The sequence below is a fragment of the Actinoplanes sp. NPDC049668 genome (assembly GCF_044465445.1).
Taxonomy (GTDB): Bacteria; Actinomycetota; Actinomycetes; order Mycobacteriales; family Micromonosporaceae; genus Actinoplanes.
On record NZ_JBITLR010000003.1, the window covers coordinates 536,135 to 593,653 of the forward strand.

Below are 57,519 nucleotides of genomic sequence, written 5' to 3' on the forward strand. Positions count from 1 at the left end.
ACGGTCGCCGAGGCGCTCGAGGCGCTGGCGAAGGCATGAGCGAGCCGGCCAAAGCGCTGGCGGAGGCGATGGCGTGAGCCCGATCTCGCGCTACTCCTCCGGCGGTCCCTGGGAGGAGCGGTACGGCTACTCCCGGGTGGTCCGGGCCGGGGATCTGGTGATCACTGCCGGCTGCACGGCGACCGTGGACGGTGAGGTCACCGGGATCGGTGATCCGCGGGCGCAGACGCTGACGGCGATCGGGATCGCGCTCGACGCCCTCGCCCGGGCGGGCGCGGGCCTCGACGACGTGATCCGGACCCGGATGTACATCGTGGACGCGGCGCACGCGGACGCGGTGGCGGGGGCGCACGGCTCGGTCTTCGGCGCGGTGCGGCCGGTGGCGACGCTGGTGGTGGTGGCCGGGCTGCTGGATCCCGCGCACCTGGTGGAGATCGAGGTCGAGGCGTACATCGGCGGGCGCCCCGCAACGGTCCCGGCCTGACCGGTCGGCCTCAGTCGATGCGGAAGACCGCGACGCGGTCCGCCGCCGCCGCGAACTCGTCGGGGTCGGCCCTGGTCACCAGGCCCAGCGTGACGAAGAACGGCACGCCGTTGGGCACCTCGCGCGGAAACGCCCGCAGGACCGCCTCGCGCCGCGCCGGATCCGTCACCTCGGTGAGGACGACCGGGGTCCGGCGCCGGCCGCGGGCGAGCTCGCCCCGTCCCGCCGCCCGGACGTTGCGCGCCCAGTCGCCGTGCGGGAGCCCCGCGACCAGGTAGCGGTGACCGTCGACGGTCAGCGGGGAGACCGGGGTCGAGCGGGGTTCGCCGCTGCGGCGCCCGGCCACGGTGAGGATCCGCATCGTGCCGAGCGGCAGGCCCAGCCGGGACAGCCCTCGGACGACGCGGTTCGCGAACGGCAGCCAGGCGGGCAGCACGCCGGTCGGCTCGGCCATCAGAAATCCCTTCGATCGTCGAAGTATCGGCCCACAGGGTAAACTCCTTCGAGTGTCGAAGCAATTGACCGAGGCCGCCCAGGCCGCCCAGGCCGCCGCGGACTTCGGTGCCGCCGCGGATCTGGTCGACGACGCGGCCGCCGCAGTCTTCGGGGTAAACCGCACCGACCTGCGGATTCTCGGGCTGGTAAGCGAGGCCGGCACCCTGACGGCGGCGGCGCTCGCCGGCGCCGCCAAGCTCAGCCCGGCCGCGGCCACGACCGCCGTCCAGCGCCTCGTGGCGGCGGGACACCTCACCCGTACCGTGGATGCCGCCGACCGCCGGCGAGCGGTTATCGCGCTGACGCCGACCGCGGTCGACTTGATCGAAGGCGTCTACGGCCCGATCGCCAAGGCCGGGCGCCGCGAACTGGCCCGTTACTCGGCGGCCGAGCTGGAGCTGATAACCGGCTTCCTCCGTCGCGGCATAGCGCTGCAACTCGCACAGGCCGAACGCGTCCGGACGCTGGTGCAGCCCCTGGGACGACGCCACCCAGGAGATTGACCGGCAGGAGATCGCCGGCAGGTTCTGCCAAGCGCTTGACCTTGACCCTTGGGGAAGCCCCACCGTGGTTCGTGCCGGCCGCTGGGCCGGCACGAGGAGGATGACACCGTGGAGCTGCTGACGATCGGCGCGTTCGCCCGAGCGGCGCGGCTGACGCCCAAGGCGTTGCGCCTGTACGACGAGGTCGGCCTGCTGCCGCCCGCGGCGGTCGATTCGGAGTCCGGCTACCGGTTCTACGATCCGGAACAGTTGGCTCACGCCCGGCTGATCGCCCAGTTGCGCCGCATCGGCATGCCGCTGGCCGACATCCGCACCGTGTGCGATCTCGAGCCCGACGCGGCGGCCAAAGCGGTCACCGCCTACTGGCACCAGGTCACCGCCGACACCGCGACCCGCGCGCACCACGTCGCCCGCCTCGTCGAGCATCTGTCCCAGGAGGGCGTCACCATGTCCGGTACCAACCCCACCCTGACCATCAGCTACGCCGTGCGCTGCGACCTCGGCCGCGGACGCGACAGCAACGAGGACGTCGCCTACGCCGGCGACCGGCTGCTGGCCGTCGCCGACGGCACCCGGGGAGCCGGCGCCGCCGCCAGCGCGGCGGCCGTCAACGCGCTCAAGGCGCTCGAACTGGCTGACAAGCCCGCCGCCGACCTGCTCGCCATGCTGGCCGCAACCGTCAGCGACGTTGATCGCGCGGTGCACGCCACCGGCACGGACGACAACCAACCCGCGACCACCTTGACCGCGCTGCTGCGGCGCGGCTCGCAACTGGCCCTGGTGCACATCGGCGACACCCGCGTCTACCTGCTGCGCGGTGGTGAACTCTCGCAGCTCACCCAGGACCACACGTGGGTGCAGAGCCAGGTCGAGTACGGCAGGCTGAGCCCCGAACAGGCCGCCGCCCACCCGCAGCGCGCGCTGCTCACCCGCGCGCTCGGTGGTAGCCGGCCGGTCGAAGCCGACCTGGCGTTGCGCACCGCGCTGGCCGGCGACCGTTACCTGCTGTGCTCCGACGGCCTGTCCGCCGTTGTCGGCCGCGGCGACCTGCACACCGCGCTGGCGGAGACCGGCGAGCCCGAACCGACAGCGCAACGGCTGATCGACCTCGCCTACGCCGCCGGCGCCCCGGACAACATCTCCTGCATCGTCGCCGACATCGTCGCCGCGTAGCGGCATCGCCGTCAGTTGGTCGGGGCCCTGAGCGAGGGCCCCGACCTTCACGAAAGGCCGCGCCGGGTTCCGGCCTGTGGATATCCGCGCGCTCGCCCAGGCGCGGCTCGATAGGGTTGGGCCATGACGGTGGCGGTGCGTGTGATTCCCTGTCTCGACGTCGACGCGGGGCGGGTGGTCAAGGGCGTCAACTTCGTCGACCTGCGGGACGCGGGGGACCCGGTCGAGCTGGCCGCCGCCTACGACGCCGCGGGCGCCGACGAGCTGACCTTCCTCGACGTGACCGCCTCCTCCGACGACCGCGGGACCATGCTCGACGTGGTCCGGCGCACCGCCGAGTCGGTGTTCATCCCGCTGACCGTCGGCGGCGGGGTGCGCTCGGTGGACAACGTCGACACGTTGCTGCGCGCCGGCGCCGACAAGGTCGGGGTCAACACCGCGGCCATTCACCGGCCCGAGCTGATCGCGGAGATCGCCGACCGCTTCGGCAATCAGGTGCTGGTGCTCTCGCTGGACGTCCGGCGGGTCGCGTCCGGGCCGTCGCCGGAGCACCCGAGCGGCTGGGAGGTCACCACCCACGGCGGCCGCCGCAGCGCCGGCCTGGACGCCGTCGAGTGGGCGCGCCGGGTCGCCGCGCTCGGCGCCGGCGAGATCCTGCTCAACTCGATGGACGCCGACGGCACCAAGGCCGGCTTCGACCTGGACCTGATCGCCGCGGTGCGCGCGGTGGTCGACATCCCGGTGATCGCGAGCGGCGGCGCCGGCGCGGTGGAGCACTTCCCACCGGCGGTCGCCGCCGGCGCCGACGCGGTGCTGGCCGCGAGCGTCTTCCACTTCGGAGACCTGACCATCGGCGAGGTCAAGGACAGCCTGCGCGAGGCGGGCAACCCGGTCCGCTGACGGGCCCCACCCGGCGCACCCGGGCAGGCCGCACCGCCGGGGTCGGGCCGATCCACCCGGGGTGGGAGACGGTCGCTGGGCCAGGGCCGACCTGCCTGGGGTGGGAGACGGTCGCTGAAGCGGGGTCGATCTGCTAGCGGTGGGGGCCGATCTGCGCGGAGGGGAACCGACCTGCTAGCGGTGGGGGTCGATCTGCGCGGAGGGGAACCGACCTGCTAGCGGTGGGGGTCGATCTGCGCGGAGGGGAACCGACCTGCCAGCGGTGGGGGTCGATCCGCGCGGAGGGGAACCGACCTGCCAGCGGTGGGGGTCGATCCGTCCGCGGTCGGTGACGTCTTGCCTAGGTGGAGCTGATCCGTTCGGGTCAGCGGCCGTCGGCGAGGCGGAGTGAATACTCGCGGACCGCTGCGTTGTAGGTCCGCTCGTCGAGTCTCCAGTCGGAGTCGCCCGGGGTTGCGGCCCGGTTGAGCTGGGCCTGCAGGGTAACCACGGCCGAGGACAGGCCGCTGAACGGCCTGGTGCGCCAGAGTTGCTCGCCGGCGGCCGCCACCTCGACGAGGTCGTCGTCGACGGTGAGCAGGCCCGCGCCGGACAGGCGGCGCAGGGAGTCCTCCAGCTCGGTGCGGCTGGGCACGCTGTGGTGCAGGAAGTCGGCGGCCGCGAGCACGTCCGCCAGGCTCGCGCCGGTGACCGGCAGCGCCGCGTGGAGCGCCCGGTCGCGCTCCAGGCGCTCGGCGATGACTGTCGACACGAAGATCCACGCGTCGTTCCAGTGCCAGTCGCCAGCCCCCATGCCGCCATGATGCCGTGCGGTCGGCGTACCGGAAAGTAGATGTGCCTGGATGATCACCAAGCTGTGTCCTCGTGCCGGACAATTCGCCCGCACCGACCCGCCGCGGCGGGACTCCCCTCTGGATGGATGCGCGGGCGGATCAGGTGGACGGGACCGGAACCAGCCGCGCGGCGTTCGGGGCGGCCGGGTCCGCCGCCGGGATCGCGAAGACCGGCATGAACAGCTGCGCCAGCGGGCCGATCGCGAGCGCGTACGCGATGGTGCCGAGGCCGACCGTGCCGCCCAGCAGGAAGCCGACCGCCAGGACCAGGAGCTCGATGCTGGTGCGGACCAGGCGGATGGACAGGCGCGGGAAGCGGTTCACGATTCCGGTCATCAGGCCGTCGCGCGGGCCGGGGCCGAAGCGGGCCCCGATGTACATCCCGGTCGCCACGCCGTTCAGGGCGATGCCCACCACCAGGTACGTGACGCGCATCGCCATCGACTCGCCCGGTGCCAGCAGGGCCAGTGCGGCGTCCACCACGAGCCCGATCACCACCAGGTTCGCGATGGTGCCGACGCCGGGCTTCTGCCGCAGCGGGATCCAGAGCATCAGGATCGGGATGCCCGCCAGGATGACCACCCAGCCGAAGCTCAGCCCGGTGGCCTTCGACACACCCTGGTGGAACACGTCCCAGGAGGTCAGGCCCAGGCTGCTCTCCACCATGAAAGCCATGCTTATCCCGTACAGGACCAGGCCCGCGAGGAGTTGGCTCACGCGGCGGGGTAGGCGGGCGCCGGTCGGGACGAGGTTGCTGATGCGGCTCATAGATGCCACTCTGAAGGCCAATTGGTCGGCACCAAAGTGCCAATTCTAGGGAGGTGGCCATGACAACGTCCGTTCGTGGGGGCCAATTGGCCCGCCTCCTGGGTCAGTGGCACTCGCTTCCGGGGCGGCATCGCAGCCCGGACTACGCCGCCCTCGCCGGCGCGATCCGGGGGCTGCTCTCCGACGGCCGGCTGCCGCTCGGCGTGCGCCTTCCCGCCGAACGCGAGCTCGCCGAGGCGCTCGGCGTCAGCCGGACGACGGTCACCGCGGCGTACCGGTCGCTGCGGGAGACCGGCCATCTCACCAGCCGGCGCGGGGCCGGCAGCTGGACCACCCTGCCGAACGGGCACCGGGTCGCCACCTCGGGCCTGTGGACCCCGGACGACGACCTGGACATGATCGACATGGGGGTCGCGGCCTCGGCCGCGCCGGTCGAGCTCGTGCCCGCGGCCCGGGCCGCCGCCGAGGATCTGCCGCGCTTCCTCGGCAGCGCGGGTTACCACCCGACCGGGCTCATGGAGCTGCGCGAGGCGGTCGCGGCCGGCTACTCCGGCCGCGGCGTGCCGACCAGCGCGGAGCAGATCCTCATCACCAGCGGTACGCAGCAGGCCCTCGACCTGGTGCTGCGCCTGTCCGTCCCGGCCGGCGCCGCGGTGCTGGTCGAGTCGCCGACCTATCCCAACGCCCTCGCCGCGCTGGCCGCGCGCCGGGCCCGGATCAGCACGCACGGCCTCGACGCCGCCGACGGCTGGGACGGCGAGATGCTGCTGGGGGCCCTGCGCCAGACCCGGCCGCGCCTCGCCTACGTGATCCCCGAGTTTCAGAACCCGACCGGTCACCTGATGCCCGCCGAGCTGCGCGAGCGGCTGGCCGCCACGGCGCACGCGGCCGGCACCGAGCTGATCGTCGACGAGTCCTTCGTGGATCTGCCGCTGGACGGCACCGCGATGCCGCCGCCGGTCGCCCTCTTCGACCGGCATTCGCGGGTCGTGTCCATCGGAGGCATGAGCAAGGCGTACTGGGGCGGCCTGCGGATCGGCTGGGTCCGCGCCTCGGCGCCGCTGGTGCAGCGCCTGGCCGCGCTGCGGGTCGGCGTCGACATGGCCAGCCCGGTGCTCGAACAGCTCGTCGCCGTGCACCTGCTCCGGGATGCGGACACGATCGTCGCGGCCCGGCGCGCGCAGCTGTCGTTCCGGCGGGACGCGCTCGTCGCCGCGCTCGGCGAGCACCTGCCCGAGTGGCGGTTCACGGTGCCGGCCGGCGGGGTGACGCTCTGGGCGGAGCTCGACGGCCCGATCTCCAGCGCCCTGGCCCGCGCGGCCGAGGACGTCGGGGTGCGGCTCGCTCCCGGGCCGCGCTTCGGCCTCGACGGCACCCTGGAGCGCTTCATGCGCCTGCCGTTCACCCTCGCCGCCGACGACCTCACCGAGGCGATCCGCCGGATCGCGTCCGTGCGTCACGACCTGGACCGTGCGACCCGTCCGGCCTGGCGCACCCCCGCCGTCATCGCCTGACGGTACGGAGTTCCTGAGCTGGGTCGCGCCGGTGTGTCGCGGCCTGAGCCGAGCCAACGCGTGGGCGCGACCGCGGTAACAGGCCGGAATGAGCGACGAGCGCCGCGATCGGAGATCGCGACGCTCGTCGCATAGGCCGTACCAGCGCTTACAGCTGCGCGAGGCTGCCCGCGTACATCTGCTCGATCTGGGCCGAGAAGTTGGACTCCACGCTGCGGCGCTTGATCTTCATCGACGGCGTGATCTCGCCGTCCTCGATGGTCAGGTCGCGCGGCAGGATGGCGAACTTCTTGACCGTCTCCCACCGGTTGAGCTTGCCGTTCAGCTCCTCGATGTAGCCCGCGACCAGCGCCTGCGTCTCCTTCGCCGCCACGATCTCCGCGTAGCTGTGTCCGGCCAGCCCAACGCCTGCGGCCCAGCCCTTGATCGCGTCCTCGTCGAGCGAGATCAGCATGGTCACGAAGTTGCGGGCCTGGCCGACGACGACCGCCTGCGAGGTGTACGGACAGATCGCCTTGAACTGGCCCTCGATCGCCGACGGCGCGATGTACTTGCCGCCGGACGTCTTGACCAGGTCCTTCTTGCGGTCCGTGATCTTGAGGAAGCCGTCGGCGTCGAGCTCGCCGATGTCGCCGGTGCGGAAGAAGCCCTCCTCGGTGAACGCCTCCGCGGTCTCCTTGGGCAGGTTGTGGTAGCCGCGCATGACCGGGGCGCCGCGCAGCAGGATCTCGCCGTCGCTGTCGATGCGGCACTCGAGGTCGGCGAGGGCCCGGCCGACCGTGCCGAGCTTGAGCTTGCCCATCGGGTTGACGAAGTTGGCCGCGCACGACTCGGTGAGGCCGTAGCCCTCCCGGATCGGCAGGTTGGCCGCGGCGAAGAACTCCGCGATGTCGGGGCTCAGCGGCGCGGAGCCGGAGACCAGCACGCGCAGCCGGCCGCCGAGGCGCTCCTGCAGCTTGCTGAAGACGAGCTTCTCGGCGACCGCGTACTTGGCCTTGAGCGCGGCGCCGACCGGCTTGCCGGCCTGCTCGAGCGCGACCTTCTCCTTGCCGACCCCGACGGCCCAGGCGAAGATCTTGGCCTTGGCGCCGCCCGCGGCGAGCGCGGTGGTGACCGTCTTGTTGTAGACCTTCTCGAAGATGCGGGGCGCCGCGCACATCAGCGTCGGCTTGACCACCGCCAGCATCTCGACGAGCTTGTCGACCCGGCCGTCGATGTAGGTCGGCACGCCCACGTGGATTATTCCGCAGACCAGCGTCTTGCCGAACGAGTGCGACAGCGGCAGCCAGAGGTACTGCATGTCGGTCGACGCGAACAGGCCGGTGCCCTCCTGCGCGACGCCCTCCCAGGTCCAGCCGCGGTGCAGCAGCTGAACGCCCTTGGGCCGGCCGGTCGTGCCGGAGGTGTAGATCAGCGTCGCCAGGTGGTCGGGTCCGACGCCCTCGACGATGCGGTCGATCAGGTCGGGCTGCTCGGCGAGCGCGGCCCGGCCCCGCTCCTCGAGCTCGGCGAGGGTGAGCTGCGGCGGCGTGGCGCCGGCGTCGGCCGGGCCGTCGATCAGGATGGTGTGTGTGACCGCGGTCTCTGCGCCGGCGAGCTTCATCGCCTGCGCGGGGTTCTCCGCCACCAGGATCTTCGACCCGGAGTCGGCGACGATGTATGCCGCGTCCTCGGGCTCGGTGGTCGGGTAGACCGTCGTGGTCGCGGCGCCGGCGCAGTTGATGCCGAGGTCCGCCAGGACCCACTCGAGCCGGGTGCTGCTGATGATGGCGACCCGGTCCTCGAGGCCGATGCCGAGGCCCGCGAGGCCCGCGGCGATGACGCAGGCGCGCTCGCCGACCTCGGACCAGGTGAGCCAGGTGATCGCACTGTCGTCGGCGGTCGGTACTGCGAATGCCTGGTTGTTCGGGGTCGCCCGCACACGTTGCAGGAACATGTCCGGAATCGACCGGTAGGGAACCTCGAGAGCCATCGGGCGCCGCCTCTTTGCGTATATGGGGGTGAGTTCATGTGACAGCTGAGTTACCGAAGAGTATTGCCAGTGAGCCGCGAGGGCCAGAGCACCCGCCGGTCAATCTCCGTTCGCCTCCGGAGTGACGTGCGCAACAATCCTACCCGTGTCGATTCGGCCGTTTGTGCACTGCATGACCGAGCGGTCCGGTTGTCCGGCGCGCAGGGCGGTTACGACTCCGAGTCGGCGTGAAGTCCACCTGGCCCGGGATTGTTAACAAATTTTGATATGGCCCATTCGATATAGAGGTTCGTCAACGTCTTGGCCTTAATCTCTGTAGTCAAACGGACCGATGGCACCCCGGGGTCCGGCAGGCGTGCGAGAGAGGAAGAGCATGGCGATTCGATCCCCCCGAAGCGGCCGGTTCCTGGCCGTCACCCTGCTTGTCGCGGCGACGACGACCGCCGCGATGGCGGCACCGGCGGCGGCGGCTCCGGCCGCCGGGCAGATCCGGCTCGCCGGCACCGCCGACGCGGTCGCCGGAAGCTACATCGTGGTGCTCAAGGACAGCGCCGTGAGCACCAAGAACCGCGTCGCCGCCGTCGGCGACAAGTCCGCCGACCTGGCCCGCGGCTACGGCGCGCAGGTGCGGCGGACGTACGGCGCCGCGCTCAATGGCTTCGAGGCGAGCATGAGCGAGGCCGCCGCCAAGCGGCTCGCCGCCGACCCGAGCGTCGCCTACGTCGAGCAGAACCAGCGGGTCTCGCTGCTCACCACCCAGACCGGCGCGACCTGGGGCATCGACCGCATCGACCAGAAGGCCCGCCCGCTGAGCACCACGTACACCTACACCGTGACGGCGAGCAATGTGACGGCGTACATCATCGACACGGGCATCAAGTACACGCACAACGACTTCGGCGGCCGGGCGCGCTTCGGCTACGACGCGGTCGGCTCGGGCGGCGTGGACTGCAACGGCCACGGCACCCACGTCGCCGGCACGGTCGGCGGCACCGTCTACGGCGTCGCGAAGCAGGTCAAGCTCGTCGGCGTCCGGGTGCTCAACTGCTCCGGCAGCGGCACCACCGCGGGCGTCATCGCCGGCGTCAACTGGGTCACCCAGAACGCGGTCAAGCCCGCGGTGGCGAACATGAGCCTCGGCGGCGGCGCCAGCACCACCCTCGACAACGCGGTCGCGAGCTCGATCAGCTCGGGCGTCACGTACGCCCTCGCGGCGGGCAACTCGACCGCGAACGCCTGCAACTCCTCGCCGGCGCGGGTCGCCTCCGCCATCACGGTCGGCGCCACCACCAGCACCGACGCCAAGGCGTCGTACTCGAACTACGGCACCTGCCTGGACATCTTCGCGCCGGGCTCGTCCATCACCTCGGCCTGGTACTCGTCGAACACGGCGACCAACACCATCAGCGGTACCTCGATGGCGTCACCGCACGTCGCGGGCGCGGCGGCGCTGGTGCTCTCGGCCAGCCCGTCCCTGACCCCGGCGCAGGTGCGCGACAACCTGGTGAACCGGGCCACGACCGGCGTGGTCACCAGCCCCGGCACCGGTTCGCCGAACCGGCTGCTCTACGTCGGAGCCTGATCCCTCGCACGACGGGGGTGTGGGTGGCTCCGGGCCGCGAGGTCCGGAGCTACCCCTTTTCGGCCAGCCGGTACACCGAGATGTGGTCGGTGCTGGTGGCGCCGAAGGCCGCGCCGTGCCAGTCCGCGTACCGGGCCTCGAGCCGCAGGCCGGCCTGCTCCGCGAGCCGGTCGATCTGCTCCGGCCAGAGGTAGTGCATGCCGAACGGCTGCAGCTGCACGCCGGCCGCCGAGAACGTCACGGTCTGCCGTACGAAGGTCTGCGCGGCCCGGTCGTAGCGGTGCAGCCGCAGCGCCGCGGAGTCCTCGGTGACCGAGACCACCTGGGCCTGGCGCTCCTCGCGCTCGAACTCGGCGAGGTTCGGCACGAACGCCTCGATGACGAACGCGCCGCCGGGCGCGAGCACCCGCGCGACGTTGCGCAGGCAGTCCGCCTGCCGCTCGGCGTCGACCAGGTTGAACAGCGTGTTGAAGACCAGGTAGGCCAGCTTGAACGGGCCGCGCACGGCGACGTCGGCCATGTCGCCGATGATCACCGGAATCTCCGCGCCGCCCGGCTTGGCGCGGAGCTTCTCGACCATCTCGGGTGAGCCCTCGACGCCCTCGACGACCAGGCCACGCGCGGCCAGCGGCAGCGCCACCCGCCCGGTGCCGATCGCCAGCTCGAGCACCGGGCCGCCGTCGGCCAGCCCGGCCAGGAAGTCCACGGCGGGTGCCGGGTCGGGGTTCGTGCCCGCGTCGTACTTCTCCGCCCACTGCCGGCCGAAGAGCCCGGGATCGTTGAATATCGACATGCCTCACAGGACAGCAGAGCTGTCCGGGTGCGGCAAGCGTTTTCCCCGGCCGCCGGCACCCGAGAATGGGTAGGTGGACCTGGTCATCAGCCTCGACGGCACCGGCGAGAAGACGGTACGGGTGTATCGCGCCCTGCGGGCGGCCATCGTGGACGGGCGGCTGCCCGCGGGACACCGGCTGCCCGCGACCCGCGCGCTCGCCGCCGACCTGGGGTTGGGGCGCAACAGCGTCGCGACCGCGTACGAGCGGCTGGTCGCCGAGGGCTACCTGGTGGCGCGGGTCGGCGCGGGCACGTACGTCGCGCCCGTACGGGATGAGCCGGCGCCGAGGCACGCGCCGGCCGATCCGCTGCGCCCGAGAGCCGGCTGGACCTTCACCCCGTTGCCGACCAGCGCCGACCTGCCGCGACCGCGCTACGACTTCCGGACCGGCATCCCGGACGCGCGGCTGTTCCCGTTCGACACGTGGCGGCGGCTGGTCGCGGCCGAGCTGCGGCTGCGGGCCCACGACCCGAGCGGGTACGCCGAGCCGTCCGGCCACCCGGCGCTGCGCGCGGCGATCGCCCGCTACGTCGGGTACTCCCGATCGGTGCGGGCCACCGCGTCCGACGTCCTGGTCACCAACGGCACCCAGCACGCGCTCGACCTGATCGGCCGGGTGCTGCTGCGCCCCGGCGACGTCGTCGCGGTCGAGGAGCCGGGCTACCCGCCGGCCCGGCGGCTGTTCGAGTCGTTGGGCGCGCGCGTGGTGGGCGTGCCCGTCGACGCCGACGGGCTGGTGGTCGACGCGCTGCCCGCGGCCGCCCGGGTGGTCTACGCGACGCCGTCGCACCAGTTCCCGCTCGGCGCCGCGATGAGCCTGGCCCGCCGGCACGCGCTGCTGGACTGGGCGCGGCGGCGGCAGGCGGCGATCGTCGAGGACGACTACGACAGCGAGTTCCGCTTCTCGGCGCGTCCGCTCGAGCCGCTGTACAGCCTGGACACCGTCGGCCGGGTGCTCTACGTCGGCACCTTCTCCAAGACCATGCTGCCGAGCGTGCGTACCGGCTTCGTGCTGGCGCCGGCGGCGCTGCGGGAGGCGCTGGTCGCGGCCCGGCAGCTCTGCGACGGGTACGGCCAGATCGCCGTGCAGGCGGCGCTGGCGCGCTTCATCGACGAAGGGCAGCTGGCGCGGCACCTGCGCCGGGCCGGCAAGGCGTACGCGCAGCGCCACGCCCGCATCGTGGCCGCGCTCTCCGCGCACGACCGGCTCGAGGTGGTCCCGTCCTCGGCCGGCCTGCACGTGACGGCGCTGGGTGCCCGGTCCGCCGAGGTGGTGGCCGCCGCGGCCGCCCGGGGCGTCGCGATCGAGGATCTCGGCGCCTACGGCAGTGACTCGACCGGGTTCGTGTTCGGGTTCGGCGCGGTCGACCCGGCGCTGCTCGACGAGGGGCTGGCGATCTTCGACGCCGTCCTGCGCGACACGTAGAGCACCGCGCCGGCCGCCACCGCGAGGCTGAGCAGCGCGGGCGGCCCGTTGAGCACCATCAGGGCGAGCACCGCGGCGAGCGCGACGCCGGCACCGCGCCGTGACCAACCGGGCGGCAGCAGCCGCAGCGCGGCGGCGGTCCCGAGCACGTACACCAGGGTGAAGCAGCCGGTGACCAGCAGCATCGAGGTGCGCAGGCCCAGCGGCAGCAGCACCGAGCCGCACCCGGCGAGGGTGACGAAGGCCAGCGACTTGCGCGGGGTGTCGACCATCCGGGGCGGCAGCGCGCCGTCGCGGGTCAGGGCGACGCCGAGCCGCGACGCGCCGGCCAGATAGGCGTTCACGGCGCCGATGGTGAGCAGCACGGCGACGACCGCGGTGAGCGGGCGGACCGGGCCGCCGACGCCGACCGCCAGCAGGTCGGCCAGGGGCGCCGGGCTGGTGCCGGCGGCCGGGCCGAGCACCAGCACGCTGGCCGCGGCGACGGCGAGGTAGAGCACGCCGACGACCAGCACGGCCGCCGCGGTGGCCCGGGGCACGTCGCGGCGCGGGTCGCGGTACTCGCCGGACAGCGACGACACCGCCTCCCAGCCGGCGAAGCCCCAGACCAGGATCGCGGCCGCGGCGCCGATCCCGGCCCAGCCGTGCGGCGCGAACGGGGTCAGGTTGGCCACCTCGGCGTGCGGCAGCGCCGCCACCACCGTGATCACCAGCAGGCCGGCCAGCGCCGCGGTGAGGTAGAGCTGCACCCGGCCGGAGACCCGCAGGCCGAACCAGTTCATGGTGAAGACGACGGCCATGACCAGGGCGAACGTGCCGAGAACGGTGGACCGGCCGCCGCCGAGGACGTCGGCGACGTAGCCGCCCGCGAACGCGGCCGCGGCCGGCGCGCCCAGCGGCACGGCGAAGTAGAAGCACCAGCCGACGGCCGCGGCGGCGCGCGCCCCGAAGGCCAGCCGGACGTACGTGGACACGCCGCCGCCGTCCGGGTACCGGCCGCCGAGCGCGGCGAAGGTCCAGGCCAGCGGCGCCGAGAGCAGGATGAGGGCGAGCCACGCCAGCAGGGAGGCGGGCCCGGCGACGGCCGCGGCGAGGGCGGGCATCGAGATGACGCCGGTGCCCAGGACCGCGCCGACGCAGAGGGCGGTGCCTTGTGCGCGGGACAGCCCGCCGGTTGGTGTCATGCGCCCAACCTAGGGGGCGATTGGCCCCATGTCCGGGCCAATTCAGCCCTGCTTGGAGGAGCCAATCGAATCCGTCAAGATGCGGGGCTGCGCGCCGATGTAATTGTGGACACAATGTAAACCTGTGGCGTTTACGGTTCGGTTCGGCAGGATGGACTGGTAAGGCCGAGACCCTCGGCGAGGACTTACGTCAAGGGCGGGGATTTGACCACGAGGGCCAGCCGGGACGTGCTGGGCCGGGGCCTGCGTGTGCTCGGCCGCGCGATCCGCACCGAACCCCGGCTCTTCATCGTCGGCACGGTCGGCAGCAGCCTCTTCGGCCTCCTGGTCATCGCGAACGCCTACCTGGTCGGCGCGGTCACCGGCCGCGTCGTGGTGCCGGCCTTCGCCGAGCACCGGGTCGGCGCCGCCGAGCTGTGCCTGGTCGCCGCCACCTTCATCGGGCTCGCGCTGCTGCGGGTGGCGAGCATCTTCGCCCGCCGCGTCGGCGCGGGCTACATGCAGTTCCGGCTGCAGGCCCGCTACCGCAGCGCCGTCACCCGCCGCTACCTGGCCCTGCCGCCCGCCTGGCACCAGCGGCACGCCACCGGCACGCTGCTGTCGAACGCCAACTCCGACGTCGAGGCCGCGTTCGTGCCCATCGCGCCGCTGCCGTTCGCGGTCGGCACGCTGGTGATGATCGCCGCCGCGGTCGTCTCGCTCTTCTTCACCGACTGGGTGCTGGCGCTGGTCGGCGTCTGCCTCTTCCCGGCGCTGTTCGGCCTCAACCTGGTCTACTCGCGGCGCATGTCGCCGCGGCAGATCCGCGCACAGCAGCTGCGGGCCCGGGTCAGCGCGGTCGCGCACGAGAGCTTCGACGGCGCGCTGGTGGTCAAGACCATGGGCCGCGAGGCCGACGAGTCGCGGCGCTTCTGGGTGTACGTCGCCGAGCTGCGCGACGCCCTGATCTCCGTCGGCCGGCTGCGCGGGCTCTTCGATCCGCTGATGGACAGCCTGCCCAGCGTCGGCACCCTCGCCGTGCTCCTGCTCGGCGCGTGGCGGCTGCAGTCCGGCGCGATCACCGTCGCCGAACTGGTCAGCGTCGCCTTCCTCTTCACCGTGCTGGCCTTCCCGATCCGCGCGATCGGCTGGGTGGTCGCCGAGCTGCCGCGCAGCGTCGCGGGCTGGGAGCGGGTACAGGCGGTGCTCGGCGCCGAGGGCGACCTCGCCTACGGCTCGTCCGCACCCGCGCGCACCGGCCCGGCGACGCTCACCTTCGACCGGGTCTCCTTCTCGTACGGCGTGAGCGCCGAGGTCCTGCACGACGTCTCGTTCACCGTCCCGGCCGGCCGGACCGTGGCGCTGGTCGGCGCGACCGGCGCCGGCAAGTCGACGATCGCCTCGCTCGCTGTCCGGCTGGTCGATCCGGACTCCGGAACCGTCTGTGCCGACGGCACCCCGCTGCCGGAGCTCAGCGTCGCGGCGCTCGCGGCGACGGCCGCGCTGGTGCCCCAGGTGCCGTTCGTCTTCGACGACACCGTGCGCGGCAACGTGACCCTGGACCGCGACGGGCTCGGCGACGACGAGGTCTGGTCGGCGCTGCGCACGGCGCACGCCGAGGGCTTCGTGGAGAAGCTGCCGGACGCGCTGGACACCGCCGTCGGCGAGCGCGGCACCTCGCTCTCCGGCGGCCAGCGGCAGCGCCTCACCCTGGCCCGCGCGCTCGCGGGACGGCCGCGGCTGCTGGTGCTCGACGACGCGACCAGCGCGGTCGACCCGCGCGTCGAGGCGGGCATCCTCGCCTCGCTGCGCGACCGCGACGCCGGCGCGTCCATCCTGGTCGTCGCCTACCGGCGCGCCACCATCGCGCTCGCCGACGAGGTGGTCTACCTGGAGAACGGCCGGGTCGTCGCCACCGGGACCCACCACGACCTGCTGGCCACCGAGCCGGGCTACCTCAACCTGGTGACCGCGTACGAGCAGGCCGACGCCGCCCGCGAGGACGAGAGCGTGACCGCGTGAGCGACTGCACCGAGCGCAGCGAGGGCCAGGAGCGCACGCGAAAGGTAGGCCCAGCGTGAGCGACGTGGTGCTGGACAAGCCTGAGCCGGGTACGTTCGCGACGGTGCGGCGCGGGATCGCGCTCTCGCCCGAGCTGCGCCCCGGCCTGATCGGCACGCTGGCGCTCGCGGTGCTCTCGATGTCCGGCCGGGTCGCCGTGCCGATCGCCGTCCAGCAGGCCATCGACCGGGGCATCCGCGCGCCGGGCGGCCCGGACATCGGCGTGGTCGCCGTGATCGTCGGCCTCACCCTCGCGATCCTCGTCGTCTCCACCGCCTGCGGGTACGCGATGACGCGCCGGCTCTTCACCGTCAGCGAGACCGCCCTGGCCGCGCTGCGCGCTCGCACGTTCCGCCACATCCACGACCTGTCGATGCTGCACCAGCAGTCCGAGCGGCGCGGATCGCTGGTCTCCCGGGTCACCGGCGACGTCGACCAGATCACCCAGTTCCTGCAGACCGGCGGCGTGATGCTGCTGCTCAGCTCGGGCCAGCTGGTGGTGACGACGGTCGTCATGCTGGTCTACTCGTGGCAGCTCGCGCTGGTGGTGTTCGCCGCGTTCCTGCCGGCCGTGATCGTCATCCGGCTGTTCCAGCGGCGGCTCGCGGTCGTGTACCGGACGGTGCGCGAGCGCACCGGCACGATGCTCGGGGCGGTCGCCGAGAGCGTCGTCGGCGCGACCGTCATCCGCGCGTACGGCGTGGCCGGGCGCACCGAGCGGCGCCTGGACACCTCGATCGCCAGCCTGCGGGTGGCGCAGCAGAAGGCCCTGCGTACCAGTGTGATCAGCTTCTCGACCGGCGAGATCGCCGCCGGGGTGGCGCTGGCCGCGGTGGTGGTCGTCGGCGTGCTGTTCGGCGTCGACGGCGGCCTGACCGTCGGCGAGCTGACCGCGTTCCTGTTCCTGGTGACGCTCTTCATCCAGCCGGTGCAGATCGCCACCGAGGTGCTCAACGAGGCGCAGAACGCGGTGGCGGGCTGGCGCCGGGTGCTCGACGTGCTCGACATCGACCCGGACGTGTCCGACCCCGACGCGCTGGGCGTGCCGCTGCCGCCGGGCCCGCTGTCGGTGCGCTTCGACGACGTCTCCTACCGCTACCCCGGCGGCCCGGTCGTGCTCGCCGACGTCGACCTGGAGATCGCGGCGCGGACCAAGGTCGCCGTGGTCGGCGAGACCGGCAGCGGCAAGACCACGTTCGCCAAGCTGCTCACCCGGCTGATGGACCCGGCGGCCGGCGAGGTGCTGCTCTCGGGCACGCCGCTGACGTCGGTGCGGTTCACGTCGCTGCGCTCGCGCGTGGTGATGGTCCCGCAGGACGGCTTCCTCTTCGACGCGACCGTCGCGGAGAACATCCGCTTCGCGGAGCCGGCGCTGACCGACGACGATCTCGAGCTGGCCTTCGCCGGGCTCGGCCTCGCCGACTGGCTGGCCGGCCTGCCGCAGGGCCTGCAGACGCCGGTCGGCGAGCGCGGCGAGGCGCTCAGCGTGGGCGAGCGGCAGCTCGTCGCGCTGGTCCGGGCGTACGTCGCGGATCCGGATCTGCTGGTGCTGGACGAGGCGACCAGCGCGGTCGACCCGGCCACCGAGGTGCGCCTGCAGCGGGCCCTGGAGACCGTGACCCGGGGCCGGACCACGGTGGCCATCGCGCACCGGCTCTCGACCGCGCAGTCCGCCGACGAGGTGATCGTGGTGGACGCGGGCCGCGTGGTGCAACGCGGCCCGCACTCCACGCTCCTGCTCGACGAGGACTCGATCTATGCCAAGCTCTACGCCTCGTGGCTGGAGCAGACCCGCTGACTAGCGGGCGTAGAACTCGACTACCAGCTGCTCGTCGCAGATCACCGGGACCTCGGAGCGCAGCGGCTTGCGGATCACCGTGGTGCGCAGCTCCTCGACGACGGTGGACAGGTAGGGCGCCGTCGGGCCGTCCAGGTGCGCGCCGGTGGCCGCGACCTGGAACGGTGGCTTCTGCCGGCTGCTCTCCCGGACCTCCACGACCTGGCCGGGCTTGAGCCGGTACGACGGGCGGTCGACCTTGCGGCCGTCGACGGTGAAGTGGCCGTGCGCGACGAGCTGACGGGCCTGGTAGATCGTGCGGGCCAGGCCGGCGCGCTGCACGGTGGCGTCGAGGCGGCTCTCCAGCAGCTGGACCATGTTCTCGCCGGTCTTGCCCTCCTTGCGGTGCGCGTCGTCGTACGCCTTCCGCATCTGGGCCTCGCTGATGTTGTACTGGTGGCGCAGGCGCTGCTTCTCCAGCAACCGGACCTGGTAGTCCGAGGCCTTGCGGCGCCCCCGGCCGTGCACGCCGGGCGGGAACGGCCGCCGCTCGAAGTACTTGACGCACTTGCGCGTGAGTGGAATTCCGAGAGCCCTCGACAGCCGGGCCTTGGGTCGGGAGTTGTTCACGGGCGATCTCACTTCGTTTTCGGGGTGCTGTACGGTTAGCCTCACCTTACTAAGGCAAGCCTAACTGGTGCCCGGAGGTACCCGACATGCAGCCCACCCACGCCGAGGTCGCCCGCACCCTCGCCGCAGGCCACCTGCCCGCCACCGCGCACATCGCGTGCCGGCCGGGCCCGTACCCGGTGCGGCACGTGACCGACGGCCAGGGGCGGGTGCTGCTCCTCTCGCCCCGAAACGGCGCGCTGACCACGGCGCTGCGGCCGCTGGCCGGGACCGACGACACCGCGCTGGTGCTCGACATCAGCGACTTGCCGCCGGTCGCCGGCGCGCCGTCGCTGGGCCGGGTCTGGGTCTCCGGCTGGGCCGTCGCGCTCACCGGCGACGAGGCCCGCGCGGCCGCGCTCGACTACGCCGACACCGACGCGGCCGCCGACCTGCTCGACGTCGGGGACACCCAGGTCCTGCACCGGATGGACGTGGCCGAGGTCCGCTACGAGCGCAACGGCGTGCTGGTCGACGTCGACCCCGACGACTACGCGCTGGCCGCGCCGGACCCGCTGCGGACGATCGAGTTCGACCTGATCGCCGACCTCGCCGACCACCACGTCAACGAGATGGCCGACTACGTGCGCCGCCAGCTCGGCCCGGCCGCCCGCGCCGGCGACGAGCCCCGGGTGGTGCGCCTGGACCGGTACGGCTTCGTGGTCCGCCTCGGCGCCCGGCTCGCCCGGCTCTCGTTCCCGCGCCCGGTGGCCGACCGCCACGACCTGGCACACCTGCTGCACCCGGTGCTCTGCCACCGCTGCACCGCCGACCAGGAAGCGGCCTAGTCTCTCGGGCCGTCCGCGGGTTCGAACAGGCCCGGCAGGTCGCCGGTCAGGTAGCGCTGCACGTTGGGGCCGATCGCCGCGACCAGCTGCTCGGTCGGCGCGGACGCGACCGGCTCGACCCTGAGCACGTAGCGGACCACCGCGAGCCCGGCGATCTGGGTCGCGACCAGGGCCGCCCGGGTGGGCGCCTGCTTCTCGTCGATGCCCAGCTCGGCGACGGCCCGGCGGAGAACCTGGGTGACCACGAACTCGCGCATCAGCCGCGCGGTCCACTCGTTGCTCAGCGCCGAGCGGAACAGGGCGACCGCGGCGGCGCCGGCGGGCGAGTCCCAGACGCCGAGGACCAGCCGCACCAGCCGCTCGCCGGCCTCCTCGGGCGGGCCGGCCATCGCCTTCGGGATGACCTCGGCCGGGTCGATCGGCGAGTTCATGCTCGCCAGGAAGAGCTTCTCCTTGGTGCCGAAGTAGTGATGCACCAGGGCGGGGTCGACCTGCGCCTCGCCGGCGATGGCCCGGATCGAGGCCTTGTCGAAGCCCCGCTCCGCGAAGACCTTGCGGGCGGACTCCAGGATGGACTGCTTGGTGTCCTGGTTTCCCGGACGCCGCCCGCTGCGCCGTACCAAAAACGCTCCTCGATCAGGGTGTGCGACGCCGCAGCGTCGCCGCGGCCAGGACCAGCGCGATGATCGCCGCGCCGGCCACGACCGTCAGGCCGCGCCACATCGTCGTGGTGGGGTCGGGGTGCGCGCCGACCTCGGCCAGCGCCTCGACGGCGTACGACAGCGGAAGCACGTCCGCGACCGCCTGCAGCCAGCCCGCCATCTGCTCCCGCGGCACGAACAGCCCGCAGAGCAGCAGCTGGGGAATGACCACCACCGGTAGGAACTGTACGGCCTGGAACTCGGTGCGCGCGAAGGCACTGCAGAACAGCCCGAGCGCCACCCCGAGCACGGCGTTGACCACCGCGATCAGCACGACCAGCCCGACGTTGCCGGCCGTGTCGAGCCCGAGCAGCAGGAACGCCGCCGCGACCGCGACCGACGCCTGCACCGCGGCGGCGAGCCCGAACGCGAGCCCGTAGCCGAAGAGCAGGTCCAGCTTGCCGAGCGGGGTGGTGAGGAGCCGCTCCAGCGTGCCGGTGGTGCGTTCGCGCAGCATCGCGATGCTGGTCACCAGGAACATGATCACGAACGGGAAGACGCCGAGCATGACCAGCGCGATCCGGTCGAAGGTGTCGCCCGCGTTGTCGAACATGAAGTAGAGCAGGGTGAGCAGGACGGCCGGCACCGCGATCAGCAGGCCGACGGTGCGCCGGTCGTGGCGCAGCTGCCGCAGGATGCGGGCGCTGGTGGAGACCGTGATCCGAAGACTCATGCCGCCACCTCCTGCTCGCTGTCGCGGATCAGGTGCAGGAACGCCGCCTCGAGGTCGTCGGTGCCGGTGGCCGTGCGGATCGCGGCGGGGGAGTCGTCGCCGATCAGCCGGCCCTCGCGGATGAGCAGCAGCCGGTCGCACCGTCCGGCCTCGTCCATGACGTGGCTGGAGACCAGCAGGGTGGTGCCCGCGGCGGCGAGGGCGTGGAATTTCCCCCACAGGTCGGCCCGCAGCACCGGGTCCTGGCCGACGGTCGGCTCGTCGAGCACCAGCAGCCGGGGCTTGCCGATCATCGCGCAGCCCAGCGACGCGCGGCTGCGCTGACCGCCGGAGAGGTTGCCGACCAGCTGGCCGGCCGCGTCGGTGAGGCCGACGTCCGCGATCGCGGTGTCCGCGTCGGCCGCCGACAGGCCGTAGAGGGAGGCGAAGTACCGCGCGTTCTCCCGGACGGTGAGGTCGGCGTAGACGCTGGGCGCCTGGGTCACGTAGCCGACCGTGCGCCGCAGGGCGGCCGATCCGGCCGGCTCGCCGAGCACGGTGACCGTGCCGGACTTGACGATCTGCACGCCGACGATCGCCCGGATGAGCGTCGTCTTCCCGCTGCCGCTCGGGCCGAGCAGCCCCACGACGCTGCCGGCCGGCACCGCGCAGCTGATCCCGTGCAGCACGCGGCGTCTGCCTCGGTCGACCACGAGGTCCCGGACCTCGATGGCGCTGGTCATCCCGCCTCCTCCAAGAACTCATCGAATGTTGATTTCAACGCTAGATGAATTCATCGCGCAGGGCAATCGCCAATGACAGAAGCCGCGGTCCCCGGGGAGGGGATTCGCGGCTTCTGCGGGTTTTGCGGTTGCTCAGAGGGCGAGGATGCGGTCCAGGAACTCGCGGTAGCCCCGCATCGACATGCGCATGTTCTCGGTGTCCGGGGTGCCCGTGCCGCGCAGCGGATCGAGATCGTCGCGCTCCGCCAGCATGGACTCGGTCAGCTCGTGCACGGCCTCGGTGATCAGGTCGTGCGCCCGGGTCAGCGCGGCGACCGGGTCGTCGACGAACTGCGCCTTGATCTCGTGCCATTCGGTGCGGAACTGCTCGCTGGCGGCCTCTTCCCAGAAGGTGATCGAGGTCTCGCGCACGTCGCCGGGGCGCAGCGGGGCCTCGGCCTCGGCGGCAGCCGCCGCGGCGGCCCGGGCCGCCCGCCGGCCGACCGGCGCCTCGGCGGCGTCGTCGAGGCTCGCGGCCCGGCGCGGCGCCGGTGCCCGGTCCTCGTCGTCGAGGCCGCGGCCGTCCGCCGGGGGACTGACCGGCACGGCCGCGCTGGCGGAGGCGCCCGCCCGGGGTCCGGCCGTCGCCCAGCCGCTCGGCTCGAGCCGGGTCGGCGCGTGGTCCGTCGCGAGGGTGTGCGGCACCGACCGGGTGGCCTGCGGCTGCTCGGCGGCGGCCGGCGGCGCGCTGACCGGGCGGCCGGCCTTGGGCGCGGGTACCTGTGCGGAGCCGGAGGCCGCGGGCTGCGCGCTGATCGGGCGGGGCACGGCCGGCGGGAGACCGGCCGCCATGCCGGGCAGCGGCGCCGCCGGGTCCAGCGGGTGTGCCGGGGCGGCCGGCGGTTCGGCGACCGGGCTTGCCGCCGGCGCGGAGCCGGAGGCCTGCGGCGCGAACGGTGACGCGGCGAACGGCGGGTCGGCCGGGGCGCCCTCCTCGGCCGGCGCGAACGGCGACCGGGACGCGGGCGGGCCGTCGTCGCCGCCCGGGGCGAACGGCGAGCGGGGCGCGGGGGGACCGTCGTCGCCGCCCGGCGCGAACGGCGAGCGGGATCCGGGCACGGGCCGCGACGTGCCGGTGGCGCTCGCCTGGCCGTTGGCGATCGGGGCGCCGCCGTGCCGGGGCCCGGCGTCGCCGTTGCGGTGGCCGTTCGTCTCGACCTGTGCGAAGCCGACCTGGTTGCCCCACCGGGAGCCGTTGGCGCCGCTGAGCAGGGCGTCGGCCGGGCGGCGGGAACCGAGGGCGACCATCTGGGTGTCGCTGGTCAGCGCCGGGTGTGGCCGGCCCGGCGCGAACGGGCTCTGCGCCGGCTCGTCGGACCCTTGCTGATCATCCTGCGGCTGGGACTGCTGATCGCTCACCTGCGGGTGCTCCCCGGTCGGGCCGGCGGCGCCGGCTTGCTGGTCGGAGGTGGGCGCCGTGGCGGCGCCGCCGGAGGTGTGAGACACGTCCGGATCCTCATCGGACTGGCGCTGGGCCGGCGCGGCCGCACCGTGCACCGGCCAGAAGCGGGCGAGGCCGCGCGCCTGGCGGTTGTGGTCGGGCTCGGACGTCGGCTCCATTGGTCAAGACTCCCGTTTCGGTTACGGCACGATCCGCGCCGGGGGAGACCGGGCGGCCGGCGGGCGCGGCACCCGGGCAGGCGGCGCACGACGACGGTACCGTCATCCGCCGCCCGGTCACACCCCCAGTCCGCGTCAGTGACCGGATCGTGGGTTACCGCTACGCCCAGGTGGACGGTCGAACGCGATGCGGGACAATCTGACACTGTGCCCGCACCTGACCTTGAGAACGGACCCGCATCCGCGCTGGACCCGGCCATCGCCGCCCGCCTGCGCCGTAACTCCGGCGGCCTGGTGGCCGCGATCGTCCAGGAGTACGGAACCGGCGACGTGCTGATGATGGCATGGATGGACGACGAGGCGTTGCACCGTACCTTGTCCACCGGCCGGGCGACCTACTGGTCGCGCAGCCGCCGCGAATACTGGGTGAAGGGCGCCACCTCGGGTCATCACCAGTACGTGCGGTCGGTCGCGCTGGACTGCGACGGCGACGCGCTGCTGGTCACGGTCGAGCAGGTCGGCGCGGCCTGTCACACCGGAACGCACACCTGCTTCTCCGAGAACCTGCCCGTACACCAGGAGGAGCGCCCGTGACCACCACCGGAGCGGTTTCGCCCGATGAGGACGGTTTCGTCGTCCAGGCCGCCCGGCGCCGGGTCGTGCCCGTCACCCGCCGGCTGCTCGCCGACGGCGAGACGCCGGTCGGCGTCTACCGCAAGCTCGCGGGCGGGCCGGGCACGTTCCTGCTCGAGTCCGCCGAGCAGGGCGCCGGCACCGCGGCCTGGTCGCGCTACTCGTTCATCGGCGTACGCAGCGCGGCGACGCTCGTCGAGCGCGACGGCCAGGCCGTCTGGCTGGGCAGCCCGCCGGAGGGCGTACCGGTGACCGGTGATCCGGTGGTCGCCCTGCGGGAGACCGTCGCGGCCCTGGCCGACCCGCCCGAGCCCGGCGCGGGCGACGATCTTCCCCCGCTGACCGGTGGCATGGTCGGCTACCTCAGCTACGACCTGGTCCGCCGCTTCGAGCGGCTGCCGTCGCTCGCCGCGAACGACGTGCCCCTGCCCGAGCTGGGCATGATGCTCGCGACCGACCTGGTGGTGCTCGACCACTACGACGGCTCGGCGATCCTGGTCGCCAACGCGGTCCTGCCCGCCGGCGCGGACCCGGCGGCGGCCCGCGCGGCCTACCACCAGGCGGTCGGGCGGCTCGACGCGATGACGACCGCGCTGTCCCGGCCGACCCCGCCGATGATCTCCACGGTCGAGCGGGTGCCGCCCGGCGAGGTGATCAGCCGCACCGCGCCGGGCGACTACCAGAAGGCGGTCGAGGCGGCCAAGGAGGCGATCCGGGCCGGCGAGTGCTTCCAGATCGTGGTCGCGCAGCGCTTCGAGCGGGCCACCGACGCGGACCCGCTCGACGTCTACCGGGTGCTGCGGGCCACCAACCCCAGCCCGTACATGTACCTGCTGCGCTTCGACGACTTCGACATCGTCGGCTCGTCGCCGGAGGCGCACCTCAAGGTCAGCGCCGAGGACGGCGGCGGCCGCCGGGCACTGCTGCACCCGATCGCCGGCACCCGGTGGCGCGGGGCGACGCCCGAGCAGGACAACGCGCTCGCCGCCGAGCTGCTCGCCGACCCGAAGGAGCGCGCCGAGCACGTGATGCTCGTCGACCTGGGCCGCAACGACCTGGGCCGGGTCTGCCGGGCGGGCACCGTCGAGGTGCCGGACTTCGCCCGCATCGAGCGGTACAGCCACGTCATGCACATCGTCTCGACCGTGGTCGGCGAGCTGCGCGAGGACCGCAGCGCCTTCGACGCGCTGGCCGCGACGTTCCCGGCCGGAACGCTGTCGGGCGCGCCCAAGGTCCGGGCCATGGAGATCATCGAGGGCCTCGAGCCGACCCGCCGCGGCCTGTACGGCGGCACGGTCGGCTACTTCGGCTTCGCCGGCGACATGGACATGGCGATCGCGATCCGCACGGCGCTGCTGCGCGGCGGGACCGCGTACGTCGGCGCCGGCGCGGGCATCGTCGCCGACTCCGACCCCGCCGCCGAGGAGCAGGAGAGCCGCAACAAGGCCGCCGCGGTGCTGGCCGCGATCGCCGCCGCCGAGACGCTGCGCGCGGCCCGTTGATGAGCGCCGGGATGAGCGCCGGGCGCCGGCTGACGGTGACGGTGCTGCTCTGCGCGGCGGGCGCGCTGCTGGCGATCTACGGTGTCACCCGGACGTGGTCGGAGATCGTCACCGAGCGGCCCGGCCTGTCGGCGCTGCGCGCGGTCCGCACGGGCGCCGACCTCGAGCCGTGGGTGATCGGCCTGGCCCTGGTCGCGCTCGCCGGCGCCGGCGCGCTGCCGGCCACCCGGGGTCTGGCCCGGCGGGTGCTCGGCGCTCTGCTCGCCGTCGCCGGCCTGGGCATCGCGGCGGGCGCGATCGCGGGCCGGGCGGGCCTGGACACCGGCTCAGCCGGCGCGGGCGCCACGTTCTGGCCGGTCGCCTGCGTCGCCGGCGGCCTGCTGATCCTGCTCGGCGGGCTGGCCGCGGCCCGCCACGGCCACGAGTGGCCGGGCATGGGCGCGCGCTACGAACGCCGGGCGGCGCCGGCGCGGCCGGACACCGATCGGAGCACGGACGACGATCAGCGGGTGGACGACGATCAGCGGGTGGACACCAGGGCGGCCTGGGACGCGCTGGACCGCGGCGAGGACCCGACCGCGCGCTGACCGCGGGCCGGCTTCGCGCCGTCCGCCCGTCCGCCGGCGTGCTTGCCGCCGCCGGTGCGCTTCGCGCCGCCGCCGTGGGTGGTGTCCGGTGCGGTGCCGCCGGCCGGCGCGCCGCCCCGGGGTGGCTGCGGGCCGCGGGCCGCGAGCGCCGCTACCAGCGCGTCGACGTCGGCGCGGGCCTGTGCGCGGGCGCGGTCGGCGCACATCGCGGCCCAGGCGTTGCCCTGGGCGGTGCGCACGTTCTCATCCCCGATCACGCGACGTTCGACGTCGGCGACGAGGTCCGCGGCCGCCGCGACGACCGCGCGGGAGACGGCGGCGAAACCAAGCTCAGCATCAGCCATGGTCCACTCCACAAAGACTCGTACCGGGGGCCGGCGTTCCCCGGTGCCGCCGACCAGTTTGCCCGAGTCACATGATGCCGGTGTCGTATTTCCGAACCATGTCACCACCGTCAACGCCAAGTGGTGTCAGCCGATCATCCAGGGGGTCCCAGCTAGCCCGAAGATGCACAGGAGGAAGATGTGACTGAACAGACACGCGATGTCCGGCAGGGCATTATGCCGCAGTCCACGTCGCGGGGCGCGCCGTACCCCGGGGGCCTGTACCGGTCGGCGGCCACCTAGCATCGGGCCGAGGACACCCGGAGAGGGGAGTCATTAGGTGACATCCGATCAGGCGGAAGCGGGCAGTGGCGGACCCGCGGAGCGTGGTGCAGGACCGCAGAACGTGCTGGAGGAGATCCTCGCCGGAGTGCGCGAGGATGTCGCGGCCCGGCAGGAGCAGATCTCGCTGGAACGGGTGCGTGACCTCGCCGCGGCGGCCCCGCCGGCGATCGACGCGTACGCCGCGCTGCGCAAGCCCGGCGTGGCGGTGATCGCTGAGGTCAAGCGGTCGTCGCCGTCCAAGGGCGCGCTGGCGGACATCCCGGACCCGGCCGAGCTGGCGGGCGAGTACGCGGCGGGTGGCGCCCGCTGCATCAGCGTACTCACCGAGGGCCGCTGGTTCGGCGGCTCGCTGGAGGACCTGGCCGCGGTGCGTGCCGCGGTCTCGGTGCCGGTGCTGCGCAAGGACTTCGTCGTCTCCAGCTATCAGGTGCACGAGGCCCGTGCGCACGGCGCCGACCTGGTCCTGCTCATCGTGGCGGCGCTGGAGCAGAACGTGCTCGTCGGCCTCCTGGAGCGCATCGAGTCGCTGGGCATGACCGCCCTCGTCGAGGTGCACAACGAGGAAGAGGCCGACCGGGCACTCGACGCCGGCGCTCAGGTCATCGGGGTCAACGCCCGCGACCTGCGCACCCTGGAGGTGGACCGGTCCGTCTTCGAGCGGATCGCGCCCGGCCTGCCGAACAACGTCGTGAAGATCGCCGAGTCCGGCGTGCGCGGCCCGCACGACCTGATCCGGTACGCGTCGGCCGGCGCGGACGCGGTGCTGGTCGGCGAGGGCCTGGTCACGAAGAAGAGCCCGCGCGACGCCGTCGCCGAGCTGGTCAACGCGGGCAACCACCCGGCGACCCCGCGGCCGGTGCGATGAGCGACCTGGGTGCCGGCACGCCGGTGCTGCCGGACCTGGCCGGTCACTTCGGGCGGTTCGGCGGGCGCTTCGTTCCCGAGGCGCTCGTGCGCGCCCTCGACGAGCTCGACGCGGCGTACCGGTCGGCCAAGACCGACCCGGTCTTCCAGGAGCGCTTCGCCGGGCTGCTGCGCGACTACGCGGGCACGCCGTCGCTGCTGTACCGCGCCGAGCGGCTCTCCGCGGCGCTCGGCGCCGAGGTGCTGCTCAAGCGCGAGGACCTGAACCACACCGGCGCGCACAAGGTGCGCAACGTGCTGGGCCAGGCCCTGCTCGCCAAGCGGATGGGCAAGCCGCGGGTCATCGCCGAGACGGGCGCGGGCCAGCACGGCGTCGCCAGCGCCACCGCGGCCGCGCTGCTCGACCTCGAGTGCGTGGTCTACATGGGCGAGATGGACACCGAGCGGCAGGCGCTGAACGTGGCCCGGATGCGCATGCTCGGCGCGACGGTGGTGCCGGTGTCCAACGGCTCGCGCACCCTCAAGGACGCGCTCAACGAGGCCCTGCGCGACTGGGTCTCCAGCGTCGACACGACGCACTACCTGCTGGGCACGGCGGCCGGGCCGCACCCGTTCCCGGAGATCGTGCGCGACTTCGTCGGCGGCATCGGCGTCGAGGCCCGCGCGCAGTGCCTCGAGCAGGTCGGCCGGCTGCCGGACGCGGTCGCGGCCTGCATCGGCGGCGGCTCGAACGCCATCGGCATCTTCCACGCCTTCGTCCCGGACCCCGAGGTACGCCTGTACGGCTTCGAGGCCGGCGGCGACGGCCTGGAGACCGGCCGGCACGCCGCCTCGATCACCGGCGGCACGGCGGGCGTGCTGCACGGCGCCCGCACCTACGTGCTGCAGGACGAGGACGGTCAGACCATCGAGTCGCACTCGATCTCGGCGGGCCTGGACTATCCGGGCGTCGGCCCGGAGCACGCCTGGCTGCACGACACCGGCCGGGCCCGCTACGAGCCGGTCACCGACGCCGAGGCGATGGCGGCGTTCCAGCTGCTCTGCCGCACCGAGGGCATCATTCCGGCGATCGAGAGCGCGCACGCGCTGGCCGGTGCCGCGCGGATCGTGCCGCAGCTGACCGCCGAGCTCGGCCGCACCCCGACGATTCTGATCAACCTGTCCGGTCGCGGCGACAAGGACGTGCATACCGCCGGGGCGTACTTCGGCATCCTCGACCAGGTTGAGAAGCTCGTACCGGGGGAGCAGTCGTGAGCATCGCGGACACCTTCGGCAAGGCGAAGGCCGAGGGGCGCTCGGTGCTCGTCGGGTGCATGCCGGCCGGCTTCCCGACCGTCGAGGACAGCATCGCCTCGATGGTCGCCATGGCCGAGGCCGGCTGCGACGTCATCGAGGTCGAGCTGCCGTACTCCGACCCGGTGATGGACGGCCCGGTGATCCAGCGGGCGAGCGACATCGCCCTGGCCGCCGGCGTACGCACCCGGGACACGCTGCGGATCATCGAGGCGGTGGCGAACGCCGGCGCGACGGTGGTGCTGATGACCTACTGGAACCCGGTCGAGAAGTACGGCGTCGACGCGTTCGCCCGCGACCTCGCCGCGGCCGGGGCGACCGGCATGATCACCCCGGACCTGATCCCGGACGAGGCCGCGGAGTGGATCGCCGCGTCGGACCGGCACGGCATCGACCGCACGTTCCTGGTCTCGCCGTCGTCGACCGACGCCCGGCTGGCGATGACCGTCGGCCAGTGCCGCGGTTTCGTCTACGCGACCGCGCTGATGGGCGTCACCGGCGCCCGCACGCAGGTGTCGTCGCAGGCTCCCGAGCTGGTCGCCCGCGTCCGCGCGGTCGACCCGGGCATGCCGGTCGGTGTCGGCCTCGGCGTCGGCACGGGTGCGCAGGCGGCCGAGGTCGCCGCGTTCGCCGACGGCGTGATCGTGGGCAGCGCCCTGATCCGCTGCGTCCTGGACGCGCCCGACCGGGGTACCGGCCTGGCCCGGCTGCGCGCGCTGAGCGCCGAATTGGCGGAAGGTGTAAGGGCTTCCAAGCCCTTATGATTGCCGAATCAGGGATCGGCGGTAGGGTGCCCGCGTGAACCTCGCCGCCATCCCCAGCCCAACGACATCGGTCTGGCATGTCCTCGGACTGCCGCTGCGCGCGTACGCGCTCTGCATCGTCCTGGGCATCGTCGTCGCCGTCCTCGTCATGGAGTACCGCCTGCGCCGCCGCGGCGTGGCGCCCTGGGCCTCGCTGGACATGGCCGTGTGGGCGGTCCCGTTCGGCATCATCGGCGCGCGGATCTACCACGTCATCACCTCGCCGACGGAGTATTTCGGCTCCGGCGGTGACCCGATCCGGATCTTCCAGATCTGGGAGGGCGGCCTGGGCATCTGGGGTGCGGTCGCCGGCGGCGCGGTCGGCGCCTGGATCGCGGCACGCCAGCTGGGCCTGCCGCTGAGCGTCTTCGCCGACGCCCTGGCGCCGGCGCTGCCGCTGGCGCAGGCGATCGGCCGGATCGGCAACTGGTTCAACAACGAGTTGTACGGCAGCGTCACGACCCTGCCGTGGGGCCTGCGGGTGCACGACATGGACCGCTCGGACCCGGGCCACGCCACGGTCATCGACGGCAAGCCCGTGACCCTGCCGGACCTGTACCACCCGACGTTCCTCTACGAGGCGCTGTGGGACGTCGGCGTCGCCGGCCTGGTGTTCCTGCTCGACCGCAAGTTCAAGTTCGGCCGGGGCCGGGCGTTCGCGGTCTACGTGATGGCCTACACCGTCGGCCGCGCCTGGATCGAGATCCTGCGCGTCGACGAGGCCAACCACTTCTTCGGCGTACGGCTGAACGTCTTCACCTCCGTGGTGGTCTTCATCGGCGCGCTGCTCTACTTCGTCCTGGTCAAGGGTCCCCGCGAGTACGTGGTGCCGATCGACGCGCCCGACACCGCGCCGGAGCCGGCCGCGGCCGACGACATCTCGAAGACCGACGTGGAGAGCACGCCGGCGCACGCCACGACGCCGAAGGCGTACCAGGTGGTCAGCGAGGAACGCTTCCGCGAGTACGAGCGCACCGGCGTCCTGCCGCCCGAGACGCCCGAGGCGCCCGCGGCCGCGGCGACCGACGGGCCCGGGGACGACGACGGCGACGACAGATCGTCCGCGTCCGCCTCCGCCGACGAGCACTGACCGCCGGCACAGGCGAGAGGCGGCGGCGTGCGTACGGCCGTGGTGGTCGGTGCCGGCATGGCCGGGCTGGCCACCGCCGGTGCCCTGGCCCGCGAGGGCTGGCAGGTGACCCTGCTCGAGCGCGGTGAGCGGGTCGCCGCGTCACCGACCGCGCTCGTGCTCTGGCCCAACGGGCGGCGCGCCCTGGAGGCCCTCGACCCGCAGGGCGGCTGGTCGGCGATCGCGCTGCCGCTGCCCGACGGCGGGGTGCGCCGGCCCGACGGCCAGTGGCTGGCCGCGCCCCGCGCCCGGCCCGGTGCCGGTCCCGCGCCGGCGGTCGTGCACCTGGAGGACCTCTACGACGCCCTGGTCGCGGGGCTCGGCGAGCGGGTCGACATCCGTACCGGTGTCGAGATCACCGCGGTGCGCACCGGCCGCGCCCAGCGGCCCAGCGTCAGCGACGGCAGCACCGTGTTCGAGGCCGACCTGCTGGTCGCCGCCGACGGCATCGACAGCACGGTCCGCCGCGCGCTGGCGCCGGAGGCCGTGGCCGTCGGGTCGGGCTTCGCCGCGTGGCAGGCGGTCATCCCCGGCTTCCGGGTGCCAGACCTGCCCGCGGACCAGCTGGCCGGCGGCGAGACGCTGGGCGCCGGCTACCGCTTCGTCTCCATGCCGCTCGGCGAGCACGCCGCCGGCCGCGGCGGGGTCTACTGGGTCGCCACCGCGGCGGGCGCGCCCCGGCCCGAGTCCGCCGCCACCCAGCTCGCCCTGCTGCGGCGCTGGTTCTCCGGCTGGCACGCGCCGGTCGGCGCGCTGCTGGCCGCGACCCGGCCCGAGGACCTGGTGCCGCAGGAGGTCCGGGAGCTGCGGCCGCTGCCGCGGGCGTACGGCTTCCGGGCCGGCACGGGCGGCGTGGTGCTGCTCGGCGACGCCGCGCACGCGATGCCGCACCACCTGGGCCAGGGTGCCTGCCTGGCGTTCGAGGACGCGGCGACGCTGCGTTCGCTGGTCGCCGAGTGCACGCCCGGCGCGCAGCTCGGTGCGGCCGTCGAGGCGTACGACCGGGCCCGGCGCTCGCGAACGGCCAGCGTGGTCCGGCAGACCCGCCGCATGTCGGCGGTCGTGCAGGCGCGCGGCCGGCTGGCGCTGCGGGCGCGCAACGCCGCGCTCGGCTCGCTGCGGCCTCGCATCCTCGGCCACGCCCGCGGCCTCGCCGCGGACTGGCAGCCCCCGGACTGAGGCTTACAGCAGGGCGGCCGGCTCGGCGATGCAGGCGGTGCCGATGCGCCGGAAGCCGACCTTGGAGTAGAGCCGGGCGACGTCGTCGTCGCCGGCCGAGAGCAGGATCAGGTCGGCGCCGTCGTGCAGGGCGCGCCGGGCCAGGCTCGCGGTCAGCTGCGACGCGTAGCCGCGGCGGCGGGCCGACGGCAGCGTCGCCACCCCGGCGATCTCGGCCACCGCGCCGGCGCACAGCGCCGTCCCGCAGGTCAGGATGCCCGCCTCCGGCGACTCGACGACCGCGCTGACCAGCCGGCCGGAGGAGTGCCGGCGGGTCAGCTGGGCCACGTCGTCGTCGCCGAGCGGGGGCACCGCGTCGCGCTGCTCCGGGCCGGCGACCTCGACCACCAGCGAGCCCGCCTGCACGGCGGTGACGTTGGCCGGCGCGCCGAAGCCGAGCCGGCCGACCGCGCGGCTGGCGTCGAGGTCGGCGCGGAACGACGGCGCGGACGGGTCGAGGAACCGGATCTGTGCGCCGGGCAGCGGCAGGTCCGGCACGAGCGCGGCGCTCTCCAGCACCATCAGCGGCGCGAGCAGCACGTCCAGGCCGCCGGAGCGGGCGACGGCCAGCAGGTCCGGCGTGGTCTCGTGCACCCATTCGAACGCCTCGGGGATGCCGAGATCGCGCTGCCGCTGCCGTACGGCGGTAATATCAGCAGCGGACGGTGTTGCCGTGCCGCCCAGGCGGGGACGGGCGTAGAAAGGCCAACCCCCGCCGTCGTTGACGAAGAGCACGAACCCGCCGATCTCCTCCGCGACGGCGGCGTCGCGGTGCACGGCGTCGTAGAAACGTTCGAGCCGGGTGAAGACGTCGGAATCCTCTAGCGCCACCGCGCGAGACTACCCGTTGTGCCCGCGTCGTCTCTCCCCCGGCGACGACATACCGCCCCCGGCGCCGCATCGATGACAAATCGGTGGGCAAAAGTGTGATCTATCCGTACCTGGCGGAGATCGGTGACGGCTAACGTAGACTCTAGTGACTTTGCAGGGCCGACGTCGTCCCGACCTTGAACGGAAACCAGTGACGATCGGAGGCCCGGTGGCTCTTCCGCACCCTCAGGGGTTGTACGACCCGGCTCAGGAACGCGACGCGTGTGGCGTGGCGTTCGTCGCCGACCTGCACGGTCGGCGCTCACACGACGTGGTCGCCAAGGGCCTGTCGGCGCTGATCCGGCTCGATCACCGTGGCGCCCGCGGCGCCGAGTACAACACGGGCGACGGCGCCGGCATCATGATCCAGGTTCCCGACGTGTTCCTGCGCGCGGTGGCGGGCTTCGACCTGCCGCCGGCCGGCGCGTACGCGACCGGCCTGGTCTTCCTGCCCAACGACGAGGCGGAGGCGGCCCGCGCGGTCGCGGTCTTCGAGAAGTACGCCCTGGTCGAGGGCGGCGACATCCTCGGCTGGCGAGACGTGCCCGTCGACCCGTCCGGCCTCGGCGAGACCGCCGAGGCGGCCCGCCCCCGGATCAAGCAGGTCTTCCTCGCCGCGCACCGGCTCACCGGCAGCGCCGCCGGCCCGGCCGGCGCACCGCTGTCCGGCATCGAGCTGGACCGGGTGGCGTTCTGCATCCGCAAGCAGGCCGAGCGGGAGACCTCACAGCGCGGCGTCGCGGCGTACTTCCCGTCGCTGTCGGCCCGCACCATGACCTACAAGGGCATGCTGACGCCGGACCAGCTGCCGCAGTTCTTCCCGGACCTGACCGACTCCAGGGTGGACAGCGCGATCGCGCTGGTGCACTCGCGCTTCTCGACCAACACGTTCCCGTCGTGGCCGCTGGCGCACCCGTACCGGTTCATCGCGCACAACGGTGAGATCAACACGATCCGCGGCAACAAGAACTGGATGGCCGCCCGCGAGGCCCTGCTCGCCTCGCCGGACCTGCCCGGCAACCTCAAGCGGCTCTTCCCGATCTGCACGCCGGAGGCGTCGGACTCGGCGAACTTCGACGCGGTCCTGGAGCTGCTGCACCTGTCCGGGCGCAGCCTGCCGCACTCCGTGCTGATGATGATCCCGGAGGCCTGGGAGAACGACCTGGGCATGGACCCGGCGCGGCGCTCCTTCTACCGCTTCCACGCCAGCCTCATGGAGCCGTGGGACGGACCGGCCAGCGTCGCGTTCACCGACGGCACCCTGATCGGCGCGGTCCTGGACCGCAACGGCCTGCGCCCGGGCCGCTGGTGGCACACCAGCGACGACCTGGTCGTGCTCGGCTCCGAGGCGGGCGTGCTCGACCTCGACCCGGCCACCGTGATCGCCAAGGGCCGGCTGCAGCCGGGCCGGATGTTCCTGGTCGACACCGAGGCCGGCCGGATCGTGCACGACGACGAGATCAAGGCCGAGCTGGCCGCCGCCCGCCCGTACGACGAGTGGCTGCACGCCGGGATGATCGATCTGCGGGACCTGCCGCCGCGCGAGCACATCATCTACACGCACGACTCGGTCATGCGCCGCCAGCAGATCTTCGGCTACACCGAGGAGGAGCTGAAGATCCTGGTCGCGCCGATGGCCCGCAGCGGCGCCGAGCCGCTCGGCTCGATGGGCACCGACACGCCGATCTCGCCCCTGTCGACCCGCCCGCGGCTGCTGTTCGACTACTTCCACCAGCTGTTCGCCCAGGTGACCAACCCGCCGCTGGACGCCATCCGCGAGGAGCTGGTGACCAGCCTGGCGACGACCATCGGGCCCGAGGGCAACCTGCTGCAGCCGGGCCCGGCGAGCTGCCGGCAGATCGTGCTGCCGTACCCGGTCATCGACAACGACGAGCTGGCCAAGCTGCTCTCCATCGACGAGGACGGCGACCTGCCCGGCTTCAAGGCGGTCCGGGTCTCCGGCCTGTACCCGCTGCGGGAGGGCGCGCAGGGCATCAAGGCGCGGCTGACGCAGATCTGCCGCCACGTGTCCGAGGCGATCGAGGACGGGGTGCGCATCCTGGTGCTCTCCGACCGCGACTCCAATGCGGACCTGGCGCCGATCCCGTCGCTGCTGCTCACCGCGGCGGTGCACCAGCACCTGGTGCGCGAGCAGACCCGCACGCAGGTGGCGCTCGTCGTGGAGAGCGGCGACTGCCGGGAGGTGCACCACGCGGCCGTGCTGATCGGGTACGGCGCCGCGGCGGTCAACCCGTACCTGGCGTTCGAGAGTGTCGACGACCTCATCGCCACCGGCCCGCTCGCGGGCATGGAGTCGAAGAAGGCGGTCCGCAACTACGTCAAGGCGCTCGGCAAGGGCGTCCTGAAGATCATGTCCAAGATGGGCATCTCCACGGTGTCGTCGTACTGCGGCGCGCAGGTGTTCGAGGCGGTCGGCCTCGACAACCGGCTGCTGCAGCGCTACTTCGCCGGCACCTCCGGGCGCATCGGCGGCTCCGGCCTCGCCGAGATCCACGCGGAGGTCGCCGCCCGGCACGCCAAGGCGTACCCGCGCAACCCGGCCGAGCGCAGCCACCGCCGCCTCGAGGTCGGCGGCGAGTACCAGTGGCGCCGCGAGGGCGAGGTGCACCTCTTCAACCCGGAGACCGTCTTCCTGCTGCAGCACGCGACCCGCAGCAAGCAGTACGACGTCTTCAAGCAGTACACCGCGAAGGTCGACGGCCTGGCCGAGCAGGCCGGCTCGCTGCGCGGGCTGTTCCGCTTCAAGGACCGCGAGGCCGTCCCGCTGGACGAGGTCGAGCCGGCCTCCGAGATCGTCAAGCGCTTCGCCACCGGCGCGATGAGCTACGGCTCCATCTCGGCCGAGTCGCACGAGACCCTCGCGATCGCGATGAACCGCCTCGGCGGCAAGTCCAACACCGGCGAGGGCGGCGAGGACGTCGAGCGCCTCTACGACCCGCAGCGGCGCTCCTCGGTCAAGCAGATCGCCTCCGGCCGCTTCGGGGTGACCAGCGAGTACCTGGTCAACGCCGACGACCTGCAGATCAAGATGGCGCAGGGCGCGAAGCCCGGCGAGGGCGGCCAGCTGCCCGGCAACAAGGTGTGGCCGTGGATCGCCAAGACCCGGCACGCCACGCCCGGCGTCGGGCTCATCTCGCCGCCGCCACACCACGACATCTACTCCATCGAGGACCTGGCGCAGCTCGTACACGACCTCAAGAACGTCAACCCGGCTTCCCGCGTACACGTGAAGCTGGTCTCCGAGATCGGGGTCGGCACCGTCGCGGCGGGCGTGGCCAAGCTCAAGGCCGACGTGATCCTGATCTCGGGTCACGACGGCGGTACCGGCGCGTCCCCGCTCAACTCGCTCAAGCACGCCGGCTCGCCGTGGGAGCTCGGCCTCGCCGAGGCGCAGCAGACGCTGCTGCTCAACAAGCTGCGCGACCGGGTGACGGTGCAGGTCGACGGCCAGCTCAAGACCGGCCGCGACGTGATCATCGCGGCGCTGCTCGGCGCCGAGGAGTTCGGTTTCGCGACCGCGCCGCTGATCGTGTCCGGCTGCATCATGATGCGGGTCTGCCACCTGGACACCTGCCCGGTCGGCATCGCCACGCAGAACCCGGTGCTGCGCGAGCGGTTCACCGGCAAGCCCGAGTTCGTGGAGAACTTCTTCCTGTTCCTCGCCGAGGAGGTCCGCGGCTACCTCGCCGAGCTGGGCTTCCGCAGCATCGACGAGGCCATCGGGCACGCGGAGCTGCTCGACATCGAGCCCGCCGTCTCGCACTGGAAGGCCAAGGGCCTCGACCTGTCGCCGGTGCTGTTCGTGCCGGAGCTGCCCGAGGGCGCCGCCCGGCGCGGCATCGTCAAGCAGGACCACGGCCTGGAGAAGTCGCTCGACAACGAGCTGATCGCGCTCGCCGCCCCCGCGCTGGAGGCGGGCGCCCAGGTCCGCGCCGAGGTGGCCGTGCGCAACGACCACCGCAGCGTCGGCGCGATGCTCGGCGGCGAGGTCACCCGCCGCTACGGCGGCAACGGCCTGCCCGACGACACCATCGCGTTCACCCTGCGGGGCACCGGCGGGCAGTCGTTCGGCGCGTTCCTGCCGCGCGGCGTGACCCTGCGGCTGATCGGCGACACCAACGACTACGTGGCCAAAGGGCTCTCCGGCGGTCGGGTGGTCGTGCGGCCCGCGCCGACCGCGCCGTTCGTCGCCGAGGACAACATCATCGCGGGCAACACCATCCTGTACGGCGCGACGAGCGGCGAGGTGTTCCTGCGCGGCCGCGCAGGTGAGCGGTTCGCGGTGCGCAACTCCGGCGCCGCCGCGGTCGTCGAGGGCGTCGGCGACCACGGCTGCGAGTACATGACCGGCGGCACCGTCGTCGTGCTCGGCGCCGTCGGGCGCAACTTCGCGGCCGGCATGAGCGGCGGCACCGCGTTCGTGCACAAGCTCGACGCGGGCCGGGTCAACCCCGAGCTGGTCGACCTCACCCCGCTCACCGACGAGGAGCGGGAACGACTGCACGCCCTGGTGGAGCGGCACTTCGCCGAGACCGACTCCGCCGTCGCGGGCCGGCTGCTCAAGGACTGGCCGACCGCGGTCGAGGAGTTCACCGCGGTCGTGCCGCGCGACTACAAGCGCGTGATGGAGCTGATCAGGACCGCCGAAGCCGCCGGTCGGAACATCGACGAGGCGGTTATGGGGGTCACCCGTGCCTGATCCGAACGGTTTCCTGCGCTACGAGCGGCAGCTGCCGAAGCGCCGCCCGGTGCCGGTCCGCATCCGCGACTGGCGGGAGGTGTACCCGCCGGCCGGCGGCGAGCTCATCCGCGACCAGGCCACCCGGTGCATGGACTGCGGCATCCCGTTCTGCCACGAGGGCTGTCCGCTGGGCAACCGCATCCCGGACTGGAACGACCTGGTCCGCACGAACGCCTGGGCGGCGGCCGCGGAGAGCCTGCACGCGACGAACAACTTCCCGGAGTTCACCGGCCGGCTCTGCCCGGCGCCGTGCGAGGCCGCCTGCGTCCTCGGCATCTCCGACGACCCGGTGACGATCAAGCAGGTCGAGGTGGAGATCGCCAACCACGCGTTCGCCTCCGGCCTGGTGCCGCAGCCGCCGGTCGTCCTGTCGGGCCGCAGCGTCGCGGTCGTCGGCTCCGGCCCGGCCGGGCTCGCCGCCGCGCAGCAGCTGGCCCGCGCCGGCCACGCCGTCACCGTCTACGAGCGCGACGACCGGATCGGCGGCCTGCTGCGGTACGGCATCCCGGACTTCAAGCTGGAGAAGGAGCGGATCGACGAGCGCCTGGCCCAGATGGCGGCCGAGGGCGTGGTCTTCGAGGTCGGCGTCGAGGTCGGCGTCGACGTGACCGCCGACGACCTGCGGGAACGCTTCGACGCGGTGCTGCTCACCTGCGGCGCCCTCGCCGGGCGCGACACCGTCGAGACCCCGGGGCGACAGCTCGCGGGCGTGCACCTGGCGATGGAGCACCTGGTGCCCGCCAACCGCGTCGTCGCCGGCCTGCAGGACACCACGCCGATCGACGCCAACGGCAAGCACGTCGTGATCATCGGCGGCGGCGACACCGGCGCCGACTGCCTCGGCGTCGCGCACCGCCAGGGCGCGGCCGGCGTGATCCAGCTCGACCAGTACCCGCTGCCGCCCGAGGCCCGCGCCGGCGAGCTGCACCCGTGGCCGACCTGGCCGGTCATCCTGCGCAACTACCCGGCGCACGAGGAGGGCGGCGAGCGCGTCTTCGGCGTCGCCGTGCAGGAATTCGTGGACGACGGCAGCGGCCGGGTCGCCTCGGTCCGCGTCGCCGACGTCGTCGTCGAGCGCATCGACGGCCGCCGGACGGTCACCGTCCAGGAGGGATCGGAGCGCGACCTGCGCGCCGACCTGGTGCTGCTGGCCATCGGCTTCGACGGCACCGAGCAGCAGCCGCTGCTCACCCAGTTCGGGGTGACCCGCAACCGCCGGGGTGCCGTCGACGCCGGCGACGACTGGCAGACCGGCGCCGAGGGGGTCTTCGTCGCCGGCGACATGCACCGCGGCGCGTCGCTGATCGTGTGGGCCATCGCGGAGGGCCGGGCGGCCGCCGCGGCGATCCACACCTACCTGGGCGGATTCGGCGAACTGCCGGCACCGGTCAGCCCGTCGTCGCAGCCGCTGGCCGCCACCTTCTGAACCCGATGATCGCGGGGCGGCCCGGCCGTCCCGCGATCGTCAGACCCGCACCGCCGTCGCGGCAGTCCGCTGCCGGGGCAGGACGCGGGCCCCGCCGCACTGTGCCGCGTGGCGCAGCAGCCGCCGCCGCGCCGCGTCGCTCTCGTAAGCCTGTTCGCGGGCCGCGCGCTCCAGCACCCGCTGCCGCCTGCTGGTCCACCACCGGATCGCCATCGCCGTACCCCCAGTCCGACGCCAACCCCATTTAACCGAGTGCAATCAACACGTGACAATCGGTTTAGGGGTTCACCGCGCGCGGTTTAGGGGTTCACGGCGCGCACACGCCAGTCGGGCCATCTCCCGGCGGACGCCCGGAGCCGACCGATAAGCTGAGGCCGATTGCGGTCGCTGACGCCCGCCACCCTTGCTGAACGAGCGCGCGCCCGACGGACGAACCGGGGCGCCGCCATTCGCAGTTCATCCTTCTGACGGGGGTCGGCCAGCGAGCCGATCCGAAAGAGAGACTAGCCTGATGGCTGTGACACGCCGCGCAAAGATCGTCTGCACCATGGGTCCCGCCACCGCCTCCCCCGAGCGCATGCTCGGGCTGGTCGAGGCCGGCATGGACGTAGCCCGGCTGAACTTCAGCCACGGCAGCCACGAGGACCACCGCAAGATCTACGACATGGTCCGCGCCGCCGCGAAGGAGACCGGCCGCGCCGTCGCGGTCCTCGCCGACCTGCAGGGCCCCAAGATCCGGCTCGGCCGGTTCGCCAACGGCCCGCACGTCTGGCGCACCGGTGACCTCGTCACCATCACCAGCGAGGACATCCTCGGCACCCCCGACCGGGTCAGCTGCACCTACACCAAGCTGCCGCAGGAGGTGAAGGTCGGCGACCGCCTCCTGATCGACGACGGCAAGGTCGCGGTCGAGGTCTCCGCCGTCGACGGCGAGGACATCCGCTGCCTGGTCACCGAGGGCGGCCCGGTCAGCAACAACAAGGGCGTCTCCCTGCCGAACGTCGCCGTCAGCGTCCCCGCCATGAGCGAGAAGGACGAGACCGACCTGCGCTTCGCCCTCAGCCTCGGCGTCGACCTGATCGCCCTGTCGTTCGTCCGCTCGCCCGACGACATCAAGCTCGTGCACCAGATCATGGCCGAGGAGAACAAGACCCTCCCCGTCATCGCCAAGGTCGAGAAGCCGGAAGCCGTCATCCACCTCGAAGCGATCGTGCTCGCCTTCGACGGCGTCATGGTCGCCCGCGGCGACCTCGGCGTCGAGCTGCCCCTCGACCAGGTCCCGCTGGTGCAGAAGCGCGCCGTCCAGCTCTGCCGCGAGAACGCCAAGCCGGTCATCGTCGCCACCCAGATGCTCGACTCGATGATCGAGAACTCCCGCCCCACCCGCGCCGAGGCCTCCGACGTCGCCAACGCCGTCCTCGACGGCGCCGACGCCGTCATGCTCTCCGGCGAGACCTCGGTCGGCAAGTACCCGGTCCTCACCGTCAGCACCATGGCGAAGATCGTCAGCACCACCGAGAACGGCGACTTCGGCGTGCCGGTCCTGCAGCACGACCCGCGCACCCACGGCGGCGCCCTGACCGTCGCCGCCAGCCGGATCGCCCGCAACATCGGCGCCAAGGCCCTGGTCGCGTTCTCACAGACCGGCGACACCGTCCGCCGCCTCTCCCGGCTGCACTGCGAGCTCCCGCTGCTCGCCTTCACCCCGGTACCCGAGGTCCGCGACCAGCTCGCACTCTCCTGGGGCGTCGAGACGTTCCTGACGGACTTCGTCCAGCACACCGACGACATGTTCCGCCAGGTCGACCGCAGCATGCTCGGACTCGGCCTGGCCAAGCCCGGCGAGTACGTCGTCGTCGTGGCCGGCAGCCCGCCCAACGCGCCCGGCTCCACCAACACCCTGCGCGTGCACCAGCTCGGCTCGCTCGTCGACCCGGCGACGGTCTCCGGGTCCAAGTGAGCGCCGATCCACTGGTAGGACAGGCCGCCGTCGATCAGCTGCTCGAGGTCCTCGACCTCAAGCAGATCGACGCGGCCACGTTCCGGGGCGAGAGCCCACAGGTCGGCGCCCAGCGTGTCTTCGGCGGGCAGGTCGCCGGCCAGGCCCTCGTCGCCGCCGGCCGCACCGTAAACCCGGGGCGCCTGGTGCACTCCCTGCACGGCTACTTCGTGCGCCCCGGCGACCCGACGGTACCCATCGAGTTCAGCGTCGAGAGCATCCGCGACGGGCGCTCCTTCTCCGTACGCCGCGCCACCGCGCAGCAGCACGGCAAGGCGATCTTCCTCATGTCCGCGTCGTTCCAGGACGCCGAGGAGGGCCTCGACCACCACACCCCGGCGCCCGAAGGGGTGCCCGGCCCGGACGAGACCCCGACCATGCACGACTGGCTGGCCCGCTACCCCGAACGCCTGGCCGCCTTCAAGGCCGCGCCGCAGGCGATCGACGTCCGCTACGTCGGCACCCCCGGCTGGGTGCAGCCCGGCGACCGGGAGGCGTCCGCCGAGCAGCGGGTCTGGATGCGCATCAACGGCACGCTGCCGGACGACCCGCTGATCCACGCCTGCGCCCTGACGTACGCGTCCGACCTGTCGCTGCTCGACGCGGTGCTGTCGACGCACGGCGAGGTCTGGGGCCCCGGCGGGGTGATCGGCGCCAGCCTGGACCACGCGCTGTGGCTGCACCGGCCGTTCCGCGCGGACGAATGGTTCCTCTACGACTGCAGCAGCCCTTCGGCGAGCGGCAGCAGGGGACTGGCCAGCGGGCGCATGTTCACCGAGGACGGGCGGCACATCGCCAGCGCCGTACAGGAGGGCCTGCTCCGCCGCGTCGGCGCCCGGTAGCCGCCGTCAGCGCCTGGTTCAGTCCACCCAGCGTTTGGTTCAGTCCACCCAGCGCTTGGCGATGATCGCCGTGTCTTCCGCGCCCGGTGAGGCCGTTTCGCCCGCCCGGGCCGCCGAGTCCAGCAGCGGCAGTGCCGTGTCGTCCACCTCGGCGGCCTGGTGCTGCGCCGCCGCGGCGGCCGCGGCGGCGGCCTGGTGCTGGTCGGGCAGCTCCGCACCCTCGGGGGTGTCCGGCACCTCGATCCGCTCGTCGGCGTGCGGCAGCGGGCCCGGCGACATCGTGCCGGTCACCCCGGCCTGCGCCAGCATCGCGTCCAGGTCGGCCGTGGTCCGCAGCACCTCGTCGTGGAAACTGTCCGGCCGGCCGGCCGGCGCTTCCCCCGATCCCGGCTGCGGCCCGGCGGCCGGCATCACCGTCAACGGCGGCTGCGTCGACGGGGGCTGCGTCAACGGCCACTCCGGCATCGGCGGGCCCGCCGCCGGGTTCGGCATCGGCGGGTTCGGCATCGGCGCGGCCGCGGCCGTGGTCGTCGGCGTGGCCCGGTGCCGGGCGCGGGCACCCCGCGGCGGGCGGCCCGCCTCGAAGTCGGTCAGCCCGGCCGAATAGCCGGCCACCCCGACCGCGCGCTCCGGCGTCAGCTCCAGCAGCCGCTCGCCGTCCATCGCCGCGGAGAACTCATGCAGCCGCAGCGAGGCGACGAGATCGGCCACCCCGCGCAGCAGCGCCGTGCCGCCCAGCACCAGGATCACCACCTCGGCCGTGCGCGCGTACGAGCTGGCGGCGAAGAAGCCGAGCGCGAGCTCGGCCAGGCCGACGACCGTCAGCATGCCCCAGATCCGGTCGGTCTCCCGGGTCATCATCGAGATGCCCAGGTCGGCGGCGCCGCGCACCATCAGGTACCAGCCGATCAGCGCCGCGGGGGTGGCCCAGGAGCCGCCGTTGTCCAGCAGCACGATCACGCCGGTGAGGGCGAACAGCACGGCCATGCCCGCGTTCAGCCACCAGGTCCGGGTGCCGGCGAGCGCGCGGATCGCCTCGGTGACCGCCCCGAACAGGATCACCAGGCCGGCCGCGGTCACGATGTCGACGGGCTCGAGGCGGAGCACACTCCAGGCGATCGCCAGCCAGGCCACACCCGAAAACAGGAGGAACCCCCATATACCGTCACGCACGACGGTCAAGGGGGCGGAGCCGGACCACAACATGGAGCCTCCTACCGGTGCTGGTACTGCCATGACAACACTGGCGAGACCGGCAGACCGGCCTTTCGCGGAATTAGCCGGGCGGCCCGGGCCGCACGGCATCGGCTGCCCGGCAGCGTCGAAAAGGCTCAGCGCTTGGGTCCCACGAAGTGGTCGAGTATCGCCACATCCGCCCGCCGCGCCACCGAGAGCTGGATCGCACTGCACATGCGCCAGCGCACCGCCATCCGGTCGAGGGACAACCGGCATAGCCGCATGATGTCCGCGGACCTGTTGACGAACATGTAGCGGGGATAGGCGTAGTGCTTTCCGGCCCTGACGATTCGGTTCTCCGTGCGGCAGCCGTCGGAATGGAAAAGCCCGCGCACGAATCTGTCGGGAAAGTCGTCGACAATGCGCTGCTGCCAATCGGTGAGCACGATCGGCCGGTCATGCTTCTTGCCGGGGCCGTGCTGGGGCAGCAGGCACGGCCAATGCATCCAGAAGGAGCGCACGTCGTCGCGCCCGCCGCGGCGCTGGTGCCCGACCGTGCGGGCGCCACAGGCCCGCATGGCCCGGCCGACCTCCTCGATCAACTCGGGGTAACGCAGGTCGCAGGACACCCTCAGGAGCGGGACCCGGCCGGTCGTCAGGAGGTGGCCGTCGCCGAGGTACATCCCCAGGAGGTAGGCGTAGTCGGCCGGGTGGGCCGGCAGCCGCGCGGGCCGGGCACAGAACGGGCACCGATCGGCCGGCGAATTGATCTTGGGTCGGGAGCGGTAGAGCCAGCAGGTCACCGTGTTGCGGGGGATGCCGAGCGTCCGGCAGATCTCGGCGAGCGGAACGCCCGCTGATTTCATGGAGATTGCGCGCTCACGAATATGTGGCGGATGCACTGGCGAATCATCGACCAGGGGTACGACAATTTTGGTGTCCCCGGTGGGATTCGAACCCACACTGTATGGTGTTTGAGACCATCTTCTCTGCCGTTGGAATACGGGGACAACGGCGCCTGGTTCGGTCCCGAGTAGGCGACTCCAGGCGGAGCACCTGACAGCCTACCCACTACGCTGGGGACGGCGGCACCCAGATACCCGGGTGTCGCGACGTCGGAAGTGTTGGGGGTAGGAGTTCCGTGGCCGACACGCAAGCGAGCACCGAGCGCAGGCGGGTGCTGATCGCCGAGGACGAGGCGCTCATTCGGCTGGACCTGGCCGAGATGCTCGTGGAGGAGGGCTACGACGTCGTCGGCGAGGCCGGTGACGGCGAGACCGCCGTCCGGCTGGCCGAGGATCTGACGCCGGACCTGGTCATCCTCGACATCAAGATGCCGATCATGGACGGCCTGGCCGCCGCCGAGCGGATCGCCGGCGGGCGCATCGCGCCGGTCGTGATCCTGACGGCGTTCAGCCAGCGCGATCTGGTCGAGCGGGCCCGCGCCGCCGGCGCCATGGCGTACCTGGTGAAGCCCTTCCAGAAGTCGGACCTGGTGCCGGCGATCGAGATCGCGCTCTCCCGGTATTCGGAGATCTCGGCGCTCGAGGCCGAGGTGGCCGGGCTGACCGACCGGCTGGAGACGCGCAAGTCGGTGGAGCGCGCCAAGGGCGAGCTCATGACGAAGTACTCGATGACCGAGCCGCAGGCGTTCAAGTGGATCCAGCGCACGGCGATGGACCACCGGATGACTATGCGTGAGGTCGCGGACCGGATCCTCGCGGAGGGTGAGGAGTCGCCCGGGGTACCCGCGTCGTAGCGGCCGGGCCCGGCCCAACTGGCTGTTTGTTACACCTTCCCCGGCGCGGCATCACCGCACGTAACGGTTCGGTGAATGCCCGTGCGAACCCTTACCCCCGTGCCGGAGTGTGGGATAGCGTCCGGCCCCATGACGGGCGCAGCGGCGTCGTTCGGGTGCGCAAGTGCCACTCGACCTGCGGTGGCTCGGTGGGTTCGGTATGGAGGAGGGTTCCAACCTTGAGGCAGGTTCTCGTACGTGCCATCGGCGGGTTGGCCGTTGTCGGCCTCATCGCCGGTGCCGCTGCTTGCAACAGCGACAGCGGCAGTGATGACACGGCCAGTGGCAACTGCGGCTACAAGCTCGCGTTCTTTGGCGCTTTGACCGGCCCGGCGGCCAACCTCGGTGTGAACATCGAGCAGGGCTTCGAGCTGGCAATCAACCAGTACAACGAGAAGAAGGGCTCCGACTGCATCACGGTCGCGAAGTTCGACTCTCAGGGTGACCCGGGCGTTGCTCCCGGTGTGGCCCGTAACCTGGTCGCGGACAAGAAGATCATCGGTATCGTCGGCCCGGCGTTCTCGGGTGAGTCCGAGGCTGCCGACCCGATCTTCGAGCAGGCCGGCGTCCCCTCGATCAGCCCGTCGGCCACCCGGGTCTCGCTCTCGGCCAACGGCTGGAAGACCTGGCACCGCGCGGTCGCGAACGACGACGCGCAGGGCCCCGCCGCGGGTAACTACATCAAGAACGTGATGAAGGCCGAGAAGGTCTTCGTCGCGGACGACCAGTCGGCGTACGGCGCCGGTCTGGCCGAGGTCGTCAAGAAGACCCTCGGCACCGCTGTCGTCGCCACGGACAAGACCGAGGCCGACGGCAAGCAGACCGACTTCTCGGCGCTCGTGACGAAGGTCGTCTCCTCTGGCGCGACCGCCCTGTTCTACGGCGGTTACTACCAGAACGCCGGCCTCATCCGTAAGGCCCTGACCTCGGCCGGCTGGAAGGGCACCCTGGTCGGCGGCGACGGCATGAAGGACCCGGGCCTGGCCAAGGCGGCGGGCAACGCTGCCGCGACCGGCACCGTCGTGACCTGCCCCTGCTCCCCGCCGGAGAAGGCGGGCGGCACGTTCGTCACCGACTACAAGGCGAAGTGGAACGTCGACGCCGGTACCTACAGCGACGTCGCGTTCGACGCGGCCAACTTCATGCTGCAGGGCATCGACGCGGGCAACACCACCACGGAGAAGCTCAACACGTACCTCGGCGCGACCGAGTACAAGGGCATCGCCAACACCTACAAGTTCACCCCGACCGGTGAGCTCGACCCCAAGTTCATCAAGGTGTGGGCGTTCAAGTTCGACGCGACCGGCAACACGATCGCGGACCAAGAGGTCCCGGCCGTCTGATCGGCTGAGTCACTTTTCGTAGGGCCGGTGCGGCCGGATGATCTCCGGCCGCACCGACCTTCTCGTTTCAGGAGCCCCTTGTGAACTTCTCCGGTCTGATTCAGGACTTCGGGCCGCTCACGATCACGGGCCTGGCCCAGGGCGCGATCATCGCGCTCTTCGCCCTGGGTTACACCCTGGTCTACGGCGTTCTCCGCCTGATCAACTTTGCGCACTCCGAGGTCTTTCTGCTCGGCACCTTCGCCTGCATCTGGGTGTGGGGTCTCTTCGGTCTCGACCAGAACACGGCAATCCCGTCCGTTCCGGTCGTGATCGGTCTGCTGGTACTGGGACTGGTGGCGGCGATCGTCATCTCCGGTATCACGGCGCTCGGTGTCGAATTCATCGCCTACCGCCCGCTGCGTAAGCGCAACGCGCCGCCGCTGGCGTTCCTCATCACCGCGATCGGCGCGTCTCTGTTCATCTCCGAGACCGTCGGCGTGATGACCCAGCGCAACATCGAGCCGGTGCCGGCGCTGATCCATCCGCGAGACGTCTTCGTGATCGGCAACATGCATGTGACGAATCTGCAGATTCTGATCATCGTGCTGGCGCTCGTGATGATGTTCGCGCTCGACCGCTTCATCAACAGCTCCCGGCTGGGCCGTGGCATCCGCGCGGTGGCGCAGAACCCGGACAGCGCGGCGCTGATGGGCGTCAACAAGGGCCGCGTGATCTCGCTAGTCTTCCTGCTGGGCGGTCTGATGGCCGGCATCGCGGCGGTGATGTACGACCTGAAGGTCGGTGTCACGCGTTTCGACGCCGGCTTCCTGCTGGGCATCGAGGCGTTCACGGCGGCGGTGCTCGGCGGTATCGGCAACCTGCGCGGCGCGCTGGTCGGCGGCCTGCTGCTCGGGCTGCTGCAGAACTACGCGGCGTCGCTGTTCGGCACGGAGTGGCTGCACGCGGCGTCGTTCGTGCTGCTCGTGTTGATCCTGCTGGTCCGTCCGACGGGCCTGCTGGGCGAGTCTCTCGGAAGGGCGAGGGCATGACCGAGGCGACAAGTTCGACTCCGGAGCAGACTCCGGCGCAGGCGACGAAGCCCAAGAACAACTCGGGCGGCGTCCGCGGCTGGTTCGGCCGGCAGAACCCGGTGGTGCGCGGCGTACTGATGGTGGTGTTCGCGGCGCTCGCGTTCCTGCTGCCGTACGCGGGCGAGATTCCCCTGATCGGGCCGCAGATCGTCACCCAGGGTGTCGACTGGCCGAGCGCGCTGTTCAACATGTCCTACTACGTGCTGCTCGCGCTGGGCCTGAACGTGGTGGTCGGCTTCGCGGGCCTGCTCGACCTGGGCTACGTCGGCTTCTTCGCCGTCGGTGCCTACACGGTCGCGCTGCTGACCTCGCCGGACAGCGTCCTGCGTACCGAATGGGGCTGGCTGGCCGCGGTGCCGGTCGGTCTCGCGGTGGCGATGGTCTCGGGTCTGATCCTGGGCTGGCCGACGCTGCGGTTGCGCGGTGACTACCTGGCGATCGTGACGCTGGGCTTCGCGGAGATCATCCGGATCGTGGCGACGAGCACCGAGACGCTGCGCGGTGACCGGGGCTTCGCGGACATCCCGCACCCGCCGGGGTCGCTGGCCGACGGCAAGCCGATGTTCGGCGTGGCCGACGCGACGCCGTACTACTGGCTGGGTCTCGCCGTGATCATCCTGGTGATCTTCGCGGTGCGGAACCTGGACCGCAGCCGGGTCGGCCGGTCGTGGCTCGCGATCCGCGAGGACGAGGAAGCCGCCGAGATCATGGGCGTGCGGACGATCAAGTACAAGCTGTGGGCGTTCGCCATCGGGGCGTTCATCGGCGGCCTGGGCGGCGTGATGTTCGCGGGCGAGCAGGGCTTCATGAACTCGGGCACGTTCGTGCTCCAGTTCTCGATCCTGGTGCTGGCCGGCGTCGTCATGGGTGGTGCGGGCAACATCGCCGGTGCCATCCTGGGCGGTGCGCTGATTTCGTACATTCCCGACCGGCTGCGCGGCATCGAGGACCCGATCTGGCACACCGACCTGTTCGGTTTCCGGTTCGCGATCTTCGGTGCGGTGATCATCGCAATCATGATCTTCCGGCCGCAGGGTCTGATCCCGAGCCGGCGGCGTGCGATGGAGCTCAAGGACCGCGAGAAGGAGGTGGCTCCCATTGAGTGAGCCGCACATCGAGACGCCGCAGGAAGCCGACGCCGCCAACGCGCGTCCGGTCGACCGCGCGGCGCCCACAGGTAAGTCCTCCGCGGGAGAGGGCACCACGCCGGTCAGCGACGCGGAGCGCTCGGGCGAGGTGCTGCTGGTGGTCGACAACGTGACGCTGCGCTTCGGCGGTGTCGTCGCGCTCAACGAGGTCAGCTTCAGCCTGCGCAAGGGCGAGATCTTCGGCCTCATCGGGCCGAACGGCGCCGGCAAGACGACGTGCTTCAACGCGATGACCGGTGTCTACCGGCCGACCAGCGGCGGCATCCGGTTCCAGGGTGAGTCGATCGTCGGCAAGAAGAAGCACCAGATCACCCGCGGCGGGATCGCCCGCACGTTCCAGAACGTGCGGCTGTTCCCGGAGATGACCGCGCTGGAGAACGTGATGGTGGGCGCGGACGCCCACCACAAGACCAGCGTGATCAGCGCCCTGTTCCGGCTGCCCCGGTTCTGGCGCGAGGAGCGCGCCGGCCGGGACCGCTCGCTGGAGCTGCTGCGGTTCGTGGGCATCCACAACCGGGCGGGCGAGGTCGCCCGCAACCTCTCGTACGGCGAGCAGCGGCGGCTGGAGATCGCCCGGGCACTGGCGACGAACCCGACGCTGCTGTGCCTGGACGAGCCGGCGGCCGGCTTCAACCCGGCGGAGAAGGAGGATCTGCTCGCGCTGATCCGCCGGATCCGCGACACCGGGGTGACGGTGCTCCTCATCGAGCACGACATGCGACTGGTCATGGGCGTCACGGACCGGATCGTGGTGCTGGAGTTCGGCAAGAAGATCGCGGAGGGTACGCCCGCCGAGGTGCGGGAGAACCCCGCCGTGATCGCGGCGTACCTGGGGGTGCCCACCGATGCTGCTTGAGTTGCAGGACGTCACGCTGCTGTACGGGCGCATCCAGGCCCTGCACGGCATCAGCCTGAACGTCGCCGAGGGCGAGATCGTCGCGCTGATCGGCGCGAACGGCGCCGGCAAGTCGACGACCATGCGGGCGATCTCCGGGCTGCGCCCGGTGGCGCAGGGCGCGATCAAGTTCGCGGGTGAGGACATCACCAAGCTGCGCGCCGATCTGCGGGTCGTGCGGGGCGTCTCGCAGTCGCCGGAGGGCCGGGGCATCTTCCCCGGCATGACGGTGCGGGAGAACCTCGAGATGGGTGCGTACACGCGACGCAACCGGACCGAGATCAACGAGGACCTGGACCGGGCGTTCAGCCTGTTCCCGCGGCTCAAGGAGCGCGAGAAGCAGGTCGGCGGCACCATGTCCGGCGGCGAGCAGCAGATGCTCGCGGTCGGCCGGGCGCTGATGAGCCGGCCGAAGCTGCTGCTGCTCGACGAGCCGTCGATGGGCCTGGCGCCGATGCTGATCCAGCAGATCTTCGACATCATCGTCGAGATCAACCAGCAGGGCACGACCGTGCTGCTGGTGGAGCAGAACGCCCAGCAGGCGTTGTCGCGGGCACACCGCGCGTATGTGCTGGAGACCGGCCGGATCGTGAAGACCGGAACCGGCGCAGAGCTACTGACCGACCCCTCGGTCAAGGACGCCTACCTCGGCGTTGCCTGAGGATCTCGAACACCTTTGAGGAGTTGACGACGATGTTCCGCACCACCCCTTTGCGGCGCGCGATCGTGGGCCTGAGCGCCGCCTTTGCGATGACCGTTTCCCTGTCCGCCTGCGGTGAGGAGTCGGGCGACACCGGCTCGGGCACCCCCGTGCCCACGGCGTCGGCCGACACCTCGCTGGCCGACAAGGTCCCGGCCGAGATCAAGGCGGCCGGCAAGCTCAAGATCGGTACGGACGCCACGTACGCGCCGAACGAGTACCTGGACGCGGACGGCAAGACGATCGTCGGTTTCGACGTCGACCTGTTCAACGCGGTCGCGCAGAAGCTGGGCCTGACCGCCGAGTGGGAGTCGTCGAAGTTCGACGCGATCATCCCGGGCGTGAGCTCCGGTAAGTACAACGTCGGCGTCTCGTCGTTCACGGTCAACGCCGATCGCATGAAGGAGGCCACCATGGTCTCCTACTTCTCGGCGGGCACCCAGTGGGCGGCGAAGGCCGGCGCGGCGATCAACCCGGACGACGCCTGCGGCAAGAAGGTCGCCGTGCAGGTCGGCACCGTGCAGCTCGAGGACATCACCGCGCGGTCGAAGAAGTGCACCGACGCCGGCAAGGCGAAGATCACGATCGACCAGTACCAGGCGCAGAGCGACGCCACCAACGCGGTCGTCTCGGGCAAGGACGAGGCCATGCTGGCGGACTCGCCGGTCGGCGCGTACGCGGTGAAGCAGACCAACGGCCAGCTGGCCCTGGTCGGCGACATCTACGACGCGGCGCCGTACGGCTACGTCCTGCCGAAGGCGCAGGCCGACCTCGGCGCGGCGATCGAGGGCGCGCTCGAGGCCCTGATCGCCGACGGCACGTACAAGACGATCCTCACCAAGTGGGGCGTCGAGGCCGGCGGCATCACCGACCCGGCAGTCAACCCGCAGGTCTCCTGACCCACGCATGACAACGGAGACACAGTCCGGACGGGCACGACCCGAGGCCATCAAGGCCGTGCCCGTCCGGCACCCCGGGCGCTGGGTGGCAATCGCGGTACTGGCCGTACTCGCCGCGATGTTCCTGCACCTCGTGCTGACCAACGAGCGCTTCAACTGGCATTTCATCTTTGTCAGCATGGGCGAGGGTAAGCGCGGCGCCATGTTCACCGGCCCCGTGCTCGAGGGCCTGCGCGGCACGATCCTGCTGACCGTCTTCGCGATGATCATCGGCGTCGGGCTGGGCATCGTCGTGGCGATCATGCGGCTGTCGACGAACCCGATCCTGTCCGGTGTCGCGTTCCTGTACACCTGGGTGTTCCGGGCGGTGCCGCGGCTGGTGCTGGCGATCCTCTTCGGTAACCTGGGCATCCTGTGGGAGCGGATCGGCCTCGGCCTGCCGTTCGACCGGCAGATCGGCAACCTGTTCGGCATACACGACCTGAACGCGCAGTTCCTGAGCTTCAAGGCCACCGACCTGCTCTCCGGCTTCGTCGCCGGCGTGCTGGCGCTCGGGTTGTCCGAGGCCGCGTACATGGCCGAGATCGTCCGGGCCGGCATCCAGTCCGTCGACGAGGGTCAGTCCGAGGCCGCCTCGGCGCTGGGCCTGTCGCGCAGTCAGGTGCTGCGGCGGATCGTGCTGCCGCAGGCGATGCGGGTGATCGTCCCGCCGACCGGCAACGAGACCATCGCCATGGTCAAGGACACCTCCCTGGTGGCGTTCGTGCCGGTCAGCTTCGAGCTGTTCTTCCAGCTGCAGGCGATCAGCTCGCGCACGTTCGTCGTGCTGCCGGTCCTGATCGCGGCCAGCATCTGGTACCTGATCCTGTGCAGCGTGCTCATGGTGGTCCAGTACTTCGTGGAACGGCACTTCGGGCGCGGCTACGGCGCGGCCGCGAAGGCCCGGATCCGCCTGAGCGGCCTGACGGCCGAGCAGGGCGGAAAGATCAGCGACGGAGGCACGCCATGACGGTCACCGACGACACGACCGCCGAGATGGTACGCGCGGACAACGTGCACAAGTCCTTCGGCTCGCTCGAGGTCCTCAAGGGCATCGACCTGGTGGTCAAGCCCGGTGAGGTGTGCTGCGTGCTCGGGCCGTCCGGCTCGGGTAAGTCGACGTTCCTGCGTTGCATCAACCACCTGGAGAAGATCAACGCAGGCCGGATCTTCGTCGACGGTGAGCTGATCGGCTACCGCGAGCGCGGCGGCAAGCTGCACGAGCTGCGGGAGCGGGAGGTGGCCGCGCAGCGCCGGTCCATCGGCATGGTGTTCCAGCGGTTCAACCTGTTCCCGCACATGACGGTGATGCAGAACGTCATGGAGGCGCCGCTGCGCGTCAAGCGGGAGAACCGGGCCGAGGTCCGGGACCGGGCGGCGGCGCTGCTCGAGCGGGTCGGCCTGGGCGAGAAGAAGGACAACTACCCGGGGCAGCTCTCCGGCGGCCAGCAGCAGCGGGTCGCGATCGCCCGGGCCCTGGCCATGCGGCCCAAGCTGATGCTCTTCGACGAGCCGACCAGCGCGCTCGACCCGGAGCTCGTCGGCGAGGTCCTCGACGTGATGAAGGACCTGGCCCGCGACGGCATGACCATGGTCGTGGTCACCCACGAGATCGGTTTCGCCCGCGAGGTCGGCGACTCGCTGATCTTCATGGACGGCGGCGTCGTGGTCGAGCAGGGCCCGCCGCGGGAGGTCATCGGGAATCCGCAGCAGGAGCGAACCAAGGCGTTCCTCAGCAAGGTGCTGTAAAGCGGGCGGGGCGGTCGGCGTTCCTGTCATACCTCGCGACTAGAGTTCCCGACGTGAGTGACGACGCCCAGACCCCCCGCTTGCTGCTGCTCGACGGGCACTCGCTGGCCTACCGCGCCTACTTCGCGCTGCCGGTGGAGAACTTCTCCACCCACACGGGCCAGGCGACGAACGCCGTGTTCGGCTTCACCTCGATGCTGATCAACATGCTGCGCGACGAGAAGCCCACGCACATCGTGGTCGCCTTCGACGTCTCGCGGAAGTCGTTCCGCACCGAGATCTATCCCGAATACAAGGCCGGCCGCGCGGAGACCCCGGGGCCCTTCCAGGGCCAGGTGAGCCTGGTCAAGGAGGTCCTCGAGGCGCTGCGCATCCCGGTGGTGGAGAAGCCCGGCTACGAGGCCGACGACGTCATCGCGACGCTCGCCGGCCAGGCCCGCGAGGCCGGCATGGAGGTCGTCATCTCCACCGGCGACCGGGACGCGTTCCAGCTGGCCGAGGAGCACGTCACGATCCTCTACCCGGTGCGCGGCGTGTCCGAGGTCTGGCGGATGACCCCCGAGGCCATCGAGACCAAATACGGCGTCGCGCCCGACCGCTACCGCGACAAGGCCGCCCTGGTCGGCGAGACCAGCGACAACCTGACCGGCGTGCCCGGCGTCGGCGACAAGACCGCCGCCAAGTGGATCAATCAGTACGGCGGGCTCGACGGCATCGTCGCGCGGGTCGACGAGATCAAGGGCAAGGCGGGTGAGAGCCTGCGCGCCCACCTGGCCGAGGTCATGCGCAACTACGGCCTCAACGCGCTCGTCCGCGACCTCGAGCTGCCGCTGCGCCCCGAGGACGTCCGGTGGCAGGGCTGGGACCGTGAGGCCGTGCACCAGGTCTTCGACGCGCTCGAGTTCCGGGTGCTGCGCGAGCGGCTGTATTCGTACCTGGACGCGGTCGAGCCCGAGGCCGAGTCCGGCTTCGACCTGTCCGGCGCCGTGCTGGGTGCCGGCGAGGTGGCCGGCTGGCTGGCCGAGCACGCCCAGAAGGCCCCGATCGGCGTGGCCGTCACCGGGCGCTTCGGCCGCGGCACCGGCGAGCTGACCGGCATCGCGGTCGCGACCGGCGACGGCCCGGCCGCCTGGTTCGACCCGACGACGCTGGACGAGGGCGACGAGCGCGCGGTCGCGGCCTGGCTCGCCGACGCCGACCGGCCGAAGGTCATCCACGAGGCCAAGTCGGCGATGCTCGCGTTCCGCGCGCACGGCTGGGCCCTGTCCGGCGTGCGCGTCGACACGGCCCTGGCGGCCTACCTGGCCAAGCCCGACCAGCGGGCCTACGACCTGACCGACCTCGCGCTGCGCTACCTCAAGCGCGAGCTGCGCGTCGACGCCCCCGAGAACGGCCAGCTCACCCTCGACGGCCTCGGCGAGGACGAGGGCACCGCGGAGCAGAACGTCATGCTCCGCGCCCGGGCCACCCTCGACCTGGCCGACACGATCTGCGCGGAGCTGTCCCGCGACGACGGCGCCTCGCAGCGCCTGCTCGCCGAGGTCGAGCAGCCCTTGTCGATCGTGCTCGGCGAGATGGAGCACGTCGGCATCGCCGCCGACACCGCCTACCTGTCGGAGCTGGAGGCACACTTCGCCGCGGAGGTGAAGTCGGCGCAGCAGGGCGCGCACGAGGTGGTCGGGCGCGAGTTCAACCTCGGCTCGCCCAAGCAGCTGCAGGAGATCCTCTTCACCGAGCGCGGCCTGCCCAAGACCAAGAAGATCAAGTCCGGCTACACCACCGACGCGGACGCGCTGCAGAACCTGTTCGCGCAGACCGGCGACCCGGTCCTGGCGCACCTGCTGCGCCACCGCGACGTGGCCAAGCTGAAGTCCACGGTGGACGGCCTGCTCAAGTCCGTCTCCGACGACGGCCGGATCCACACCACGTTCAACCAGACGGTCGCCGCGACGGGCCGGCTCTCCTCGACGGACCCCAACCTGCAGAACATCCCGATCCGCACCGAGGAGGGCCGCCGCATCCGGCGCGCGTTCGTGGTGGGCGACGGCTACGAGCAGCTGCTGACCGCCGACTACAGCCAGATCGAGATGCGCATCATGGCGCACCTGTCCGGCGACGAGGCGCTGATCGCCGCGTTCAACTCGGGCGCCGACTTCCACGCGGCCACCGCCTCGTCGGTCTTCCACGTCCCGCTCGACGAGGTCATCCCGGACCAGCGCCGCAAGATCAAGGCGATGAACTACGGCCTCGCGTACGGCCTGAGCGCCTTCGGTCTCTCCAACCAGCTCAGCATCGGCACCGACGAGGCCAAGGCCCTGATGGAGGAGTACTTCGAACGCTTCGGCGGCGTCCGCGACTACCTCCAGGCGGTGGTCCGCCGCGCGGTCCAGGACGGCTACACGGCCACCATCCTCGGCCGCCGCCGCTACCTGCCGGACCTGAGCAGCGACAACCGCCAGCGCCGCGAAATGGCCGAACGCATGGCCCTCAACGCCCCGATCCAGGGCTCGGCCGCCGACATCATCAAGGTCGCCATGCTCCGCGTCGACGCGGCCCTGCGCACCGCCGACCTGAGGTCCCGCATGCTCCTCCAGGTCCACGACGAACTCGTCTTCGACGTGGCCCCGGGCGAACGCGAGGCCCTCGAGGAACTGGTCCGCCGCGAGATGGGCGGCGCCTACCCACTCTCGGTCCCACTCGAGGTCTCGGTCGGCGGCGGCCAGGACTGGAACGTGGCCGGCCACTAGGCCCTCCACAACCAAGCCCCACGCGGTGGCCGGGCGTCGCACCCCGGCCACCTCCCACCCCCGGCCGACCGACACTGTCGCGCCGACAACGCGGTCGGCGCAACAGGCCCGCAGCCGCGCGGTCGCCCACCGCAGCAACGACGGCGCCCCGCCAACCGGCGGCCGCGTTGCTGCAGAGCAGAAGCGGTAGCCACAGCGGTACCTGCACTACGGCAACGGCGGCGACGCTAGCAGTGTCAGGAACGGTAGCGACAGGCGTCGCGTCAGCAGCAGTGGCATTGGCTGGAAGTGGCCCCTGCACTGCGGTAGCGGCGGCGGCGCCCGGTCGGACCGGGGACGGCAACTACAGGCGGCAGCGGCGGAGCACGCCCGTTCTCTGCGATGTCGGGTGGTCTGGGCTGACGCCACAGGTTGCTTGCACGGGCATGCTCCTCCTGCGTGGGACAAGGCTCCCCGGTTCTAGGCAGCCTCCCGCGCGTGCACAGCAGCTGAACCCTTGTCGAAGGGTGCCCGACGATGAATCGCGCTGAGGAACCCGCCCAGCGTGCCGCCGTGTACTGTCGCCGCCCGTTCGCCATGCCTGCCTGCGGCCCGCTCACCGCCCGCGTGCCCGCCCGCTCGGCTCGCCGTCCGCCCGCGTGCCCGCCCGCTCGGCTCGCCGTCCGCCCGCGTGCCCGCCCGCTCGGCTCGCCGTCCGCCTGCCCGCCGATGCCTGCCCGCCCGCTCGCCGCTGCCTGTCCGCCGCAGCCTGCCCGCTCGCCGCGGTTCGGCTGTCGCGGTCTGCTTGTCGCGGTTCGCTTGCTGCGGTTCGCCCGTCGCGGTCTGGCTGCCACGTGTCCCGGCTCGCTTAGCGCCGCCTGCCGATCGGCTGTCGCCGTGAACGTTCGGCTTCGGATGCATGCGATGCCGCTACGGCATGATTGACGGCCATCTAATCCGGGGCGTCTATCCGCGGCAACCCGTGCTCAGCCCTGAGCCCGAAGATCTCTCGGTCGTCGAGGCAATTCTCGGGGTTGTTTCCGGCCCGGCGCAGGTGATTCCGGCCACTACCGATGTGTGTCGCATCATGTCCATGGCGGGCGTCCGAGGTGGACTGTAGATGACGAACGTCTCTGCCTTGGCGTCGTTCGAGCTCAGGCGGCACCCTCCACCTCGGATTCCGCAGCCCAGGGGTGGTGTTCCGGTAGCTGGCGGAATTCGTCGCCGAATAATGCATTCTGTCATTTGGGCGACGATGAGACAGCACTCCGCAATCACAGTCAATTAGCGGATACCCGAAGCTTGCTTCCGTTTGCAAGGGTGGGCTGATGTCGAGTTCAACGATCGAATTGGCGAAGTCGTCGGGCGCGTGGGCCCCCGTCGTCCACGGGTCGCTCGATGCGGACCAGGCACGGGCGATCGCGCCGATGTTCAAGGCGCTGGGCGACCCGGTGCGCCTGCGGCTCCTGTCGATGATCGCGTCCGCCGGCGGCGGCGAGGTCTGCGTCTGCGACCTCACCGGTTCGTTCAAGCTGACCGGTCCGACGATCTCGCACCACCTCAAGGTCCTACGCGAGGCCGGCCTGGTCGACAGCGACCGCCGCGGCACCTGGGTCTACTACCGACTCGTCCCGGCGGCACTCGCACTGCTCGCCGGTCTCCTCGACGTAAGCGGCGCCACCGCAAGAGCCTGATCCGGCCCGCCTGCGTCTTCCCGACCATCCGGGTCTCGACCCCGCCGCACTCTCGCGGCGGCTCGATCCGGCTCGGCCGGCTTGCCTGTAGCGGTTTGGTCTGGCGGGATTGCTGTGACGGGTCAGTCCGGCCCGGCAGGTTGCCCACAATGGCTCGGTCTGGCTTCTCGGCGTTCCAGCTGGTGCGATGCGCCTGCCCGGGCGGGGTTGGGCCGTCGTGACGGTCGGTCCTGTTCGGCTGGTTGATCGCAGCGGTTTGGTCCTGACGTTGGACCGGGCCGTCGTGACGGTCGGGTCCTGCTCGGCTGGCTGGTCGCAGCGGTTTGGTCCGGACGTTGGACCGGGCAGACGTGGCGGTCGGTGCACCAGCCGCTGGAACCCACGGGCCAGGGCGGTCATTTGGCCCACTTCGCGTGCTCGTAGCGGGTCGTTCGGCGGGGAGGACGAGGGCGTCTGGCTCCGAGGGTCTCGCGTCGAGCTGATGGTCGCGCCCGACTGCGGTGCGTTCTGGCGGCGCTGTCGTGTTCCCGCGGCGGTTTGCCGACGTGCCCGACCGCGCGCACACGATCCGACCGCCCCGGCCGACCTCCCCGGCCCGCGCGCACCGCGTTGACGGCGCCGGCCTGCTCGGCCGACCCGCGCCCGCCGCCCTGCTCGGCCCCGGCGCCCCCGTGCCGCTCGAGGCCGGCCTCGTCGTCGAGGGCGACGGCGGCGCTGCTCCTCGCCTGCGTCGCGCTGGAGCAATTGCCCGGCCGCGTGCGGACGTCTCTCGGCCGGGCCTGTAGTGCCATTGCCCGGCCGTGATGAGTGGGCCCCGGTCGGTAGGCCTGGAGTGGAAGCGAGAATCCGCCTCAGCCACGGACGACCCTGTTCCCACGAGGCCGCAGCTCGGGCGGCCGCAGGCCCAGGGCGACGACAACCCTCAGGTTCGGCCGGCGCGAACGACCGATTGCACTTGGCCGCCCTGCAGCTTGTCCAGCCGATGGCGGGAGCGAACGCGGCGCCCCTGCGGCTGGGCGATACGAAACCTGTGTGGTCACAGCTG

Annotated in this window: 50 protein-coding genes and 1 tRNA gene (1 of these 51 running past the window's edge); 34 read left to right on the top strand and 17 right to left on the bottom strand. The window is 72.0% G+C overall.

Annotated features, from left to right (window positions below; all coding sequences use genetic code 11):
- Nucleotides 1-39 carry the end of a bifunctional 1-(5-phosphoribosyl)-5-((5-phosphoribosylamino)methylideneamino)imidazole-4-carboxamide isomerase/phosphoribosylanthranilate isomerase PriA gene (priA, locus tag ACIBSW_RS15155; protein ID WP_354728406.1) on the top strand. It extends 687 nt beyond the left edge of the window, so only the last 39 of its 726 coding nucleotides appear in the window; its start codon lies beyond the left edge, outside the window; it ends in the stop codon at nt 37-39.
- Nucleotides 40-73: 34 nt separating this feature from the next.
- Complete coding sequence (locus ACIBSW_RS15160; RefSeq protein ID WP_354728404.1) at nt 74-484, top strand: Rid family hydrolase; 411 nt, start codon at nt 74-76, stop codon at nt 482-484.
- A 10-nt stretch (nt 485-494) separates the two neighbouring features.
- Here the strand turns inward: ACIBSW_RS15160 and ACIBSW_RS15165 are convergent, their stop codons facing one another.
- A complete protein-coding gene (locus ACIBSW_RS15165; protein WP_354728402.1) occupies nt 495-938 on the bottom strand; it encodes a nitroreductase family deazaflavin-dependent oxidoreductase in 444 nt (147 codons plus the stop codon).
- A gap of 52 nt (nt 939-990) precedes the next feature.
- Between ACIBSW_RS15165 and ACIBSW_RS15170 the strand changes: the two genes are divergently transcribed.
- From ACIBSW_RS15170 to hisF, 3 genes are all read left to right on the top strand, one after another.
- Nucleotides 991-1,482, top strand: a complete 492-nt coding sequence (locus ACIBSW_RS15170; protein WP_404799335.1) for a MarR family winged helix-turn-helix transcriptional regulator — start codon at nt 991-993, stop codon at nt 1,480-1,482.
- A gap of 108 nt (nt 1,483-1,590) precedes the next feature.
- Nucleotides 1,591-2,655, top strand: coding sequence for a MerR family transcriptional regulator (locus ACIBSW_RS15175; protein ID WP_354730468.1), 1,065 nt, complete (start codon nt 1,591-1,593; stop codon nt 2,653-2,655).
- A gap of 123 nt (nt 2,656-2,778) precedes the next feature.
- On the top strand, nt 2,779-3,555 hold the full coding sequence (hisF, locus tag ACIBSW_RS15180) for an imidazole glycerol phosphate synthase subunit HisF (protein ID WP_354730470.1): 777 nt from the start codon (nt 2,779-2,781) through the stop codon (nt 3,553-3,555).
- Nucleotides 3,556-3,919: 364 nt separating this feature from the next.
- Here hisF and ACIBSW_RS15185 read toward each other — a convergent pair whose 3' ends face one another.
- On the bottom strand, nt 3,920-4,348 hold the full coding sequence (locus tag ACIBSW_RS15185) for a hypothetical protein (protein ID WP_354730472.1): 429 nt from the start codon (nt 4,346-4,348) through the stop codon (nt 3,920-3,922).
- A 139-nt stretch (nt 4,349-4,487) separates the two neighbouring features.
- On the bottom strand, nt 4,488-5,156 hold the full coding sequence (locus tag ACIBSW_RS15190; protein WP_354730474.1) for a hypothetical protein: 669 nt from the start codon (nt 5,154-5,156) through the stop codon (nt 4,488-4,490).
- 59 nt (nt 5,157-5,215) lie between these two features.
- On the opposite strand from ACIBSW_RS15190, the gene ACIBSW_RS15195 reads away from it, so the two are divergent.
- Nucleotides 5,216-6,670 carry a PLP-dependent aminotransferase family protein gene (locus ACIBSW_RS15195; protein WP_354730476.1) on the top strand — a complete coding sequence of 485 codons (1,455 nt, stop codon included), beginning with the start codon at nt 5,216-5,218 and terminating at the stop codon, nt 6,668-6,670.
- Nucleotides 6,671-6,818: 148 nt separating this feature from the next.
- On the opposite strand, the gene ACIBSW_RS15200 is transcribed toward ACIBSW_RS15195, so the two are convergent.
- Nucleotides 6,819-8,642 (bottom strand): long-chain fatty acid--CoA ligase, encoded by a 1,824-nt coding sequence (locus ACIBSW_RS15200; RefSeq protein WP_354730478.1) that lies wholly within the window; start codon nt 8,640-8,642, stop codon nt 6,819-6,821.
- Between the two features lie 373 nt (nt 8,643-9,015).
- Here ACIBSW_RS15200 and ACIBSW_RS15205 point away from each other — a divergent pair, with 373 nt between their 5' ends.
- The gene (locus ACIBSW_RS15205) at nt 9,016-10,224 is read left to right on the top strand and encodes a S8 family peptidase (RefSeq protein WP_404799336.1); all 1,209 of its coding nucleotides are present in this window, start codon (nt 9,016-9,018) and stop codon (nt 10,222-10,224) included.
- 49 nt (nt 10,225-10,273) lie between these two features.
- Here the strand turns inward: ACIBSW_RS15205 and ACIBSW_RS15210 are convergent, their stop codons facing one another.
- Nucleotides 10,274-11,017 (bottom strand): class I SAM-dependent methyltransferase, encoded by a 744-nt coding sequence (locus tag ACIBSW_RS15210; RefSeq protein WP_354721731.1) that lies wholly within the window; start codon nt 11,015-11,017, stop codon nt 10,274-10,276.
- A gap of 73 nt (nt 11,018-11,090) precedes the next feature.
- Here ACIBSW_RS15210 and ACIBSW_RS15215 point away from each other — a divergent pair, with 73 nt between their 5' ends.
- Nucleotides 11,091-12,485, top strand: a complete 1,395-nt coding sequence (locus ACIBSW_RS15215) for a PLP-dependent aminotransferase family protein (RefSeq protein ID WP_354721732.1) — start codon at nt 11,091-11,093, stop codon at nt 12,483-12,485.
- Here ACIBSW_RS15215 and ACIBSW_RS15220 read toward each other — a convergent pair.
- Complete coding sequence (locus ACIBSW_RS15220; RefSeq protein WP_354721733.1) at nt 12,380-13,669, bottom strand: APC family permease; 1,290 nt, start codon at nt 13,667-13,669, stop codon at nt 12,380-12,382. The genes ACIBSW_RS15215 and ACIBSW_RS15220 overlap by 106 nt on opposite strands.
- A 204-nt stretch (nt 13,670-13,873) precedes the next feature.
- On the opposite strand from ACIBSW_RS15220, the gene ACIBSW_RS15225 reads away from it, so the two are divergent.
- Nucleotides 13,874-15,670: an ABC transporter ATP-binding protein gene (locus ACIBSW_RS15225; protein WP_354721734.1), complete on the top strand. Its 1,797-nt coding sequence runs from the start codon at nt 13,874-13,876 to the stop codon at nt 15,668-15,670.
- Between the two features lie 55 nt (nt 15,671-15,725).
- On the top strand, nt 15,726-17,507 hold the full coding sequence (locus ACIBSW_RS15230; RefSeq protein WP_354721735.1) for an ABC transporter ATP-binding protein: 1,782 nt from the start codon (nt 15,726-15,728) through the stop codon (nt 17,505-17,507).
- Here ACIBSW_RS15230 and rpsD read toward each other — a convergent pair whose 3' ends face one another.
- Nucleotides 17,508-18,116, bottom strand: a complete 609-nt coding sequence (gene rpsD / locus ACIBSW_RS15235; protein ID WP_354721736.1) for a 30S ribosomal protein S4 — start codon at nt 18,114-18,116, stop codon at nt 17,508-17,510.
- An 86-nt stretch (nt 18,117-18,202) separates the two neighbouring features.
- Here rpsD and ACIBSW_RS15240 point away from each other — a divergent pair, with 86 nt between their 5' ends.
- The gene (locus ACIBSW_RS15240) at nt 18,203-18,943 is read left to right on the top strand and encodes a DUF2470 domain-containing protein (RefSeq protein ID WP_354721737.1); all 741 of its coding nucleotides are present in this window, start codon (nt 18,203-18,205) and stop codon (nt 18,941-18,943) included.
- On the opposite strand, the gene ACIBSW_RS15245 is transcribed toward ACIBSW_RS15240, so the two are convergent.
- The 4 genes from ACIBSW_RS15245 to ACIBSW_RS15260 form a co-directional block, all read right to left on the bottom strand.
- Nucleotides 18,940-19,566, bottom strand: a complete 627-nt coding sequence (locus tag ACIBSW_RS15245; protein WP_354721738.1) for a TetR family transcriptional regulator — start codon at nt 19,564-19,566, stop codon at nt 18,940-18,942. The two genes, ACIBSW_RS15240 and ACIBSW_RS15245, sit on opposite strands and share 4 nt — an antisense overlap.
- A 13-nt stretch (nt 19,567-19,579) precedes the next feature.
- A complete protein-coding gene (locus ACIBSW_RS15250) occupies nt 19,580-20,317 on the bottom strand; it encodes an ABC transporter permease (protein ID WP_354721739.1) in 738 nt (245 codons plus the stop codon).
- Complete coding sequence (locus ACIBSW_RS15255) at nt 20,314-21,039, bottom strand: ABC transporter ATP-binding protein (protein ID WP_354721740.1); 726 nt, start codon at nt 21,037-21,039, stop codon at nt 20,314-20,316. The genes ACIBSW_RS15250 and ACIBSW_RS15255 overlap by 4 nt, the downstream gene beginning before the upstream one ends.
- A 132-nt stretch (nt 21,040-21,171) precedes the next feature.
- Nucleotides 21,172-22,638 (bottom strand): hypothetical protein, encoded by a 1,467-nt coding sequence (locus tag ACIBSW_RS15260; RefSeq protein ID WP_354721741.1) that lies wholly within the window; start codon nt 22,636-22,638, stop codon nt 21,172-21,174.
- Between the two features lie 207 nt (nt 22,639-22,845).
- Between ACIBSW_RS15260 and hisI the strand changes: the two genes are divergently transcribed.
- The 3 genes from hisI to ACIBSW_RS15275 are packed head-to-tail and all read left to right on the top strand — an operon-like array spanning nt 22,846 to nt 25,360.
- Nucleotides 22,846-23,232 (top strand): phosphoribosyl-AMP cyclohydrolase, encoded by a 387-nt coding sequence (gene hisI, locus ACIBSW_RS15265; RefSeq protein WP_354721742.1) that lies wholly within the window; start codon nt 22,846-22,848, stop codon nt 23,230-23,232.
- A complete protein-coding gene (locus ACIBSW_RS15270; RefSeq protein WP_354721743.1) occupies nt 23,229-24,773 on the top strand; it encodes an anthranilate synthase component I in 1,545 nt (514 codons plus the stop codon). Before hisI ends, ACIBSW_RS15270 begins: the two co-directional genes overlap by 4 nt.
- Nucleotides 24,774-24,784: 11 nt before the next feature.
- Nucleotides 24,785-25,360 carry a Trp biosynthesis-associated membrane protein gene (locus ACIBSW_RS15275; protein ID WP_354721744.1) on the top strand — a complete coding sequence of 192 codons (576 nt, stop codon included), beginning with the start codon at nt 24,785-24,787 and terminating at the stop codon, nt 25,358-25,360.
- On the opposite strand, the gene ACIBSW_RS15280 is transcribed toward ACIBSW_RS15275, so the two are convergent.
- Entirely contained in the window at nt 25,294-25,704 is a 411-nt protein-coding gene (locus tag ACIBSW_RS15280; protein WP_354721745.1) for a hypothetical protein, read from the bottom strand. The two genes, ACIBSW_RS15275 and ACIBSW_RS15280, sit on opposite strands and share 67 nt — an antisense overlap.
- 385 nt (nt 25,705-26,089) lie before the next feature.
- Between ACIBSW_RS15280 and trpC the strand changes: the two genes are divergently transcribed.
- Genes trpC through ACIBSW_RS15305 form a run of 5 tightly spaced genes read left to right on the top strand, consistent with a single transcriptional unit; the run spans nt 26,090 to nt 31,296 of the window.
- Complete coding sequence (trpC, locus tag ACIBSW_RS15285; RefSeq protein WP_184996470.1) at nt 26,090-26,893, top strand: indole-3-glycerol phosphate synthase TrpC; 804 nt, start codon at nt 26,090-26,092, stop codon at nt 26,891-26,893.
- Complete coding sequence (gene trpB, locus ACIBSW_RS15290; RefSeq protein WP_354721746.1) at nt 26,890-28,146, top strand: tryptophan synthase subunit beta; 1,257 nt, start codon at nt 26,890-26,892, stop codon at nt 28,144-28,146. Before trpC ends, trpB begins: the two co-directional genes overlap by 4 nt.
- Entirely contained in the window at nt 28,143-28,949 is an 807-nt protein-coding gene (gene trpA, locus ACIBSW_RS15295; RefSeq protein WP_354721747.1) for a tryptophan synthase subunit alpha, read from the top strand. The genes trpB and trpA overlap by 4 nt, the downstream gene beginning before the upstream one ends.
- A 34-nt stretch (nt 28,950-28,983) precedes the next feature.
- Complete coding sequence (gene lgt, locus ACIBSW_RS15300; RefSeq protein ID WP_354721748.1) at nt 28,984-30,078, top strand: prolipoprotein diacylglyceryl transferase; 1,095 nt, start codon at nt 28,984-28,986, stop codon at nt 30,076-30,078.
- Nucleotides 30,079-30,105: 27 nt separating this feature from the next.
- On the top strand, nt 30,106-31,296 hold the full coding sequence (locus tag ACIBSW_RS15305) for an NAD(P)/FAD-dependent oxidoreductase (protein WP_354721749.1): 1,191 nt from the start codon (nt 30,106-30,108) through the stop codon (nt 31,294-31,296).
- A 3-nt stretch (nt 31,297-31,299) separates the two neighbouring features.
- On the opposite strand, the gene ACIBSW_RS15310 is transcribed toward ACIBSW_RS15305, so the two are convergent.
- Nucleotides 31,300-32,166: a GNAT family N-acetyltransferase gene (locus ACIBSW_RS15310; protein WP_354721750.1), complete on the bottom strand. Its 867-nt coding sequence runs from the start codon at nt 32,164-32,166 to the stop codon at nt 31,300-31,302.
- A gap of 190 nt (nt 32,167-32,356) precedes the next feature.
- Here ACIBSW_RS15310 and gltB point away from each other — a divergent pair, with 190 nt between their 5' ends.
- Complete coding sequence (gene gltB, locus ACIBSW_RS15315) at nt 32,357-36,925, top strand: glutamate synthase large subunit (protein WP_354721751.1); 4,569 nt, start codon at nt 32,357-32,359, stop codon at nt 36,923-36,925.
- On the top strand, nt 36,918-38,393 hold the full coding sequence (locus tag ACIBSW_RS15320; protein ID WP_354721752.1) for a glutamate synthase subunit beta: 1,476 nt from the start codon (nt 36,918-36,920) through the stop codon (nt 38,391-38,393). Before gltB ends, ACIBSW_RS15320 begins: the two co-directional genes overlap by 8 nt.
- A gap of 39 nt (nt 38,394-38,432) precedes the next feature.
- Here the strand turns inward: ACIBSW_RS15320 and ACIBSW_RS15325 are convergent, their stop codons facing one another.
- Nucleotides 38,433-38,606 (bottom strand): hypothetical protein, encoded by a 174-nt coding sequence (locus ACIBSW_RS15325; RefSeq protein ID WP_354721753.1) that lies wholly within the window; start codon nt 38,604-38,606, stop codon nt 38,433-38,435.
- Nucleotides 38,607-38,904: 298 nt separating this feature from the next.
- Between ACIBSW_RS15325 and pyk the strand changes: the two genes are divergently transcribed.
- Nucleotides 38,905-40,353 carry a pyruvate kinase gene (gene pyk, locus ACIBSW_RS15330; protein ID WP_354721754.1) on the top strand — a complete coding sequence of 483 codons (1,449 nt, stop codon included), beginning with the start codon at nt 38,905-38,907 and terminating at the stop codon, nt 40,351-40,353.
- The gene (locus tag ACIBSW_RS15335; RefSeq protein WP_354721755.1) at nt 40,350-41,234 is read left to right on the top strand and encodes an acyl-CoA thioesterase II; all 885 of its coding nucleotides are present in this window, start codon (nt 40,350-40,352) and stop codon (nt 41,232-41,234) included. Before pyk ends, ACIBSW_RS15335 begins: the two co-directional genes overlap by 4 nt.
- Before the next feature lie 39 nt (nt 41,235-41,273).
- On the opposite strand, the gene ACIBSW_RS15340 is transcribed toward ACIBSW_RS15335, so the two are convergent.
- The 3 genes from ACIBSW_RS15340 to ACIBSW_RS15350 all read right to left on the bottom strand — a co-directional run bounded on the left by ACIBSW_RS15340 (nt 41,274) and on the right by ACIBSW_RS15350 (nt 43,420).
- Nucleotides 41,274-42,368, bottom strand: a complete 1,095-nt coding sequence (locus tag ACIBSW_RS15340) for a hypothetical protein (RefSeq protein ID WP_354721756.1) — start codon at nt 42,366-42,368, stop codon at nt 41,274-41,276.
- Nucleotides 42,369-42,565: 197 nt separating this feature from the next.
- Nucleotides 42,566-43,312 (bottom strand): helix-turn-helix domain-containing protein, encoded by a 747-nt coding sequence (locus ACIBSW_RS15345; RefSeq protein ID WP_354721757.1) that lies wholly within the window; start codon nt 43,310-43,312, stop codon nt 42,566-42,568.
- 32 nt (nt 43,313-43,344) lie between these two features.
- Nucleotides 43,345-43,420 (bottom strand) — tRNA-Leu (locus tag ACIBSW_RS15350).
- Between the two features lie 131 nt (nt 43,421-43,551).
- Here ACIBSW_RS15350 and ACIBSW_RS15355 point away from each other — a divergent pair.
- From ACIBSW_RS15355 to ACIBSW_RS15405, 11 genes are all read left to right on the top strand, one after another.
- On the top strand, nt 43,552-44,169 hold the full coding sequence (locus ACIBSW_RS15355; RefSeq protein ID WP_354721758.1) for a response regulator: 618 nt from the start codon (nt 43,552-43,554) through the stop codon (nt 44,167-44,169).
- Between the two features lie 218 nt (nt 44,170-44,387).
- Nucleotides 44,388-45,551, top strand: coding sequence for a branched-chain amino acid ABC transporter substrate-binding protein (locus ACIBSW_RS15360; RefSeq protein WP_354721759.1), 1,164 nt, complete (start codon nt 44,388-44,390; stop codon nt 45,549-45,551).
- Nucleotides 45,552-45,631: 80 nt separating this feature from the next.
- On the top strand, nt 45,632-46,582 hold the full coding sequence (locus ACIBSW_RS15365; RefSeq protein ID WP_354721760.1) for a branched-chain amino acid ABC transporter permease: 951 nt from the start codon (nt 45,632-45,634) through the stop codon (nt 46,580-46,582).
- 119 nt (nt 46,583-46,701) lie between these two features.
- The gene (locus tag ACIBSW_RS15370; protein ID WP_354721794.1) at nt 46,702-47,730 is read left to right on the top strand and encodes a branched-chain amino acid ABC transporter permease; all 1,029 of its coding nucleotides are present in this window, start codon (nt 46,702-46,704) and stop codon (nt 47,728-47,730) included.
- Nucleotides 47,731-47,860: 130 nt separating this feature from the next.
- The gene (locus tag ACIBSW_RS15375; protein WP_354721795.1) at nt 47,861-48,628 is read left to right on the top strand and encodes an ABC transporter ATP-binding protein; all 768 of its coding nucleotides are present in this window, start codon (nt 47,861-47,863) and stop codon (nt 48,626-48,628) included.
- Entirely contained in the window at nt 48,618-49,328 is a 711-nt protein-coding gene (locus tag ACIBSW_RS15380; protein ID WP_354721761.1) for an ABC transporter ATP-binding protein, read from the top strand. The genes ACIBSW_RS15375 and ACIBSW_RS15380 overlap by 11 nt, the downstream gene beginning before the upstream one ends.
- Before the next feature lie 32 nt (nt 49,329-49,360).
- The gene (locus ACIBSW_RS15385; protein WP_354721796.1) at nt 49,361-50,266 is read left to right on the top strand and encodes an ABC transporter substrate-binding protein; all 906 of its coding nucleotides are present in this window, start codon (nt 49,361-49,363) and stop codon (nt 50,264-50,266) included.
- Between the two features lie 7 nt (nt 50,267-50,273).
- The gene (locus tag ACIBSW_RS15390; RefSeq protein ID WP_354721762.1) at nt 50,274-51,275 is read left to right on the top strand and encodes an amino acid ABC transporter permease; all 1,002 of its coding nucleotides are present in this window, start codon (nt 50,274-50,276) and stop codon (nt 51,273-51,275) included.
- On the top strand, nt 51,272-52,054 hold the full coding sequence (locus ACIBSW_RS15395) for an amino acid ABC transporter ATP-binding protein (protein ID WP_354721763.1): 783 nt from the start codon (nt 51,272-51,274) through the stop codon (nt 52,052-52,054). The genes ACIBSW_RS15390 and ACIBSW_RS15395 overlap by 4 nt, the downstream gene beginning before the upstream one ends.
- A 53-nt stretch (nt 52,055-52,107) precedes the next feature.
- A complete protein-coding gene (polA, locus tag ACIBSW_RS15400; protein ID WP_354721764.1) occupies nt 52,108-54,801 on the top strand; it encodes a DNA polymerase I in 2,694 nt (897 codons plus the stop codon).
- Nucleotides 54,802-56,108: 1,307 nt separating this feature from the next.
- Nucleotides 56,109-56,474, top strand: coding sequence for a metalloregulator ArsR/SmtB family transcription factor (locus ACIBSW_RS15405; protein WP_354721765.1), 366 nt, complete (start codon nt 56,109-56,111; stop codon nt 56,472-56,474).
- Nucleotides 56,475-57,519: the final 1,045 nt, after the last annotated feature.

Coding starts and splice junctions, on each gene's coding strand:
- ACIBSW_RS15165 (WP_354728402.1), bottom strand. CDS start 938: ATGGCCGAGCCGACCGGCGTGCTGCCCGCCTGGCTGCCGTTCGCGAAC.
- hisF (WP_354730470.1), top strand. CDS start 2,779: ATGACGGTGGCGGTGCGTGTGATTCCCTGTCTCGACGTCGACGCGGGG.
- ACIBSW_RS15185 (WP_354730472.1), bottom strand. CDS start 4,348: ATGGGGGCTGGCGACTGGCACTGGAACGACGCGTGGATCTTCGTGTCG.
- ACIBSW_RS15190 (WP_354730474.1), bottom strand. CDS start 5,156: ATGAGCCGCATCAGCAACCTCGTCCCGACCGGCGCCCGCCTACCCCGC.
- ACIBSW_RS15195 (WP_354730476.1), top strand. CDS start 5,216: ATGACAACGTCCGTTCGTGGGGGCCAATTGGCCCGCCTCCTGGGTCAG.
- ACIBSW_RS15200 (WP_354730478.1), bottom strand. CDS start 8,642: ATGGCTCTCGAGGTTCCCTACCGGTCGATTCCGGACATGTTCCTGCAA.
- ACIBSW_RS15205 (WP_404799336.1), top strand. CDS start 9,016: ATGGCGATTCGATCCCCCCGAAGCGGCCGGTTCCTGGCCGTCACCCTG.
- ACIBSW_RS15210 (WP_354721731.1), bottom strand. CDS start 11,017: ATGTCGATATTCAACGATCCCGGGCTCTTCGGCCGGCAGTGGGCGGAG.
- ACIBSW_RS15220 (WP_354721733.1), bottom strand. CDS start 13,669: ATGACACCAACCGGCGGGCTGTCCCGCGCACAAGGCACCGCCCTCTGC.
- ACIBSW_RS15240 (WP_354721737.1), top strand. CDS start 18,203: ATGCAGCCCACCCACGCCGAGGTCGCCCGCACCCTCGCCGCAGGCCAC.
- ACIBSW_RS15250 (WP_354721739.1), bottom strand. CDS start 20,317: ATGAGTCTTCGGATCACGGTCTCCACCAGCGCCCGCATCCTGCGGCAG.
- ACIBSW_RS15255 (WP_354721740.1), bottom strand. CDS start 21,039: ATGACCAGCGCCATCGAGGTCCGGGACCTCGTGGTCGACCGAGGCAGA.
- ACIBSW_RS15260 (WP_354721741.1), bottom strand. CDS start 22,638: ATGGAGCCGACGTCCGAGCCCGACCACAACCGCCAGGCGCGCGGCCTC.
- ACIBSW_RS15275 (WP_354721744.1), top strand. CDS start 24,785: ATGAGCGCCGGGCGCCGGCTGACGGTGACGGTGCTGCTCTGCGCGGCG.
- ACIBSW_RS15280 (WP_354721745.1), bottom strand. CDS start 25,704: ATGGCTGATGCTGAGCTTGGTTTCGCCGCCGTCTCCCGCGCGGTCGTC.
- trpB (WP_354721746.1), top strand. CDS start 26,890: ATGAGCGACCTGGGTGCCGGCACGCCGGTGCTGCCGGACCTGGCCGGT.
- ACIBSW_RS15325 (WP_354721753.1), bottom strand. CDS start 38,606: ATGGCGATCCGGTGGTGGACCAGCAGGCGGCAGCGGGTGCTGGAGCGC.
- pyk (WP_354721754.1), top strand. CDS start 38,905: ATGGCTGTGACACGCCGCGCAAAGATCGTCTGCACCATGGGTCCCGCC.
- ACIBSW_RS15370 (WP_354721794.1), top strand. CDS start 46,702: ATGGTGGTGTTCGCGGCGCTCGCGTTCCTGCTGCCGTACGCGGGCGAG.
- ACIBSW_RS15380 (WP_354721761.1), top strand. CDS start 48,618: ATGCTGCTTGAGTTGCAGGACGTCACGCTGCTGTACGGGCGCATCCAG.
- ACIBSW_RS15385 (WP_354721796.1), top strand. CDS start 49,361: ATGTTCCGCACCACCCCTTTGCGGCGCGCGATCGTGGGCCTGAGCGCC.
- ACIBSW_RS15390 (WP_354721762.1), top strand. CDS start 50,274: ATGACAACGGAGACACAGTCCGGACGGGCACGACCCGAGGCCATCAAG.
- ACIBSW_RS15395 (WP_354721763.1), top strand. CDS start 51,272: ATGACGGTCACCGACGACACGACCGCCGAGATGGTACGCGCGGACAAC.
- ACIBSW_RS15405 (WP_354721765.1), top strand. CDS start 56,109: ATGTCGAGTTCAACGATCGAATTGGCGAAGTCGTCGGGCGCGTGGGCC.